This is a genomic window from Bradyrhizobium sp. GW821-FHT13H05 (genome assembly GCF_058804065.1).
In genome coordinates, this window is the sequence record NZ_JBXAPO010000008.1 from 1 (window position 1) to 55,167 (window position 55,167).

Genomic DNA, 55,167 nt, shown 5'->3' on the forward strand with positions numbered 1-55,167 from the left:
AGAGGATGACGCAAAAAGGGATTGACTAACTGAGGCCCGTTACAGAAGCCCGGATGGAGCGCAGCGCAATCCGGGACTCTTCCATCGCGACCGAAGGCCCCGGATTTCGCTGCGCTCCATCCGGGCTACGAACTACGATCTCACTCTACTTCGGCAGCAGCGCCTTCAGCTTGTCGACGTCGCGCACGTTCATCTTGAAGCCGCCGGGCATCACGATGTCGCCGGGCTTCTGGTCCGGCTTGCAGGCGCCGAGCCATTTCGCTTCGAGGGTCATGGTGGTGTCGCGCCCCGCAGCGCCGGCAGCACCGCCTTGCGCGTGCGACGAGGTCTTCACCGTATAGGCCGAGTTGAAATCGCCTGATATCTCGGCGTGCGAGGTCGTGCTGATGCCGGCAACGCTGCACTCGGAATCGCTGACATAGCCGGTCGCGGTCTTCCTGATGTCCTGCTTGGCGCAGATCTGCTTGGCCATCGGGGAGACGTTGTTGTTCATCTCCTTGTCGACGGTCTCGTCGGTGCAGTGCTGCATGGTCATTTCCGGCATCGCCGAGCCGCTCCTGACCATCTTCAATTCCCACAGGCCGGCCTTGCGCACCGGCAGATCGTCGGCACAGGCCACGCCTGCCGACAACACAACAAGGGCCGAGCCGAGCAAAGCGAGTTTGCGCGTCATGTGGGAAGCTCCCGGCTGAGAGATTGCGGCGTTACGCAAAACGCCTTTGGACTTGAAGCGCCTCAGTACAGCGTGCGGATCGGCTGGTCGGCGGCGCCATAGGGCACCCAGCGACATGAGAACGAGATGTAGCCGCCCTCATAGGCTTGTATCGCGAGGAATTTGGCGACCTTGCCGTAGCGCGCGCAGTGATCGACCGCGACCTGCCGTGCATCGGTCTGGGTCGCCATCGAATAGGCGATGATGCCGCCGGTGTCGTTGCCCTTGAACGGAGGCACAGGAAGCAGATCGGCGCGCGCCGGCTGGCTCGCCATGATACCCAGGGCAAGAACGCCCGCGGCCGCAATGATTCGCATTCCCGTCACTCCAATTGGTTGGGACCAGTTTACGGTGCCGGGACGGAAGTGAAAAGAACTGAAGCCCAGTTGGCTGCGGCGTTATGGTCAACTCCTGGCGAAGTGTTGCCGCGTTGCACTTGACCTCCCCCGGCCTTCGCGGCACCGTCCAACCTTCGCAAGACCAGCTGTCTGGATTACCCATGCGCGCCCCTTCTCTGAAATCGTTCCGCTTTGCCGCCGTGCTCGGCCTCATGTTCGGGGCGCTGTCGCTCGGTGAGGCCAGGGCCGCCAATCCGCTCGAGATGAACTTCTGGCTGAGCGGGCCGCGCTATGACGGCGCCGTCGCCGATTGTGACAAGGCACTGCCGACGATCGCCACCCAGTTCTGGGAAAAGGAAAGCTCGTTCTGGAATTCCTCGTTGAAGATCACGGGCTTCGCTGCCGTTCGCGAGGTCGCGTTCCGGCCCTGGCAGTCCGACAACATTCCGCGCCGCTATTGCACCGGTGAGGCCATGCTGACCGACGGCAAGATGCGCAAGGTGCATTTCTCGATCATCGAGGATGGCGGTTTTGCCGGCTACGGCAATGGTGTCGAATGGTGCGTGGTCGGGCTCGACCGCGACTGGGCCTATAATCCGGCCTGCCGCGCCGCCAGGCAGTAAGTCAGGAAGCCCTGATTCGGTCCGTTCGGGAGCCGGGCGGTGGCCGCTTGAAATTTGTTCTTGAAATGTTCTCATCGCCTGCTAGGCTCGATACACAGTCTAGTTGAGGGGCGTCGCCATGTTTCATTCCAGATTGCATTCGTTCTCCCGCCTGTTGATCTCGCTGACCCTCGCCTTGCCCCTTGCCGCCGGCCTCGTGGCGCTGGCAGGTGGCGCGCAGGCCCAGGACAGGCGCCAGAACGCCCCCGGTGAATTCGATTTCTATGTGCTGTCGCTGTCGTGGTCGCCCTCGTTCTGCGAGGAGGCGGCCGAACGCGGCGGCCGCTCCCAGATCCAGTGCAGCGGACGGCCCTACGCTTTCGTCGTGCATGGGCTGTGGCCGCAATATGAGAGCGGTTTTCCGGAATATTGCCAGCGGCCGTCGCCGCGGCTGAATCGCAACATCGTCTCGTCCATGCTGGATTTGATGCCGGCGCCGGGCCTGATCTTCAACGAGTGGGACAAGCACGGCACCTGCTCCGGGCTGACCGACCGCAATTATTTCGAGACGATCCGGAAAGCCCGCGCCGCAATCAAGATTCCGACCGAATATCTCGACCTGTCGCAGGCCAAGACCGTGGCGCCGGCAGACGTCGAAGAGGCCTTCATCAAGGCCAATCCGGGCCTCAGCAATGCCGCCGTCTCGGTCACCTGCAACCGGACACGGCTCTCCGAGGTTCGCATCTGCCTCAGCAAGGACCTGCAATTCCGCGCCTGCGAGGAAACCGACCGCCGCGCCTGCCGCCGCGACCAGGTGACGATGCCGCCGATCAGGGGTGGTTGAGGCCAAGCTCTCCGATCGTCATTCCGGGGCGCGCGGAAGCGCGAGCCCGGCATGACGGGAGTTACTTTCATCGCGCGATGTCGTAACTCTCCACCATGAACTACCGCCACGCCTTCCACGCCGGCAACTTCGCCGATGTCATCAAGCACATCGTGCTCGCCCGCATCATCACTTACCTCCAGGACAAGCCGGGGGCGTTCCGCATCATCGACACCCATGCCGGCGCCGGGCTCTATGATCTCGAAAGCGATGAGGCGCGCCGCAGCGGCGAGTGGCTGACCGGCATCGCACGGCTGATGCAGGCGCGCCTGTCGAACGACACCGTCGCGCTGACAAAGCCCTATCTCGACATCGTCCGCGCCTTCAATCCAAAGGGGGAGCTCAAGGCCTATCCGGGTTCGCCACTGATCGCGCGCGGGCTGATGCGGCCGCAGGATCGCCTCGTCGCCTGCGAGCTCGAGCCAAAGGCGCGGAAAGCGCTGATCAATGTGCTGCGCCACGACGAACAGGCCCGCGTGGTCGATCTCGACGGCTGGATGGCGCTGCCGGCCTTCGTGCCGCCGAAGGAGCGGCGCGGGCTTGTGCTGATCGATCCGCCCTTCGAGGCAAAAGACGAGTTCGAAAAGCTGGGCGAGGCCTTCTCGGCAGCCTTCGCGAAATGGCCCACCGGTATCTATGTAATCTGGTACCCGGCCAAGAGCCGGCGCGCCACCGATACGCTGGCGCAGCTTGTGGCGCGTCTCGCAGCCGCAGCAAAGCCGCCGGGAAAATGCCTGCGCCTCGAATTCAGCGTCGCGCCGCAACTCGACGGCGCAGCTCTCACCTCCACCGGTCTCCTGGTCGTCAATCCGCCCTACACGCTGCAGGGCGAACTCAAGACGATCCTGCCAGAGCTGGAAATGCCGCTCGGCCAGGGCGGCGCTGCCAGATTCCGATTAGAGATCCCAAAGCCGTAACACTCCGGCATTCTTGGGAAAAATATGCAGTAGCGGTAGTCAATCTGCAAAGAACCGTATTATGCTGTTTCCGTGACTGGCTTTACGTTCCGCTTCCGCGAATGGTTGCGGCGGAGTGAAGGCCTAAGAAAGATCCAACCGGGCCGATGAGGCCCGCCCAAGGATGGCCAGCTCTCCCGGGCTTCGTAAGGCCCGGTCATGTCGTGACGTGAGTCTGCGTCGCGACGGAGGAGCAATGAGGGGGAGTTTCCCGATGGCCATGACGGGAACGGTCAAGTTTTTCAACGGCGAGCGCGGCTACGGCTTCATCAAACCGGATGACGGTGGTCGCGATGTTTTCGTGCACATTACTGCTGTGGAGCGGGCGGGACTGAAGGACCTTGCCGAAGGACAGCGCATTACTTTTGAAGTCGAGCCGGACAAGAAGGGGAAGGGACCGAAAGCGGTCAATTTAGTCATCCTCTCCTAGCGCGTTTTCAAGCGAACACTTCGCGCGAAGAACACCTGGCGCAAAAAAGTCCCGGCCGCGAGCGGCCGGGAGGTTGTTGTCCGGTCTTTTCTTCTTCAGCTATCAGAAGTGATAGTTCACGCCTGCGCGCACAACGCTGGCGCTATAGCCGTTTGACACGCCCGTAATTCCGAACTGACTCGTCGACAGATCGATGTAGAGGTATTCGAGCTTGGCACTCCAGTTCGGCGCGAAGCCCACTTCCGCACCGGCACCGATGGTCCAGCCGGCGCTGGTGTGCGACTCCGTCCAGCCGAAGGTCTGCGCACGCAGCTCGCCAAAGGCGAGACCCGCGGTGCCGTAGAACAGCACGTTGCTGAAGGTGTAGCCGGCGCGGCCGCGCAGGGTGCCGAACCAGGGATTGGAGAATTTCCACGGCGCAAAGGTGTCGTCGGCACCGGCCGCCTGGATATCGCCCTCGACGCCAAACACCCACGGCCCGTTCTGGAAATTATAGCCGGCCTGCACGCCGCCGACGAAGCCGGAGGGCTTCACGGGAGAGTTGCTCACCGAACCCCATTCATAGCCGAGATTGGCGCCGAGATAGGGGCCAGCCCAGCTATAGGCGTTGAGCGGCTGATTGACGGTGTAGGGGGCACGCTGCCCGTAACTGAGATCGGCGGCTTCTGCCGAAGCTGTCCAGCCGGCAGCAACCAACGCGGCTGCGCCCACAACGAACCTCTTCATCGGTACTCTCCAACGCAACTACCCGCCCCGCGATGCCTGCGCCGCCGCGCGAGGCGAAACCGCATGGTTACGGAGCCAAGAACTTTTCGCGTAAGATTTATCGAGAGTTTTAAGTTAAAGGCCTGTTAAGCCGGGTTACCGCGCTGTTAACAGGCTTAAGCAAGCGTTACCGGGAACTGCGCCGCCATCCTGTGCGTGCAGCACGGCCGGAACTTCAAATCGGTCCCCCCAGCGCCTAAATTCGCTCCATGGTTCACGATTCCACCGACAATCCGGACGACCGTACGCGCAAAGCGCCGCGGGCTGCTGCGACCGACGCGCCACCCGAGGGACTGGCGGCGCCCGACGTCGATCCCGCCACCACCGGTGGCGAGGACGAGGACGATGCGCTGCTGCCCGATATCCTGGAGGAGAGCGGTGCGGTCGGCGACGAGCCGCTGGCGACCGGCCACGAGGCGATCGAGCGCGCGGTCCGCCTCGCCCCGACCTCGCCCGGCGTCTACCGCATGCTCAGTGCGAATGCCGACGTGCTCTATGTCGGCAAGGCCAAGAACGTCAAAAAGCGCCTGTCCAACTATGCGCGCCAGAGCGCGCAGCAGCCGGCGCGCATCCTGCGCATGATCGCGGCCACGGTGACCGTGGAGATCGTCTCGACCAACACCGAGACCGAAGCGCTGCTGCTGGAAGCCAACCTCATCAAGCAGCTGCGGCCGCGCTTCAACGTGCAGCTGCGCGACGACAAATCGTTCCCCTACATCCTGATCACCGGCGACCATTGGGCGCCGCAGATCCTGAAGCACCGCGGCGCGCAGTCGCGGCCCGGGCGCTATTTCGGCCCGTTCGCCTCCGCCGGCGCCGTCAACCGCACCATCACGGCGCTGCAGCGCGCGTTCCTGATCCGCTCCTGCACGGACTCCTTCTTCGAGAGCCGCAGCCGGCCCTGCCTGCTCTACCAGATCCGCCGCTGCGCCGGCCCCTGCACCCGCGAGATCGACTTTCCCGGCTATACGACGCTGGTGCGCGAGGCGACCGACTTCCTGTCCGGCAAGAGCCAGGCGGTGAAGCAGGAGCTTGCCGGCGAGATGGAGAAGGCGGCCGGTGAGCTCGAATTCGAGACCGCGGCGCTCTACCGCGACCGCCTCGCCGCGCTCTCCGCAATCCAGTCGCAGCAGGGCATCAATCCGCGCACCGTGGAGGAAGCCGACGTGTTCGCGGTCCACCAGGAGGGCGGTTTCTTCTGCGTCGAAGTATTCTTCTTCCGCACCGGCCAGAACTGGGGCAACCGCGCCTATTTCCCGCGCGCGGAGAAGACCTATACGCCGGAGGAAGTGCTGGGATCCTTCCTTGCCCAGTTCTACGACGACAAGCCGCCGCCGAAGAACATCCTGCTCTCGCATGAGATCGAGGAGAGCGAGCTGCTCGCCAACGCGCTGTCGATCAAGGCCGGCCACAAGGTCGAGGTCACCACGCCCAAGCGTGGCGAGAAGAAGGAGCTCGTCACCCACGCGCTGACCAACGCGCGCGAGGCGCTCGGCCGCAAGCTCGCCGATACCGCAACCCAAAGCCGCCTGCTCGACGCCATAGCCGCGACGCTGAACCTGCCCCACGCGCCCAAGCGCATCGAGGTCTACGACAACAGCCACATCCAGGGCACCAACGCCGTCGGCGCCATGATCGTCGCCGGGCCCGATGGCTTCGTCAAAAACCAGTACCGCAAGTTCAACATCAAGTCGGAAGGGATCACGCCGGGCGACGACTTCGCCATGATGCGCGAGGTGCTGGAGCGCCGCTTCAAGCGCCTGATCAATCCGCCCGAGGAGGCTGCCAAGGTCAAGGACGACGATTTCCCGCAATGGCCCGACCTCGTCATCATCGACGGCGGCCGCGGCCAGCTCAACGCCGTCAGGGAAATCTTTGCAAATCTCGGCCTGACCCAGGTGTCACTGATGTCGGTCGCCAAAGGGCCGGACCGGGATGCCGGCCGCGAAACCCTGTTCATGCCGGAGCGCGAGGCGATCAAGCTGGAGCCGCGCGACCCCGTGCTCTATTTCATCCAGCGGCTGCGGGACGAGGCCCACCGCTTCGTCATCGGCTCGCACCGCAAGCTGCGCAAGAAGGACATCCGCGAGGCCGGTTTGCAGGAGATTCCGGGCATCGGCCCGTCACGCAAACGTGCCTTGCTGCACCATTTCGGAACCCTGAAGGAGATCGAACGGGCCTCGATCGCCGATCTCGGCAAGGTTCCGGGGGTGAGCGCCGAAAGCGCTCGCAGGATTTTCGACTATTTCCATCCCCAGCCGGGGTGAACTAAAGGGGGCCCAAGGGGGCCAGGGTCATATGGTCGTCGCATCCCGCACCCCATTTGGGAGCGGGACGGTTGACCTTCAGGCATGAGCGGTATTGGTAGGACGGATGAACATCGCCACGACACGAGGGACGACAAGCCGCGCGATGTCCCTCCCGAACATCCTGACCTATGGCCGGATCGCCGCGATCCCGGTCGTGGTGGGGTGCATCTACGCGCAGTCGATCCTGGATCAGCCGCTGTGGCTGCGCTGGCTCGCGGTCGCCATTTTCATCGCGGCTGCGGTCACCGACTACCTCGACGGCTATTATGCGCGGATCTGGAATCAGCAGTCGGCATTCGGCCGGATGCTCGACCCGATCGCCGACAAGCTGCTGGTCGCCTCGTGCCTCCTGATGCTCGCCGCCGACGGCATCATCCACGGCTGGTCGCTGTGGGCCGCCATCGTGATCCTGTGCCGCGAGATCCTGGTCTCGGGCCTGCGTGAATATCTCGCCGCGCTGCGCGTCAGCGTGCCCGTGACCAAGCTCGCGAAATGGAAGACCACGGTCCAGCTGATCGCGATCGGCTTCCTGCTCGCGGGACCTGCCGGCGACGAGGTGGTGCCCGTGGTCTCGATGATCGGACTGGCGCTGCTCTGGGCTTCGGCGATCCTGACCATGTACACCGGCTACGATTATTTCCGCGCCGGCATCCATCACCTCATCAAGGAGGATGAGGGATGAAGGTGAAATACTTCGCCTGGGTCCGCGAGCGCGTCGGCAAGGCCGAGGAGACGATCGAGCCGCCGGCAACGGTGCGCACCGTCGAGGAGCTGATCGCCTGGCTGTCCGGCCAGAACGAGGCTTATGCCCATGCGTTCGAGAAGCCGAAGGTGATCCGCACCGCGATCGACCACACCCACGTCAAGTCGGACGCCGCCATCGCCGGCGCCCGCGAGATCGCGTTCTTCCCGCCGATGACCGGCGGTTAGGCCATGACCTCCAAAATTGCCAGCTGCCCCGTCACCATCCGCATTCAAGAGGATGATTTCGACATCGCGCGCGAGATCGCGGTCCTGACCGAGAGCCGGACCGACATCGGCGCCGTCGTGAGCTTCTCCGGCATCTGCCGCGCCGACGAGGACAGCGCAAAGGTTTCGGCGCTCACGCTCGAACACTACCCCGGCATGGCAGAAGAAGAGATCAAGCGCCATGCCGACGAGGCCACATCGCGCTGGCCGCTCAACGGCGTCACGATCATTCATCGCGTCGGCCGTTTCATGCCTGGCCAGAACATCGTGCTGGTGCTGACTGCCTCGCAACACCGCAAGGCGGCGTTCGAGGCGGCCGAGTTCCTGATGGACTACCTCAAGACCAGCGCGCCGTTCTGGAAGAAGGAAGAGAGCGCCACCGGAACAGGCTGGGTCGAGGCCCACGCCCGTGACGACGAGGCCGCCGCACGCTGGACCAAATCCTGATGGCAAGAGTTGCGAAAAAGACCGCGCGCGGCCGCGCCGCGCCGAAGCTTGCCAAAGTCGGCCCCGGCGAGCTTCTCACGCTGCTCGATTTCGTCCGCTATGCAGTGAGCCGCTTCGTCGAGGCCAGGCTCGCCTTTGCCCACGGCACGACCGATCCGGTCGCGGAGGCAGCCTTCCTGGTCTGCGAAGCGCTGCATCTGCATCCCGACCAGTTCGAGGCCTTTGCCCACGCCCGCGTCACGGCTGCGGAAGGCAAGACCATCCTCGATCTCATCCATCAGCGCGTCACCACGCGCAAACCGGCCGCCTATCTCGTCAACAAGATCTACATGCGCGGCCTGCCCTTCTATGTCGACGAGCGCGTCATCGTTCCGCGCTCCTTCATCGGCGAGCTCCTGGAGACGCATTTCGGCGGCGAGGATGGGGCGGGCGCGCTGATCGACGATCCCACGGCGGTCGAACGGGTGCTCGATCTCTGCACGGGCTCGGGATGCCTCGCGATCCTCGCCGCGTATCATTTCCCGTACGCCGCGGTCGATGCGGTCGATATTTCGAAGGGCGCGCTCGAAGTTGCCGCGCGCAATGTCGGGGAGCACGGGCTCGATGAGCGGGTCACGCTCCATCGCGGCGACCTGTTCGCCCCGCTCGGCGACAGCAGATACGATTTGATCATCACCAACCCGCCTTATGTCGATGCCGAAGGCATGGCGGCATTGCCGCCAGAGTGCCGTGCCGAGCCGAAGCTCGCCTTCGACGGCGGCGCCGACGGTCTCGATGTGGTGCGCCGGATCCTGCGCGACGCGCCCGATCACCTGACACCGGAGGGCGGGCTGATCTGCGAGATCGGCCGCGGCCGCGACCTGGTCGACGAGGCCTTTCCGGAACTGCCGCTGCTATGGCTGGACACCGAGGATTCCGAGGGCGAGGTGTTCTGGATTTCGGCCGCCGATCTCGGCTGATCCGTCACGGCCGAGCCGCCTCGGCGGAACAAGTCAAATTCCGCCACGTTCATCCACCGACGACTGTCTTGGAGGATGTCCGCATGCTCGCGCCATCGGGCGAATTGCTGCGCGCCGGCATGGCGCTGAAACTCAACCACCTCAAGCGTGCCACGCAATCCTATCTGCGTGACCGGACCAATCAGGCCACCGGACACGTGACCTCCTATGCGGTCGCGGCGGGATTGTTTGCGGCAGCCGGGCTGTTCGTGATTGCAACCTTCTTTGTCGGCCTGATCGCTCTGTACCGCTGGGTTGCCATCACCTACGGGCAGTTTTGGGGCTTTGGCGCCGTGGCTTCCGTCTTGCTGGTGCTGGCGGCAGCCTGCGCCGGCGTGGCCATGGCGCAGATGAATCGAAAGACCAGGCCAATCGTGCCGCTTGCCAGTCGCCTGCGCGTGGCGATCGCCACCCCGCGCATTCCGCGCGGAACCGTCAAGCAGGCGGTCAGGGAGGTCGCGACGACCATTCCTTTGGTGCCACTCGGGCCAGATGAGAAACCGGGCGCAAGAGGTAACGGCAGCAGGGCAAAGCCGGTCCGCAACAACCGGCCGCTGCAGCTTGGCTTGATGGTCGCAGCCGCCGGATTGTTGGGCGTGACGGTGGTGCGGCGGAAGCACCGTAGCCACCGACTGGACACGTGATGTCCACGCCGCGGCCAGGACAATTCGACAGTTGGCTCCTGGTCGCCGCCACAACCGTCTTTGTGCTGACGGCGGAACGGTATTTCCAAGGCTTCAGCCGGCCGGCGTCCACTCCGGACCACCGCAATTCCGAAGCCAGTTCGCCCGAGACCAATCCAGCGCATGCGGCCGCGCAGCCCGGTCGTGGCCGTCGCTCCAAGAACCCGTTCACGATCCCCTGGGCCGGCTGGAAGGACATCCTCTGGCGGACTTATCCCCGCATCGACGACGATCGCCTGCTCGCCACCGCAGCCGGTGTCGTGTTCTTCGGCCTGCTCGCGATCTTTCCGGCTGTCACCGCGCTGGTCTCGTTCTACGGCCTGTTCGCCGATCCCGTCACCATCGGCGACAATCTTCAGACGCTGGCGGTGATGCTGCCGGAAGGCACCTACCAGATCATCGGCGACCAGGTCGCCCGCGTCGTCTCGAAGGGCAATGCCGAGCTGGGCACGACCTTCCTGTTCGGCCTCGCGCTCGCAATCTGGAGCGCCAATGCCGGCGTCAAGGCCATCATCGACGCCCTGAACGTCGCCTATGAGGAACGCGAGAAGCGTGGCTTCATCCGGCTCAATATGGTGTCGCTGGCATTCACGGTCGGCGGCATCGTGGCGCTGCTCCTGATGGTCGGCGCGGTCGTCGCTTTCCCGCTCGCCCTTGATCACCTCCGGCTCGCGCCCGAAAGCAAGCTGATCATCGCGATTGCGCGCTGGCCCCTCCTGCTCCTGTTCCTGCTTGGTGCGCTGGCGCTGCTCTACCGGCTCGGGCCAAGTCGGGACGCACCGCGCTGGCAATGGCTGAGCGTGGGCGCCGTGACGGCTGCCGTGCTCTGGATCGCCGGCTCGGCGCTGCTGTCCTGGTATCTCTCGGCCTTCGCCAATTACAACGCGACCTATGGCTCGCTCGGCGCGGCGATCGGCTTGATGATGTGGATGTGGATGTCGGCCATCGTGATCCTGTTCGGGGCCGAGCTGAACTCGGAGATCGAGCGGCAGACACTGCGCGACACGACCACCGGACGGCCCAAGCCGCTCGGCAGCCGCGAGGCCGTCTCGGCCGACACGGTCGGTGCCGCCGCACCATCCTGATTCCACCATCCCTGCACGCCAGCGCCGGAGCCCGGACTTGCACGGGCCGCCTCAACCCGCACGCCGGAAGCCGCTATCCCCTCGAATCAACAATGATGTTAGGCTCGTGCGGATTGGGGGAGCATGAGGCGTGACGGGTTCGCACAATGACCCGTGTTTTCCCGGGTGAGACAGTCAGCTCTTGAGGCGTAACGCGCGGCATGATTCGCATTTCGACGATCTTCATCGCCATTTGCATGGTTCTGGTCGCGGCCTCGCTCGGGCTTGTGCTCTACGCGGTCGCCGGCATCAGCGGAACCGAATCCGCGATCGTGGCGCTGACTGCCCTGACCTTCCTGATCCTCTACAACGCGGTGTCGATGCGGCTGCGCGACCGCAGCGACGTCGGCGGCCAGATCGCTGACCTCTCCCGCGGCACCGCCGACCTCGCCCGCCAGGTCGCCGAGTTCGGCCGCCGGTTAGCTGCGATCGAGGGACGCATCGCCTCGTCCAACTCGACCAACGCCGACCGCGTGCAGTCGGTGATCGGCGAGATCAACGAGCTCGGCGGGCTGGTCAGGCAACTCGCCACCACCGTATCGACCCATGAGGATCTGCTGGCCGGCAACGCGCCGTTGCCGGCGCCTGCCCCCATCCCGGTCTCGAGGCTGGAACCGGAGGCGCCGATCGACCTGATTGCAATGCCTGAGGAGCGGCCGGTTGCCCCTCCTCCGCTCCCCGCAGCGCCGCCACGGCCTGCGCCGGCGGTTCGGACCGCCAATGCAGTTCAGACGGTCAATGGACGCAACCAGACCCAGATGCTGGCGACGCTGCGCAACGCCATCGACGAGAACCGCATCGATATCTTCCTACAGCCGATGGTGACGCTGCCGCAGCGCAAGGTCCGCTTCTACGAGGCGGTGACCCGGCTGCGCGACGAGCGCGAACAGCTGATCGCGGCCGAGGAATTCATCAGCATCGCCGAGGCCTCCGGCCTGATCGGGCGCATCGACAACATGGTGATGCTGCGCTGTGTCCAGGTGCTGCGCCGCCTGATGGTGCGCAACAAGGACGTCGGCGTGTTCTGCAACGTCGCGGCCTCCACGCTCGGCAATTCCACCAGCTTCGCGCAGTGCCTCGACTTCCTCGAAGCCAACCGGGCGCTGGCGCCGTCGCTGGTGCTCGAATTCAAGCAGTCGACCTTCCGCAATCTCGGGCCGGCCGAGACCGAGAATCTCGCAGCGCTGGCCCAGCGCGGTTTCCGCTTCTCGATCGACCACGTCACGGATTTGCGGATCGAACCGCGCGAGCTCGCCGACCGCGGCGTGCGTTTCATCAAGGTGCCCGCGTCCCTCCTGCTCGACCCCAGGCAGGCCTCGACCTCGGACATCCACCCCTCCGATCTCTCCGACCTGCTCGGCCGCTTCGGCATCGACCTGATCGCCGAGCGGATTGAAGGCGAACGTGCAGTGGTCGACCTGCTCGACTATGACGTGCGGTTCGGCCAGGGGTTCCTGTTCGCGCCGCCCCGGCCATTGCGGCCCGAAGGGGCATCTGCTACCGGCGGGGCCTCGCCGAACCAGGCGCAGGATATTCAGGGATCCAATGGCTCCGCTTCCCCCAGCCAAGGCACGACATCTGGCGCGACGTCTGCCGCACCTCCAACCCAACGCATCACCACCGGCAGCGCGGCGCTCGCGCGGCGCATCTGATCGGCCGCGCGCATCATGACCACGCTGCATTTCGCCGAAAGCCTGCGCGAGCTCGTGGGCGGTGTGGACGTCGTGCTCAGCGACATCTGGGGCGTGGTCCATAACGGCCTGGAATCCTTCCCGGAGGCCTGCGAGGCGCTGCACACCTATCGCAGCCGCGGCGGTACGGTGATCCTGATCACCAATGCGCCGCGCCCGGCCGACTCCGTGCAGCGGCAATTGCGCAAGCTCGGTGTCGCGGATGAGACCTATGACGCGATCGTCTCCTCAGGCGATTTGACGCGGCTCTATGTCGCCGAGCATCCCGGCCGCAAGATGTTCTGGCTCGGACCCGAGCGTGACAACTCGATCTATCGCGGCCTCGATGCCACGACCGCGCCGCTGGAAGAGGCCGACTACATCGTCTGCACCGGCCTCTACGACGACGAGACCGAGACGGCGGAAGACTATCGCGGCATGATGCTGCAGGCGCGCGAGCGCAAGCTGACGCTGGTCTGCGCCAATCCCGACATCGTGGTCGAACGCGGCGACCGGCTGATCTATTGCGCCGGCGCGATCGCGGAGCTCTATCGCGAGCTCGGCGGCGAGGTGATCTTCTACGGCAAGCCGCACCGGCCGATCTATGAGCGCGCGATGCGGCTGGCCGGCGAACGCCAGGGCCACCCAATCGACCGGAAGAAGGTGCTGGCGATCGGCGATTCCGTCCGCACTGACCTCACCGGCGCGCGCGAATTCGGCATCGACTGCCTGTTCGTCACCCGCGGCATCCATGCCGAGGAGTTCGAGGGCCTCGACCAGCTCGACCCGGCTTCCGTGATGGAATTGTTCGGCCACCCGCCGAAGGCGCTGATGCGCGAATTGAAGTGGTGATTTTCTGACCGTCATTCCGGGGCAGTGCGTAGCACCGAACCCGGAATGACGGGATTAACACAGAAAGCCCGGGACAACCGCCCGGGCCTTCCGAAATCAACCGATGGCTTCGATTGCGCGCTTACGCGCTCGCCATGTCCGGGAAGACCGCTTCGATCTTGGTCTTCAGCGTCGCCGCGTTGAACGGCTTGACGATGTAGTTGTTCACGCCGGCCTTCTTGGCCGCGATCACGTTCTCGGTCTTGGATTCCGCCGTGATCATGATGAAGGGCGTGGTGGCGAGGTTCGGATCCGCACGCACTTCGCGCAGCAGGTCGTAACCCGTCATCGGCTCCATGTTCCAGTCGGAAATCACGAGCCCGTACTTCTTGCCGCGCATCTTGTTCAGCGCTGCCGAACCGTCGCTGGCATCATCGATATTCTCGAAGCCAAGCTGCTTCAGCAGATTCCTGATGATACGGATCATGGTGCTGTAGTCATCAACCACCAGAACCGACATCGACAAATCAACCGCCATCTCGACTCCCCCAACGCAAACCCAGGAATGTTACAATCGGACCTGTCGGGGCTCTGGCCCTGCAGTTCCACATTCCAAGCACTAGCACCAAGGCGTTAAACAGCGCGTTAATCGCGGGCGCCCCCGAAGGATTGAATCACGTTCAATCCCCCCGCGCCCCTGCCGCTTGACTTCATCCGGCCGGTCAAGCCACGGTCCGAACCGGTCCTGCCGCTTCGAGAATTCCCCTGATGGCCGCGCATTTTACCATTATCCGCGACACAACGCCGGATTCCGCGATTTTAAGGGGTGCCGTGGTCGCCATGGGCAATTTCGACGGGGTTCATCTTGGTCACCGGGCGGTGATCGCGGCGGCCCTGGAGATGGGCCGACTGCATGGCCGCCCTGCATTGGCGCTGACCTTCGAGCCGCATCCACGGCGCTTTTTCAGCCCGAACACCCCGCAATTCCGCCTGACGGACGAGCGGGCCAAGCTGCGGCTGCTGGCCGGCACCGGGCTTGCCGGCGCCGTCGTCATGACCTTCGACAAGGCAAGGGCCGGCACCAGCGCGCAAGATTTCATTCACCATGACCTGATCGGGCGCCTCGGCGTCAGCGGCATCGCGGTCGGCTATGACTTCCATTTCGGCAAGGGACGGGTCGGCTCGCCAAGCCTCTTGGTCAACGAGGCGCCCCGGCTCGGCATCGAGGTCGACGTCCAGCCGCATATCGATATCGACGAGCGGCCGGTCTCCTCCAGCGCGATCCGGATCGCGCTCGCCGAAGGCCAGATCGACGAGGCCACCACCATGCTGGGCGCCCCCTGGTTCATCACCGGCGAGGTGATCCACGGCGAGAAGCGCGGCCGCGACCTCGGCTATCCCACCGCCAACATCCGCCTGGACGCCAATTGCGGCCTCAAGCACGGCATCTATGCGGTGCGGGTCGGCCGCGGGCCTGAGCGGCTGGACGGAGTGGCGAGCTTCGGCCGCCGTCCCACCTTTGATAATGGCGCGCCGCTGCTGGAAATCTTCCTGTTCGACTTCAAGGGCGACCTCTATGGGCAGGCGCTCGACTGCGCCTTCGTCGGCTTCATCCGCGAGGAGCTGAAATTCGACAGCCTGGAGGCCCTGGTCCGCCAGATGGACGACGACTCCGCCCGTGCCCGCGCCATGCTGGCCGCCGCCCCGGACGCCTTTCCGAAGCTGGGGACGCTTGATTGAGGCCGAACCGGTCCGTCCGACCTTTGCGCTTCCCCCGGCCGGCTGCTATGGAGTGCTCATGTTTGCGCGGCGCATCATAGGGATTAGCGGCCCGGCTTCCGCCTGAGCTCTCGGCTCGGCGCAAGACCGGGATTTCGTCGTTCCGCCCCGCGATTCCGCATCGCCATCCGTTTCCGCGCCATTCCGAGCCAGTCAGCATCATGTCCGAAAAGCCGCAGAAGTCCCAAAATTCTGAAGTCAAAGACTATTCGAAGACCCTGTTCCTGCCGCAGACCGAATTCCCGATGCGCGCCGGCCTGCCGCAGCGGGAGCCGGAGATCCTGAAATACTGGAACGACATCGGCCTCTACGACAAGCTGCGCCAGGAAGCCGAGGGCCGCGCCAAATTCGTGCTGCATGACGGCCCGCCCTATGCCAACGGCAACATCCATATCGGGCACGCGCTGAACAAGATCCTCAAGGACGTCGTGACCAAGAGCCAGCAGATGCTCGGCTTCGACTCCAATTACGTGCCCGGCTGGGACTGCCACGGCCTGCCGATCGAATGGAAGATCGAGGAGGAGAATTACCGCTCCAAGGGCAAGCAGAAGCCGGACTTCCGCGACTCCGCCGCGATGGTGGCGTTCCGGAAAGAATGCCGCGCCTATGCGACGCACTGGATCAACGTCCAGCGCGAGGAGTTCAAGCGCCTCGGCATCATCGGCGACTGGGACCATCCCTATCAGACGATGAGCTACCCGGCCGAGGCGCAGATCGCCCGCGAACTGATGAAGTTCGCCGCCAACGGCACGCTCTATCGCGGCTCCAAGCCTGTGATGTGGAGCGTGGTCGAAAAGACCGCGCTGGCCGAGGCCGAGGTCGAGTACGAAGACCACACCTCCGACACGGTGTGGGTGAAGTTTCCCGTCACGTCTCCGGCCCACGGCGCGCTCGCCTCGGCCAGCGTCGTGATCTGGACCACCACGCCGTGGACGCTGCCCGGCAACCGCGCGATCTCCTTCTCGCCGAAGATTGCTTACGGCCTCTATGAGGTCACCAACGCGCCCGCGGATAACTGGGCCAAAAATGGCGATCTCCTGATCCTGGCGGATGCGCTGGCCGAGAGCGTGTTCAAGCAGGCCCGCGTCACCGCCTACAAGAAGGTGCGCGACATCCCCGCCGACACGCTCGACGCGGTGGAATGCGCCCATCCGCTGAAAGGCGTCGGCGGCGGTTACGAATTCACGGTCCCGCTGCTTCCCGGCGATCACGTCACCGACGACACCGGCACCGGCTTCGTGCACACCGCGCCCGGTCACGGTCGCGAAGACTTCGACGTCTGGATGGCCAATGCGCGCGAACTGGAAGCGCGCGGCATCAACACCACCATCCCCTATACCGTCGACGAAAATGGCGCGCTCACCGACCACGCACCGGGCTTCACCGGCAAGCGCGTGCTCAACGACAAGGGCGAGAAGGGCGACGCCAACGAAGCCGTGATCAAGGCGCTGATCGAGGCCGGCAAGCTGCTGGCGCGCGGTCGCCTCAAGCACCAATATCCGCATTCCTGGCGCTCGAAGAAGCCGGTGATCTTCCGCAACACGCCGCAATGGTTCATTGCGATGGACAAGGACATCAGCGAGAACGGCCATGCGAAGAAGGGCGACACGCTGCGCGCCCGCGCGCTGCATGCGATCTCGGTCACGCAATGGGTGCCGCCGTCGGGCGAGAACCGCATCAACGGCATGATCGCCAATCGCCCGGACTGGGTGATCTCGCGCCAGCGCGCCTGGGGCGTGCCGATCGCCGTGTTCGTGCGCGAGAAGAGCGACGGTTCGGCCGAGATCCTGCAGGACGAGATCGTCAACCAGCGCATCGCCGAAGCCTTCATGGAGGAAGGCGCTGACGCCTGGTACATGGACGGCGCGCGCGAGCGCTTCCTTGGGGAACGCGCGAGCGAGGACTGGAAGAAGGTCGACGACATCTGCGACGTCTGGTTCGATTCCGGCTCCACGCACGCCTTCGTGCTTGAGGATCGCCAGAACTTCCCGCAGCTCGGCAATATCGTCCGCAAGGTCGACGGCGGCCAGGACACCGTGATGTATCTGGAAGGCAGCGACCAGCATCGCGGCTGGTTTCATTCCTCGCTGCTGGAAAGCGCCGGCACGCGCGGCCGCGCGCCCTACGACTTCGTGCTCACCCACGGCTTCACGCTCGACGAGAACGGCCGCAAGATGTCGAAGTCGATCGGCAACACCGTCGAGCCGCAGAAGGTGATCAAGGATTCGGGCGCGGATATCCTGCGCCTGTGGGTCTGCGCCACCGACTATGCCGACGACCAGCGCATCGGCCCGGAGATCCTGAAGAACACCATCGAGACCTATCGCAAGCTGCGCAACACGGTCCGCTGGATGCTCGGAACGCTGCATCATTTCAAGGCGAGCGAGAAGGTCGCCTATGACGAGATGCCCGAGCTCGAGCGGCTGATGCTGCACGAGCTGGCCGGCCATGCCGAAACCATTCGCAAGGCCTATGCCGCGTTCGACTACAAGACCGTGGTCGCAAGCCTCTCGGCCTTCATGAACTCCGAGCTGTCGGCGTTCTACTTCGACATCCGCAAGGACACGCTGTATTGCGATCCACCGTCCTCGGTGACGCGCAAGGCGGCGCTCACCGCGATCGAGATGCTGTGCGATGCCCTGCTGAAATGGCTCGCGCCGATCCTGAGCTTCACCACCGACGAAGCCTGGCGGATGTTCCGGCCGAACGCGGAGCCGTCGGTCCATTTGACCCTCTTCCCCGCAGATATCGAAAAGCTCCGCGACGACAAGCTCGCCGCAAAGTGGGAGACGATCCGCAACGTCCGCCGCGTCGTCACCGGTGCGCTGGAGCTCGAACGCGCCGCCAAGAACATCGGCTCGTCGCTGGAGGCCTCGCCGGTGATCTATGTCGCCGACCGCGATATGCTGGCGACGCTGTTCGACATCGATCTCGCCGAGGTCTGCATCACCTCGAACTACGAGGTGCGTGAGGGCGAGGCGCCGGCCAGCGCATTCCGTCTCGATGCCGTGCCCGGTGTCGCGGTCGTGGTGGAGAAGGCGGTCGGCACCAAATGCGCCCGGTCCTGGAAGATCTCGCCGACGGTCGGCGAAGATGCCGAATACCCCGACGTCACCCCGCGCGACGCCAAGGCGCTGCGCGAATGGAAGGCATTGGGGGTGGGGGTCTGATCCCCGGCCATGGCCCCGCTCCGCGCCGGCATCTTCACGGCCATCGTCACGCTCCTGGCCGACCAGGCCTCGAAGCTGTGGCTGCTGAACGTGTTCGACCTCGCCCGTAAGGGCGTGGTGCAGGTGACGCCGTTCTTCGACCTGGTGCTGGCCTGGAACATCGGCATCAGCTTCGGCTGGCTCCAGAACGACAGCCAGGCAGCCCAGCTCGCATTGATGGCAGTCAAGGCCATCGCGGTGGTCGCGCTGGCGATCTGGATGGCCCGGTCCCATACCCGGCTTGCCACCGTCGCCCTGGGCCTGATCATCGGCGGTGCCATCGGCAACGGCATCGACCGCTTCGCCTATGGCGCGGTGGTCGATTTCGCCCTGTTCCATATCGAGATCGGCGGAAATACCTATAATTGGTACGTTTTCAACCTCGCGGACGTGGCCATCGTTGCCGGGGTAGCAGCCCTATTGTATGATTCCTTCCTGGGGGTACCCGCCGCAAAAGCGCCCTGATCCCGGCCGATACGGGCTGGCAGGCGGAACCTTGCTTTTTGCGAGGATTGGCCGCGTGCGAGCGGCAAAGAGCAGCAATCTGCCACAATATGGAACAGGTACAGTGATGCGCAGCTCGAAGACCAGCGGTTCGATGGTTCGAGACCCCAAATCGGGGCTCTGGCAGGCGTTGAAATTGTCCGCTGTCGCGCTCGGCATCGGCCTCGTCATGTCGGCCGGTCCGGTCCGCGCCGGTGACGGCGACGACGGCGATGATGACGACATGACCTTCGAAGAGAAGCTCATCGACAATCTGATGTCCGGCATCGGTGCCAAGAACATGGAGAAGAAGGGTATCGAGTACCGCGAGCGGTCGCCGCTGGTGGTGCCGCCCAAGCTCGACCTGCCGCCGCCCGCCGGCACCGAAGCCAAGAACGCGCCGAACTGGCCCAAGGACCCCGACGAGAGGCGCCGCAAGGAGGCCATCGCCCAGCGGAAAAAGGCCGTCAAGGCGACGGAGAACTGGCAAGCGGCCCAGCCCCTGACGCCCGCCGAAATGAAAGCCGGCACGGCAGCTGCCCCAGAGCGCACCAGCAACGATCCGATCCAGCCGGGCACCAACGGCAACCCGTCGCTCAGCCCCGCCGAGCTCGGTTTCACCGGCGGCCTGTGGAACATGATGAAGGGCGTCGGCGGTAAAGCCGAGAACAAGCAGTTCACCGCCGAGCCGCCGCGCCAGTCGCTGGTCGAGCCGCCGCCGGGCTATCAGACGCCGTCGCCGAGCTATGCCTATGGCGCCGGCGAGGACAAGTCGCGGCGGACCTATTTCGACATCATGTCCGGCAAGGACAAGGAGCAATAGCGCCCCTTGCCCGCCGCGAGGCCTGACAGAGGCGAACCGGGCGCCGGCGGCTCTTGCACGCCGGACGCGGCTCCTAAATTGCTTATCAGTAACTTGCCTATGCGTTGAGTTCTCTGCTTCGTGATGCGAAGCCTCAGCCGCACGGCATACTATGCCGCGCCTCCGAGCCGGACATCCGGGCTCGGCCTTTCACTAGGGATCATGATGTTCGCAAACCGATCGGTTGCCCGCCTCCTTGCCGCGCTGCTTTCGACGAGTGTCCTGACAGCCGGCGCCGCGCTCGCCCAGACCACGGTGACATCGGCCCCGCCCGCCAGCTTCACGCTCAGCAACGGCCTGCAGGTCGTGGTGATCCCGGACCACCGCACCCCCGTGGTCACCGAGATGATCTGGTACAAGGTCGGCTCGGCCGACGAGACGCCGGGCAAATCCGGGCTCGCGCACTTCCTCGAGCACCTGATGTTCAAGGGCACGTCGAAGCATCCCGTCGGCGAATTCTCCCAGACCGTGCTCCGCGTCGGCGGCAACGAGAATGCCTCGACCTCGGTCGACTACACCAACTACTACCAGCGCGTGCCGAAAGAACAGCTGCCGACCATGATGGAGTTCGAGGCCGACCGCATGACCGGCCTCATCCTCAAGGACGAGAACGTGCTGCCCGAGCGCGACGTCGTGCTCGAAGAGTACAACATGCGCGTCGCCAACAATCCGGATGCACGGCTCAACGAGCAGGTCATGGCCGCGCTCTATCTCAACCATCCCTACGGCCGGCCGGTGATCGGCTGGCATCAGGAGATCGAGAAGCTCGATCGCGAGGATGCGCTCGCCTTCTACCGCCGCTTCTACGCGCCGAACAACGCGATTCTGGTGATCGCCGGCGACGTCGAGGCCGCCGACATCCGCCCGCTGGTGGAGCGCAATTTCGGCTCGATCCCGGCCCAGTCCGCAATCCCGGCACGCCGCGTCCGGCCGCAGGAGCCGGAGCCGGCTGCACCGCGCACCGTGACGCTGGCCGACCCACGCGTCGAACAGCCGAGCGTGCGGCGCTATTATCTCGTGCCCTCCGCAACGACGGCCGCGGCCGGCGAGAGTGCGGCCCTCGACGTGCTGGCGCAGTTGATGGGCGGTGGCAACAACTCCTATCTCTACCGCGCGCTCGTCGTTGACAAGCCGCTCGCGGTGTCCGCCAGCGCCAGCTATTCGAGCATCTCGCTCGATCCGACCCAGTTCGCGGTCTCGGCCGCGCCGAAATCCGGCGTCAGCTTCGCCGAGGTCGAGCAGGTGATCGACGGCGTCATCGCCGATGTCGCGCAGAACCCGATCCGCGCCGAGGACCTTGAGCGCGTGAAGACCCAGCTGATTGCGGAAGCGATCTACGCTCAGGACAATCAGGCGGTGCTGGCTCGCTGGTATGGCGGCGCACTGACCACGGGCCTGTCGGTCGAGGATATCAGGAGCTGGCCCGACCGCATTCAGGCTGTCACCGCCGATCAGGTGCGCGCCGTGGCGCAGAAATGGCTTGAGAAGAAGCGTTCGGTGACAGGCTATCTGATCAAGGACACCACCGCGACCAAGCGCGAGGAGAAGCGTTCGTGACCTATCCTTTCCTTCGCACGCGTCACTTCGCGCTGTCCTTCGTCACCGGCGCGGCGCTCGCGCTCGCCGCGATCTCGCCGTCGCAGGCCGCGGCAAAGATCCAGCGTCTGGTCTCGCCCGGCGGCATCGAGGCCTGGTTCGTGCAGGACGCGACCGTGCCACTGATCGCCATGGAATATTCCTTCGCCGGCGGCTCGGCCCAGGATCCCAAGGACAAGTCGGGTGTCGCCAATCTGGTCGGCGACCTCCTCGACGAGGGCTCCGGCGATCTCGACTCCAAGACCTTCCACGAGCGGCTCGAGCGCCGCGCCATCGAGCTGTCGTTCAGTGCCAGTCGCGATACCTTCCGCGGCAGCCTGCGCATGCTGCGCGACAACAAGGACGAGGCCTTCGACCTGCTCAGGAGCGCGCTGACCTCGCCGCATTTCGACACCGCCGATGTCGAGCGCATTCGCTCGCAGGTGATCTCGGGCCTGCGCCGCGAGACCACCAATCCGTCGTCGCTGGCCAGCCGCAAATTCCTCGAGGTCGCCTTCGGCGATCATCCCTACGGCCGGCAGACCAACGGCACGCTGGACAGCGTGCCGACCATCACGATCGCCGACATGAAGGACTATGTCGGCCGCGTGCTCGCCAAGGACACTTTGAAGGTCGCGGTCGTCGGCGACGTCGATCCGGCGACTCTCGGCAAGTTGCTCGACCACACTTTTGGTAGCCTGCCCGCGAAAGCCAATCTCACGCCGGTCGCCGACGTCGAGGCGGCAAAACCGCCGCAGCGCGCCTTCGTTCCGCTCGACGTGCCGCAGACCGTCATCACCTTCGGCGGCCCCGGCGTGAAGCGCAGCGATCCGAACTTCATGGCCGCCTATGTCGTCAACCACATCCTCGGCGGCGGCGGATTGTCCTCGCGGCTCTACCGCGAGGTCCGCGAGAAGCGCGGCCTCGCCTACTCGGTCTACGAATCTCTGCTGTGGATGGAGCATTCGGCGATCTTCATCGGCAACACCGGCACCCGCGCCGACCGCGCCGGCGACACCATCGATGCCATCGACAAGGAAGTGCGCCGTATCGCCGAAGAGGGCCCGACGCAGAAGGAGCTCGACGAGGCTAAGTCGTACCTCAAGGGCTCGCAGATGCTGGCGCTGGACACCTCCTCCAAGCTCGCGCAGGCGCTGCTGCAATATCAGCACGACAAGCTGCCGATCGACTATATCGAACGGCGCAACGCCATCGTCGATGCGGTGACGCTGGACGACGCCAAGGCCGCCGCCAGGCGGCTCTGGGGCCAAGGTCTGCTGACCGTCGTCGTCGGCCGCGCCCCGCAGGCCGCCGCGCAGCCAGCGGCAGCGCCGGCGACGAAGTCGAACTGACGTCCCTGACGTCTCCAGAAATGGCCGGGCATGTCCCGGCCATTTGCGTTTCCGGCATGCACCATTGCCGAACGTGAACGTCCGGGATATGTCCGGGCATCACGAATGGTGCCAACATGCTGCGGATATCCCGCGATCTCGTCATCGACGAGGACGACATCGAGATTGACTTTGTCCGCGCCTCCGGCCCGGGCGGGCAGAACGTCAACAAGGTCTCGACCTCGGCCCAGCTGCGCTTCGACACGCGCAAGCTGACCCTGCCGGAGGATGCGGCGATCCGGCTCGCCCGCATTGCCGGTCAGCGCATGACCAAGGACGGCGTCATCGTGATCCACGCCCAGCGCTTCCGGACCCAGGAGCGTAACCGGCAGGACGCCATCGACCGGCTGGTCGAGATCCTGAGCGAGGCGATGATCCGGCCAAAACCGCGGCGCGCGACGCGGCCGACCTTTGCCTCCAAGCAACGCCGGCTCGACGGCAAGAAGCGCCGCAGCGACGTCAAGTCGAAGCGCGGGCGCGATTTCGACGACTAGCGGGCGCAGCAAAAGAACTCCGGCCGCAGCGCGACCGGAGTTCTGCCGTTTCACTCCATTGGCTAGTAGCGCTTGCCCGTGGCTGCACCGCCCGTCGCGGAATCGTCGGCGGTCCCTTTGTGCGCAGCACTGCCTGTGGTGCCGACCGTGCCCCTGGTGCCTTTCGTCGGCTTCATGCCCGTCGTCTCGCCCGCCGCGCCCGGCTGGGCGTTCATCTCCTCGTCGCCGCTTCCCATCGTGCTGCCTTGCATGGGTTTGCTTTGCACGGTGCCGCCAGGCTTGGCGCCAGACGACGTACCTTGCGCGAGAACGGGTGTCACAATGAGGGCCGAGACGGCGCATGCGATTGCAGAGGTCTTCACCAACTTCATCCATTTCTCCTGGATTTTTCGCGATGAACGGGTCGGCTGCGTCCTGCGCCGCCCGCCTGCACCAGACCAGCTCATCGCGTAGAGAGTTCGAGCGGCGCGATCGCAATGCAATCTGCCTCGTGTGGTGATCGTTTAGGGATTTGACGGCGGTTTCGCGGAATTGTCCTCCGCATATGCGGCAGCGCGGAACAACGCGACCCACGCGCATCTCCGCTCGCAGCGAAACAGCCCGCTACTACCACCGCATGTTTGGCGACGCCTAGAGTTTGCGCACGCTGAATTTGAGTGGATGGGCGAGCTCTTGGCGATGCGTGCGATCGTGCTGGGATTGTGCACCGCAGTGGTGCTGGTGGTGCGGGTTGCCGACGCGCAGATGCCCTTGCCGGCCGCAAAGCCGCCGGATGGGGCGACACTGTTCAAGCAGCAATGCGCGGTGTGTCACACCTTGAGCCTGTCGGAACCGATGCGACAGGGACCACCTCTGGTCAAGATTGTTGGCCGGCCCGCTGGCAAGGTCGGAGGCTTTCGTTACTCCGAGAACCTCGCAAAGGCTGACTTCGCCTGGGACGAGACCCGGCTCGATGCGTGGCTGGCCAATCCGCAGGCCGTCATCCCCGGCGTGGTCATGGCCTACCGGCAGGGAAAGCCGGAGACGCGCACCGCCATCATCACCTATCTCAAGGAGCTGAACTGAATGGCCAAGCCCGTCCATTCCATGATCCGCGTGCTCGACGAGGCGCGCTCGCTCGACTTCTATAGACGCGCCTTCGGCCTCGAAGTCGCCGACCACCTGAAATTCGCGGACTTCGCCCTGATCTATCTGCGTCACCCCTCCTCACCTTTCGAGCTGGAGCTGACGGTCAATTTCGATCGCAAGGAGCCGTACGCGCTCGGCGACGGCTACGGCCATCTCGCCGTGATGGTCGAGGATCTCGATGCCGAACATGCCCGCTTCGCGCGCGAGAAGCTGGCACCAGGGCCGCTACGCGACTTCAAGCACGACGGCAGAACGCTGGCGCGCTTCTTCTTCGTCAGCGATCCCGATGGCTACAAGATCGAGGTGATCCAGCGGGGCGGACGTTTCAACTGATCAATCAAAAATCAAATCTACGGAGGAATGCCATGAGAGAAGTCGATCGTCGAAGCAAGCACAGCCGCCGCGTCTTTCTCAAGGGCGCGGCGACCGCCGTACCGGTCGTCGCTGTCGCGACCAGCGTCGCCGTCGGCATCGAGGACGCCTGGGCCGATGAGGCCAGCACGCTTTCGCCAGCGACCATGAAGACGCTGCTGAAGGTCGCACGCGACATCTATCCGCACGATGTGCTCGGCGACAGCTATTACATCACCGCGATCAAGCCGTGGGACGGCAAGGCCGCCAAGGACGCATCCGTCAAATCGCTGATCAGCGACGGCATCACGCGGCTCGATCAGAACGCGCGGGATCGCCACAAGGTGGCCTACGCCGAAGTGCCCTGGGAATCCGACCGCGTGGTGCTGCTGAAGGAAATCGAGGGAAGCGACTTCTTCCAGAAGGTGCGCGGCGACCTCATCGTCTCACTCTACAACCAGAAAGAGGTCTGGCCGCGGTTCGGCTACGAGGGCTCCTCCGCCGAGCATGGCGGCTACATCAACCGCGGCTTCGCCGACATCGACTGGCTGCCGAAGGCTTAAATCGCACCCAACGGTTCAGGAGAACGCATATGGCAAAATTCGATCTGAACGATAGCAGCGTTGTGGTGATCGTCGGCTCCGGTGCCGGCGGCGGCACGCTGGGCAACGAACTCGCGCAGAAGGGCGTCAAGGTGGTCATCCTCGAAGCAGGTCCCCGCATCGAGAACCAGGACTTCGTCAACGACGAGTGGGAGAGCTTTTCCCAGCTCGCCTGGACCGATGCACGCACCACGTCAGGGACATGGCGCGTCGCCAAAGACTTCTCGGGCCTTCCGGCCTGGATCGTCAAGGCGGTCGGCGGCTCGACCACGCATTGGGCCGGCGCATCGCTGCGCTTCGACGAGCACGAGTTCAAGGTGAAGAGCACCTACGGCAATCTTCCGGGTGCCAATTTGCTGGACTGGCCGGTCACACTCGCGGAGATCGAGCCGTGGTACGCCAAGGCCGAGAACAAGATGGGCGTGACCCGCACCAACGGCATCCCCGGACTTCCCGGCAACAATAACTTCAAGGTGCTGGAAGCCGGCGCGAAGAAGCTCGGCTACAAGACCGTGCACACCGGCAACATGGCGATCAACAGCCAGCCGCGCGACGGCCGCGGTGCCTGCCAGCAGATCGGTTTCTGCTTCCAGGGCTGCAAGTCGGGCGCGAAATGGTCAACGCTGTACACCGAGATCCCCAAGGGCGAAGCGACCGGCAATCTCGAAGTCCGGCCGAGCAGCATGGCGGTCAAGATCGAGCACGACGCCAGCGGCAAGGTGACCGGCGTCGTCTATGCGGACGAGAGCGGCGCGATGCAGCGCCAGAAGGCGCGCATCGTCGCGGTCGCCGGCAATTCGATTGAAAGCCCGCGGCTGCTGCTCAACAGCGCCTCGACCATGTTCCCCGACGGCCTCGGCAACTCATCGGGCCAGGTCGGCCGCAACTACATGCGGCACATGACCGGCAGCGTCTACGCCGTGTTCGAAAAGTCGGTGCACATGTATCGCGGCACCACCATGGCCGGCATCATCCGCGACGAAGCCGCCAACAATCCCAAGCGCGGTTTCGTCGGCGGCTACGAGATGGAGACGCTGTCGATCGGCTTGCCGTTCATGGCCGCGTTCCTCAACCCCGGCGCCTGGGGCCGTCCGTTCACCGCAGCGCTCGACGGTTATCCCAGGATGGCCGGCATGTGGCTGGTCGGCGAGGACATGCCGCAGGAGACCAACCGCATCACACTCGATCCTAGCGTGAAGGACAAGTTCGGACAGCCGGTCGCGAGCGTCCATTTCGACGACCACCCCAACGACCTCGCGATGCGGGCGCATGCCTACAAGCAGGGCGCTGCGGTCTACGACGCCGTCGGCGCCACCGTGACCTATCCGACGCCGCCCTATCCGAGCACGCACAATCTCGGCACCAACCGGATGAGCGAGAAGCCGCGCGACGGCGTGGTCAACAAGTTCGGACAGAGCCACGACGTCAAGAACCTGTTCGTCTCCGACGGCAGCCAGTTCACCAGCGGCGCGGCCTGCAACCCGACGCTGACGATCGTCGCGCTCGCGATCCGGCAGGCGGACTACATTGCGGGGGTGATGCAGAAGAAGGAGATTTGAGGCGGCAAACCGCTCTCTCCTCCGTCATTGCGAGCGCAGCGAAGCAATCCAGAGATATCTCCACGGAGATAATCTGGATTGCTTCGTCGCAAGCGCTCCTCGCAATGACGGCGGATGGAATCTCGTAGCCCGGATGGAGCGAAGCGTAATCCGGGGCCGTTGTCGCTTCCGGCACGAATCCCGGATTGCGCTTCGCTCCATCCGGGCTACATGCGCTCGCTACGCCGTCGTTTTTACTCAGCCGCGTCGAGAATGGGCGTAACGCTCGCCTTGAACTCCTGCACCGATGCCATCGTCTTGGAGCGGTAGATCAAACAGGAACACCGCAGCAGCGAGGCGAAATTGTTGACCTCGCCATGGTGGTCGAGCACCTCGTTGTAGAGCGTGGTCAGGAATTTTCCGACGCTCATGTTCTCCTTGGCCGCGATCTCCTCCAGCGTGTCCCAGAACGCCATCTCCAGCCGGATCGAGGTGCAGTGACCGTCGATCCGCAAAGACCGGGTCTGGGATTCATAGTCGCGTTGGGGCTGGTGCGCGAAGAGATGGCACATGGCGTCCTCCCGTCCTGTTACCATTTTTTCACGATGCTACACCGCTGTCCGGCGCCCCACAATCAGGGGGCGGACGAGAAGATCGGCCTGTGGCCGCTGCACAATTTTCTCGAACGTCCAATGTCTTCAATGTGATAGGCATGCCTCTTCCCCAGCCCGCCACACGGCTGTTGCCCAACACATGCTTTTGACGCAACACGGCCTAGAATAAAGCCGTCAGCGAATCCAAATCGAACACCCCATGCCCGTCCGCCAATTGCCAGAACAGGTCGTCAACCGCATCGCCGCCGGCGAGGTGGTCGAGCGCCCGGCGAGCGTTGTCAAGGAACTGGTCGAAAACGCCATCGATGCCGGCGCGAGCCGGATCGACGTCTTCACCGATGGCGGTGGGCGGCGGCGGATCGGCATCACCGACGACGGCAGCGGCATGACCGCGAGGGACCTCGCGCTCGCGGTCGAGCGCCATGCCACCTCCAAGCTCGACGACGAGGATTTGCTCCAGATCCGCACCCTCGGGTTCCGCGGCGAGGCGCTGCCCTCGATCGGCTCGGTGGCGCGGCTCTCGATCACCACGCGTCATGCCAGTGAGCCGCATGCCTGGGCGCTGTCAGTCGAGGGCGGCGAGAAGTCCGAGATCATGCCGGCGGCGCTGGCCCACGGCACCCGCGTCGAGGTCAACGACCTCTTCTACGCGACGCCGGCGCGGCTCAAGTTTCTGAAGACCGACCGCACCGAGGCCGAGGCGATCCGCGAGGTCGTCCGGCGCCTCGCGATGGCGCGGCCGGACGTCGCCTTCACGCTCGCGGGCGAAGAGCGCGCGCCGGTGACCTGGGCCGCGGCCCTGCCCGGCGCGGCAGGCCGCCTGACGCGCCTCGGCGACATCCTCGGCGCGGAATTCCGCAGCCACGCCTTCGAGGTCCATGCCGAGCGCGAGGGCGTCGTTGTCTCCGGCTATGCGGCGGCGCCGGCGCTGACCAAGGCCAACGCACTCGGGCAATATCTCTTCGTCAACGGCCGCCCGGTGCGCGACAAGCTGATCCTCGGCGCCGTGCGCGGGGCCTATGCCGACTATCTGCCGCGCGACCGTCATCCGGTGCTGGCACTGTTCGTCACGCTCGATCCGCGTGAGGTCGACGCCAACGTGCATCCCGCCAAGACCGAGGTGCGCTTCCGCAACGCGGGCCTCGTCCGCGCGCTGATCGTGCACGGGCTGAAAGAAGGTCTCGCACGCGAGGGCCGGCGCACCGCCGCCAACAGCGGCGAGAGCGCATTGTCCTCGTTCCGCCCCGCCTTCACGCCGCCGCGTCCGGCAAGCTGGGACTGGCGCGCCTCGCCATCCGCCCCGGTCGCGCCGATGCCGTCATTCGACGGATCGGCGGCGCCGGTTTTCGCCGAGCGTGCGCAGGCTGCATTCGATGTCGGCGCGCCCAGCGCGGACGTGCGGATCGAGAGCCAGCCCGTCGGCGATCTGGTCGACCGCCCGCTCGGCGCGGCGCGCACGCAGATCCATGAAACCTACATCGTCTCGCAGACCCGCGACGGCCTCATCATCGTCGACCAGCATGCCGCGCATGAGCGCATCGTCTATGAGCGGCTGAAGGCCTCGCTGGCCGAGAACGGCGTACAGCGGCAGATCCTCTTGATCCCCGAGATCGTCGAGATGGACGAGGCCACGGTGGAGCGCCTGCTGGAGCGCAGCGAGGAGCTTGCCTCATTCGGTCTTGCGATCGAATCTTTCGGCCCCGGCGCAGTGGCCGTGCGCGAGACGCCGTCGCTGCTCGGCAAGACCAATGCCGGCGGGCTGCTCCGCGATCTCTCCGAGCACATGGCCGAATGGGACGAGGCTCTTCCTCTCGAACGGCGCCTGATGCACGTCGCCGCCACCATGGCCTGCCACGGCTCAGTGCGTGCCGGCCGCAGGCTGCGGCCCGAAGAGATGAACGCCCTGCTCCGCGAGATGGAGGAGACGCCGAACTCCGGCCAGTGCAACCACGGCCGGCCGACTTATGTGGAGCTCAAGCTGAGCGACGTGGAGAAGCTGTTCGGGCGGCGGTGAAGGAGCCGTAGGGTGGATTAGCCGAAGGCGTAATCCACCTCTTCTATCTCTGCGGAAATAGCCAATGGCGGATTACGCTACGCTAATCCGCCCTACGCAAAAACACGAACTCCGTGTCGTCATACGCCCGCCGCTCCAGCTCTTCGTATCCGTCCGGCGCCGCGAACTGCGCGGCCTTCGCCTCCTCCACCACCAGCAATGCGCCCGGCGTCAGCCAGCCGCCATCGCGCAGGCTCGCCAGCGCCTTCTCCGCAAAGCCCTTGCCATAGGGCGGATCGAGAAACACCAGAGAGAACGGCTCGACGGGATGCGCGGGGCCGAGATCAGTCGCATCGCGGCGATAGACCTTGGTCACGCCGCCAAGGCCGAGCGTCTCGACATTGTTGCGCAACAACGCGCGGGCCTCGGCGCCATTGTCGACGAACAGCACGAACTTCGCGCCGCGCGATGATGCTTCGATGCCGAGTGCGCCGGTGCCGGCGAAGAGGTCGAGCACGCGCGCGTCCGGAATCGGATCGTCATAGGCGTGCACGAGGATGTTGAACACGGACTCGCGCAGCCGGTCCGCCGTGGGGCGGATATCGCGCGAGGACGGTGAGGCGAGATTACGCCCCTTCAAGCGACCGCCGACGACGCGCAACTAGTCCTCCTTCGGCGTCAGATCGCGCTTGCCGTGATAGCCGCGCTTGGGACGGCGCGGCGGACCGTAGCCGCTCGCCTCCGCCTCGTTGCGCTCGCGCGCTTCCTCGCTGCCGGTTCGCTGCACCAGGACGCGGCGACCCTTGCGATCGTTGATCACGTCGCGCTTGCTGACGGGCTTCGCCTCACGCGGCGCGCCGTCGTCGCTCGACGACGATTTCTTGGGGACGTCGAACTGCGCGCCCGACTTCTCGATGATCTTGTCGCCGAGCTGGTCGCGCAGCACGCGCGACTTGATCTCCTCGACCTGGCCTTCGGGGACTTCGCCGAGCTGGAACGGGCCGTAGGAGACGCGGATCAGCCGGTTCACCTCGAGCCCGAGATGGGCGCAGACGTTGCGCACCTCGCGGTTCTTGCCTTCGCGGATCGCGAACACCAGCCAGACATTGGCGCCTTGGTCGCGCTCCAGCGTCGCGTCGATCGGACCGTATTTGACGCCCTCGACCTCGATGCCATTCTTGAGCTCGTCGAGCTGCGCCTGCGTGACATCGCCATGGGCGCGAACGCGGTAGCGGCGCAGCCAGCCGGTATCAGGCAGCTCGAGCGTGCGCGCGAGGCCGCCGTCATTGGTGAGTAGCAACAGGCCTTCGGTGTTGAAGTCGAGCCGGCCGATCGAGATCAGGCGCGGCAGGCCTTCGGGCAGATTGTCGAACACGGTCGGACGCCCTTCCGGGTCGTCATGCGTAGTCATCAGGCCGCGCGGCTTGTGGTAGAGGAACAGCCGCGTGCGCTCACGCTCCGGCAACGGCTTGCCGTCAACGGTGACGACGTCATTCGAGGTGATGTCGAGCGCCGGCGAATTGATCACGCGGCCGTTGACGGCGACGCGGCCCTGCGTGACCATCTCCTCGGCGTCGCGGCGCGAGGCAAGGCCCGCACGCGACAGCACCTTGGCGATACGCTCGCCGGCCTTCTTCGGCTTCGGCTCTTCCTCCCGACGCGGCCGGCGATCGAAATCACGGTCGCGCTCGCGATAGGCGCCGCGGCCGCCGAAAGCGGGGCGCTTCTCGAAGATCCTGCTCTCATCCTCGTTTTCACGACGCGGGCGATCGCGGAAACCGCCTTCGCTGCGCGGATGCTCGTGCCAGTCGGAGCGACCCTCGGAGCGCTCGCGCGGACGATTGAATTTCGGGCGGTCGCCGCCGCGGTCGCCATCGCCGTCACGACGGGGCCGATCGAATTTGGGACGGTCATCGCGCGGGCGATCGAACTTGGGCCGATCGAACTTGGGCCGTTCGCGGAACGGACGATCGCCCGACGGACGATCGTCGCGCGAACGCGAGAAACGCGGACGGTCATCACCACCGCCTTCGCGCTTCTGCCAGGGCTTGTCTGCGCCGCGGTCGCGGCCGCCAAAATCCTTGCGCGGCCCGCGATCACCGCGATCGAAATTCGGACGGTCTCCACGCGGCTTGAAGCTGCGCTCGCCACGATCCTCACGCGGCCCACGATCCCCACGGTCGCGTTCGCGATCCGGTGCGCCCCGCGAAAACTTCCGCTCGCCGTCGAATTTGCGCTCCGGGCGGTCGCCGCGCGGCGCGTAGGGCTTCTTGTCGCCAAACTTTCTGTCACTGGTCCGGCCGGCGGGACGGGACTCGTCGCGATCCCTGCGCGGCGGACGGTCGTCGCGGCCATAGGACGGGCGATCACCGCGCGGCTTGAACGGCCGCTTCTCGCCGTCGCGCGAGGAGCGATCGGAGAACGGGCGGTCGCCGCGCGGCTTGAAGCTGCGCTCGCCGCGTCCCTCACCACCGCGGTCGTCGCGGTTGAATTTCGGCCGGTCGCCGAAGTCGCGGCGCGGGGCATCGCCGTCCGCGCGAGGGCGGAACGGACGATCGCCGCGATCGGCGCGGGGCGGACGGCTGTCGCGGTCGCCACGGGGCGGGCGGGCGTCGCTCCTGCCCTCGGGGCCGCGCTTGGCGAACTTCTTGTCGGGTCCGCGCGGCTTGCCGGAGCGGCCCTTGGGCGGGCCGCTTCTGGCCGGGCCTCGCCGGCCGCGGGAATCGTTGTCTTTGTCGCTGTCGCGAGGCATGAATGATCTCACTCAGGGGATGGCCGGAAAGCATTGCGCGCGCTCGTTGCGAGCCGCATGCTCAGGCAAAATCGATAAGCACTTCTGCTGAAGGCGCAGCTACTAGCAGGTTTCTTCGGATGATACGAGGCTTGAAAGCCCCCTCTTTCATGGATTTGGCGCTCAAAACGGCCGAAAATGCCGGAAAGGCGGGCGAAGTTCCGATCGGATGCGTGGTGGTCCGGGATTACGAGGTCATCGCGACCGCCGGTAACCGCACGCTCACCGACCATGACCCGACCGCCCATGCCGAGATCGTTGCGCTGCGCGAGGCGGCCAAAAAGATCGGCAGCGAGCGCCTGGTCGACTGCGACCTCTACGTGACGCTGGAGCCCTGCACCATGTGTGCGGGCGCGATCTCCTTTGCAAGGGTCAGGCGGCTCTATTACGGCGCCGCCGACCCCAAGGGCGGCGCGGTGGAATCCGGCGTGCGGTTCTTCACTTCGCCAACCTGCCACCACACGCCCGATGTCTATTCCGGGGTCGGCGAGAGCGAGGCGGCGCGGCTGCTCAAGGAGTTCTTTCGCGAGCGGCGATAGCTCCCTCCTCCGTCATTGCGAGGAGCGAAGCGACGAAGCAATCCAGACTGTCTCCGTGGAAGGATTTCTGGATTGCTTCGCTTCGCTCGCAATGACGATGGGGCTTAAGCCGAGAAGAACTCCCGCAGCGCCTTCGCGGTGACGTCCGGGTTCTCCTCGGTCAGGAAGTGGCCGGAATCCACCGGCATGCCATCCACATCGGTGGCCCATTGCTTCCAGGTGTCGAGCGGCGTCGCGGCGGCCTGCGCCACGCCGGCGTTGCCCCACAGCGCCAGCATCGGCACCGTGATCTTCTTGCCGGCCTCGAAATCGGCCTTGTCGAGGTCGTAGTCGAAAGTGGCGCCGGCGCGGTAGTCCTCGCACATCGCGTGCACGCGGGCGGGATCGCGGAACGGGGCGATGTAGTGCTCCAGCGCGCGCTTGTCGATCGCGTCCAGCGTCTTCGACCTGGTCTGGCTCGCCATCTTGAAGCGCAGGAAGAACTCGCCATTGCTGGATATCAACGTCTCCGGCAGCGGGGCGGGCTGGGCCAGAAACGTCCAGTGCCAGATCTTGAGCGCGTAAGGATAGTTGATCCGCTCCCAGTAATTATAGGTCGGCAGGATATCGAGCACCGCGAGCTTCGACAGCCGGCCGGGATGATCGAGCGCCAACCGATACGAGACGCGGCCGCCGCGGTCGTGGCCGGCGAGCGCGAAGTGGACGTGGCCGAGCTGCTCCATCGCCTCGACCATCGCCTTGGCCATCGCGCGCTTGCTGTAGGGGATGTGCAGCGCGTCGCTCTCGGGCATGTCGGACCAGCCATAGCCCGGCAGGTCGGCAATGATCAGCGTGAACTTGTCGCTAAGCTCAGGCGCCACGCGGTGCCACATCACGTGGGTCTCGGAGAAGCCGTGCAGCAGCAGCAGCGGCGGGCCGTTGCCGCCGACGCGGGCGAAGACGCGGCCGAAGGAGGTGTTGATCCATTCGGAGGAAAAGCCGGGATAGAGGTCGGCGAGATCGGACATCTTCTGCATCCTCATCTGGTCAGTCGCGAGGGCGCCTCAACATGAAAGTCGAGAAACAACCCCATGCACAGTAGCTAAGTTCAACGCCTGCTTGTGTTTTTTTGGAGTCCCGTCGGGCACGGCAGGAACTGCGCGCATTCCGCAAAAAACCCTGTCAGCCCCTCACCTTCTCGGCTTCCACCGCCTGCCAGCCGATGTCGCGGCGGCAAAAACCCTCCGGCCAGCGGATGCGGTCGACCGCCTGATAGGCGCGCGCCTGCGCCTCGGTCACATCAGCCCCCAGCGCGCAGACATTGAGCACGCGGCCGCCATTGGCGAGGATCGCGCCGTCTTTCTCGACCGTGCCGGCGTGGAAGATCTCGACGGTCTCGACCTCGGCGGCATCATCGAGGCCCTCGATGCGCGTGCCCTTCTGGTAATCGCCGGGATAGCCCTTCGCCGCCATCACCACGGTCAGCGCGGACTCCGGATGCCAGCGAATGTCAAAGTTCTTCAGCTGGCCGTCGCAGGCGGCGAGGAACGCCGGCACGATGTCCGACATCATCCGCAGCATCAGCACCTGGCATTCAGGATCGCCGAAGCGGACGTTGAACTCGAACAGTTTTGGGCCCTGCGTCGTCAGCATGATCCCGGCGTAAAGGATGCCGCGGAACGGCGTGCCGCGCTGCTTCATGCCTGCGACCGTCGGCAGAATGATCTTGGCCATGATCGCGTCGTGGACCGCAGGCGTCACCAGCGGCGTCGGCGAATAGGCGCCCATGCCGCCGGTGTTCGGGCCGACGTCGTGGTCGAACACGCGCTTGTGGTCCTGCGCGGACGCCAGCGGGATCGCGGTCTCGCCGTCGCAGAGCGCGAAGAAGCTGATCTCGCGGCCCGCCAGAAACTCCTCGATCACGACCTCGGCGCCGGCCTCGCCAAAGGCACCCTCGAACATCATGGCGATGGCGTCCTCCGCCTCGCGCACGGTTTTGGCGACGACGACGCCCTTGCCGGCGGCGAGGCCATCGGCCTTCACCACGATCGGCGCGCCCTGGCTCTGCACATAGGCGCGCGCGTCATCGGCATTGGTGAAGCGCTGGTAGGCGCCGGTGGGAATGCCGAACTCGGTGCAGAGCGCCTTGGTAAACCCCTTGGAGCTTTCGAGCTGGGCGGGGATTTTGTTGGGCCCGAACGCCTTGATGCCGGCGGCGGTGAGATCATCGACGATGCCGGCCGCCAGCGGCGTCTCCGGCCCGACCACCACGAGCTCGACCGCGTTGGTCTTGCAGAAGGCGATCACCGCGGCATGGTCGGCCACATCGAGCGCCACGCACTCCGCCTCGCGCGCGATGCCGGCATTGCCGGGCGCGCACCAGAATTTGGTCACCAGGGGGGAAGCTGCGATCTTCCACGCCAGGGCATGTTCGCGGCCGCCGGAACCGAGCAGGAGAATGTGCATAAGAGGCTCAGAAATGAGGGGTTTTGCTAGGGGCGGAGGTCGCATGAATCGGCGGGGGGCTCAAGGGGGGGGGGGGTGGGCCCGAACTCCCCCGTCATTCCGGGTGGCGCGGCGGAGCCGCTGCTGTCTCTTCTGCCTTGTGGGAAGGTGGCGCGAAGCGCCGGGCAAAGGGCTTCCATCCAGAGGCACAAAATTTCGCTGAAACCCGAGTAAGATTGTCGACGCTTCCTTCAATCGATTCCCGGTTTGCAATGCGAGCATTTCCCCCGGTCGGTGAACCGAGGAAATTCGCGCTCCATATAAGCCTCAGCTTCAGCAAGAGTCGCTATCGGCGGAGACCAACCAGTGGCCCCCGAGCCAGTTTTTTCTTGATTCTCTTGGCCCTGCCCCTCACGGCAATGAACGCACGAGCCCTTATGAATGCGAGCGCGCTTGTGGGGCGTCATGTGGGACACATAAAAACTCACAATGCAGCCCTCCCAATAATAATCTTCCGCGCGCTCGGTAAAGTTAGCACGGGCGGAGACAATCGCAACGGAGCTACCGCGATGCCTCTAGGCTCTCTCGGGTATTACGGTGCGGCGCACTAATTCCAAAACCCGCGCAGTTCATGCCATTTTGTGCACTGTCGCCGTAATTCCGAACTCCCCGTCATTCCCGCGCGCGCCTGGGCACGATCCCCGATCCGCCGGCCGCTCGGTTGGGGGCGCGACGGCACGGCTGTCAGCGCGGCCAGTCTTTGGGCAAACCGGACACTCGGTTCGACCCACGAGTCTCAGATGGGCCGTGAGCGGACATCTATGGATTTCGTGTGATCGCCAACGTTCAATTCCGTCAAAGATTCCTCTTGCGTGTTAATCTGGTTTGAGACAACTTTTGCGGTGAAAATTTCGGGACGCTAACAACCGATGGGCGCGCCTCCCGCGGCATATTTTGTTCGCCATGGAACGCTTGCTTCAAACTCGTCCTAGACTAATTCATTGCGCTCGTTGGTTTCGATGGCTGCACAGCAAAAACTCTCCATCTCATGTAAAGCGTTGGTTCAGCTTCGGACGAGCCTAAGAACCGTTCGCATACTCATTGGGCTCATTCTGATAGCACAGGCTCTGATTTTGCCTCCAATGATGGGGCTTAACCCCGCTTCTGCTCAGGGCAGCTCGGTACTGGATGATCTCTATCACGGCCCGATAAAGCACAAGATTGCGAACCTGGAAGGAAAGGAACTCCGAGAGATTCCTCGTTCAATACTAGATGACCCAGAAATTGAGTTCCTAAATCTCAGAATGAATAAGCTGAGCACGCTACCCGCTGATATCAGCAAGATGCGCAACTTACGTGCGATTGACTTGGAAGAAAATCCGATCGAGACACTACCCTCCACTCTAAGCGACCTCAAAAAACTGGAATACTTGAACCTTAGCTATGCGAAATTCAAAACGATCCCTCCAGTCGTATTTGATCTGGCAAATTTGAAAGAGCTATGGCTCTACTTGACTCCAATAAGCAATATTCCGGCTGACCTGAGCAAACTAACAAAGCTGCGGGTCCTGCAGCTTGGCCAATCTCAAGTTGCTACCATTGACGATGAATTGCGACTGCCGCAACTCGAACAGCTGTGGGCATATTGGACGAAGTTAGAGCGCGTCCCTAGAGCGCTGCAGTTTATGAACAAGCTCTCATTGCTAGCTATTGATATCTCTTCCGGCGAGCTCCCTGAATTTCTAGGCGAACTAAAATCGCTAGAGTGGTTGGAGATTTCCGGAAAGCAGGCATCTAAAGTTCCCGCATCCTTGGGATCACTGCCAAAGCTACGTCATCTCCGAATCTGGGGGCGCATCACTAGTTTGCCCGATACTTTTGCAATCGGACCCAGGCTCGAGGAATTGGACCTCGCCGACAACAAGCTTGTGAGCTTGCCCGCAGACATGTTTTCGACAGCAGCGTCTCTGCGAAAGATTAGGCTTGAAAACAATTTATTGGCAGCAGTACCCCCAAGCCTTGCTAAGGCGGAAAAGCTACAAACGCTGGAATTGTCACGCAACAATCTGACGTTGCTACCCGACCTCTCCAAATTGGAAAAACTCGAAACCTTGGAACTGGCGGAAAACAAGCTCGATCAACTGCCCTGCTGGTTAGTTGCGATGAGGAGGCTCAGCTCCGTTGAATTGCGCCAAAATAAGCTCACAGCGTTGCCTGAATGCATCTCGAGCGGCGAGGCGCAAATCTATTCGCTCGAAGAAAATCAGATCACTTCCTTGCCTGTGCGCCAACTTGCAGCGTCCCACGTTCGCGTAATGTATCTCGCGGGAAATCCAATTCCTAAGAATATAGTATTAGCCTTGGTTGGTCTCGGTATAAGGGTCCACGCTCCCTCCAGTCCTCCCGTTGGAGGATCAATGGATCGCGTTCCCGGCGTTGAGGATTTCTATTCTAGATGGCAAGCTGAACAGAACCGGCAAGAGGATGCAGAGAGGGCCGCAGGTGCCGAAGCCCTGCTTCGACTTATCGCGGACTTGTTAGCTCAAAACCCGCGTCTAGGGATTACAGCTACTGATTACTTGGCGTCTGAGCAGAAGATCGCCGACTCGTCGACACTGGCTAAAATGCAGCGAAGAGCTGATTTCTTGCGCTTTGTTGATCAAAAGCTGCGGAACTGAGAGGAATATGATCGGGGTCTTCAGGATCGTAATGGCTGTTTTAATTTGCAACGTAGTGGCGCTCGAGGCCTGCTCCGCCGCCTCTTCGATGAAGCTGCAGCCAGCTGTAAATATTATTGAGGAGTTTGAGAAGGCCGAAGCAAAGGCCGGAGCCGGAACGAAAGCGTCTCCCTCTGATACAGCTCCCTCTGACGAGGATGTGAAGAAGGTAAAATCAGCGGAAGCGGCTTACAACGTTTTTGTATTCGAAAACCGCAGGGATAACCTGAAGTGGCAACTACTCACGTCGAAGCTTATCTTCTTTCTGGTTTGCTTCATAGTGTTGGCCGGCGTTGGCCTTGCTATCTTCCAGTTTTATCTAACCAATCGGGGAGGCCGTGTTCGGAGGGACAGCGCGAACGAGCAGCCGACAACGTTCGAGGCGAGCTTGTCAGGGATAAAAATTGGGTCTCCCGTTTTGGGTGTAATCATATTAGCTATGTCGATGGTGTTCTTTTATCTTTACATTTCGAACGTGTATCCGATTACAGAAATCGGAAGCGGCGGCTCGAAGGCAGCAGCAAATTCCCCGAAGTGATGCAGCCAACCTAGATCAATTGGGAATTACGGTGACAGTGCACCAAATTCCAAAGCCAAAGCGTCAGTTGGCACCGTTTGGTGCACTGGACTGCACCCCTGAAGTGAGACACGATAATTATAGTGACAGTGCGGTTGCCATGATGCGTTATCGTGCCTTGTTTTGCGCGAACGCGGTTTCGAACTTAAGGGGCGATTGGTAGCCGAGCGCCGAATGCAAGCGCTCCTTGTTGTAGATCTCGGCGATAAAGCAGTCGATCCGGCGCCGGGCGTCTTTGAGATCAATGAAGGCTTTGCCGTTGATCTCTTCGGCCTCAAAATGCCTGTCACTATAATTATCGTGTCTCACTTCAGGGGTGCAGTCCAGCACTGTCACCGTAATTGCCCATTTAGTGTACTGTCGCCGTAGTCCCCAGTTCTGTCTCCTTCTTAAGTGCTAGGGTGCCTCGTTCGGCCGGACTGAACCTCCCGCAATCAGACGTGCAACGACCTCGAGGACCTCTCTTCGGAGCTCTTTGCGTTGCTTAGCTGGTAAGCGTGGATGGGCTCCCGAATTATGAATTGCAGCCATTACCCTGTGAACGTCATAAGATGACTTTGCCATGTCCAAGGCTTCCAGCGCGCGATTCGCATAACGATCGAAAGTGCTGCGCCTGAACGGAATAAGTGAATCAACAGCATTCAAATCGTCGTCAATGTCGGTGTAGAAGCCGTGCTCCTTGAAGTAGTCATCGATGCCGGCGTTGGTGCCAGCGACATCTTGACCGGTCTGCTGGTAGTAAACCTCCTAAAATGCATTAAAGACAGCCGCATCGTTAAAGTCTAACGCCTCGCCGGCGCCATCGATGGGAACAAGCTTGCCGATCTTGTTGATGGCGACGATGGTTCGGTAAGCGATAAATATCCGCTGCTTGTCGTTGTGCAGTCGGAGCTGTTCGGAGCAATCGGTGATAAAGCCCGCCTTCTGCCAGTAGACGAGACAAGCTTTGCCGCACTCTTCGAACGAAAGGATGCAGAGGGATGTCGCGGTTCGATAAGCCTCTGCGTTGGCAAGCGTTCGTGCGTCGGCCAAAAGCCTCTCGGCGTTCGCAATAATGGTTTCGACAACCTCGTCCATTCCCTAAACCATATCGGAATTTGCGAGCCGCCCCAATGGCGAACGGGAATTACGGTGAAAGTAGACTCAATTCACATTTGTAGTTGGCAGCACAGCGATGATGCCTGGAGTTTAGCACTGTCACCGTTCCCTCAGCCTGTTATGCAGGAAAGCGCGATTCAAGCGGAGTAGACGGCCATTTTCTGCCGAGGCGCTTTTCGATGAAGCGAAGCTGCGTATTGTCCAGACCGTAGACGTACCTACGAGCCTGCGACACGACGCGGTGATTGACCTGAGTCATCATAATTCGAGCGTCGATGGTCTGAAATCGCTGCTCAGTTTCGATATTGTTAGTGGCAATGAAGAGCGTGCGCGGGCCGACGGGGAGTGCTAGATGGTCTTCTGGTCCGACGAGTCCGTTTGTCATGATGATCGGTCGATCCGACGTGAGTAGCGTGCGCTTCTCGTTCTTGAACGTCACCAAGCTCCAACGCATTTTGTTCAAGTGGCCGCCCATTGTCGGACTATCAATGATGGCTTGTAAGGCATACGCACTCATCCGTCCCGCCGGGTGGAAAGTCCGCTGCGCCACATAGTCCTCGAAGGTAGCCGGATCGTTCGGTCCCCGGAGCTGTTGGTACTTTTCCTCGTTGTCCGTTTGCGCGTAGAAGTCCGCGACCTCGGCCGCCATGCGGGCGACGTACTCGGGATTGCGAAGCATCAAAGAGATGATGAAGCGCGACCAAGAGCTGCGGTCCATGTTGAACCAGTCGATAGGGCCGCCCGCGCGTAGCTGCTGCGCGACGACGGCCGCGCCGTTGTCGGTGATCCTGAAGAAGTGGCGCTCGATGTACTCAGAGACGCCCGGTTCGTTACCTGGCACTGTGTAGAGCCCCCGGATGTAGCCAGTCGCATCTGGGTGCTTCCACTGCGGCTTCACTTCCTTATAGGGCCGGGTGTATTCGCACAGACGTCCACTCACCCCAGTCGTCCATTCGCGAGAATAGAAGACGGGAATGTAATGGTGTTTTTCACCTCTTCCTGCCGCCGCGCCAATAACCAGCTCGGCAGCGTTGATGCGAAGCACGACGCTGACCTTTCGAACGGGGGGGCGAGGTACGTACAGGGATTCGCAGCGATCGTCTATGTCAAGAGACCTGACCTAAAGGGCATGGTAGGTAGTCGGCGCCGCTGGAGATCAAACCTGGTTCCCCGCGATGATCTCCTGCATCGCCACATGCCGAGCGAAGGAGCCGCGGCCATCGGCGGTGGCGATCACATAGCGAGTTGCCGGGCTGGCTTTGAAGCCTGGCGAGTCGGTGGACTTTACCGGCTATTGGCAATGCCACATTGAAGACTAAATGCAGAAAGACTCTGAAGTGAGTGCGCGAGTCAGACGCCAAATATCTTCAAGAGGCGAATCATGTCCAAGGATGGACCGCCTATAAGCAGTGGTATCGTCACGGCGGGCTCGCAGCCCTCCGCACTGGATTGCCTGCTAGCGCAACAGCTTTGCCGTCAAGGCCTAGCGAAGGTGAACTACAAGCCAGACAGACGCTGGCGCAGTTCGCCAATTATCCGGAACGAGCCAAGTCTCTTGGCAAGCCGGTCCCACTTACGAAGGGCATGAGCAGGGGCCGAGCGGCTTCCCTCCAAAGAATCGAAGAATTGAAACTAGAAGAAAGTGTCGACAGGTCCGTCACGATAAGCGAGAGCGCAGGTCTAAAGACCAAATGGGTTTTCGCGGGAGCCAACAAGAACCGTCTTGTTCAAGAAGATTCGGCAGGAATTTTTCGAATTTCGATTACGTACGGCAGCAAAGACCGTGCGGTCTTCGTTTTCGAGTATGGCCGCGTCTTGTGGTGCAGAACTTAAGATACGTACTAGGGAACTCGCTCAATTGCTAACGCTGCGGCTGGTCTCACGGATGGACTTTTGATGAGGAGCCAACCCCTCACCCAAGTGAGGGCGCGGCGGTCAGCGGTGATGCCCTCTCCCGCAAGGGGCGAGGGCGCAGCAATCGGCACCACGAAGATTATACCTGCTTCCCCGCAATGATCTCCTGCAACGTCGCCACATGCCGCGCGAACGCGCCGCGGCCCGCCGCGGTGGCGGTGACCGTGGTCTGCGGCTTCTTGCCGACGAAGGCCTTGTCCACGGAGACGTAGCCCGCCTTCGCCAAGGTCTCGATATGCGCCCCGAGATTGCCGTCGGTGGCGCCGGTCAGCTTTTTCAGTCGCGCGAACTCCAGGCCAGCTGACACCGGCAGCGCGTTCAGCGCCGCCATGATCTTCAGCCGCAGCGGCTGGTGGATGATGTCGTCGAGCTCGGCCATCAGATCCGCCGCATCCAGAGGCCGCCGAGGATCAGGCCGCCGCCATTGACGAAGGCCATCCAGAGCGGGAAGGCCTCGCCGATATAGAAGAAGCCTACAAGCGTCAGCGCGGAGATGCCGAGACCAATCGCGACGAAGGCGTAGCCGAACCAGAGGCCCGCCAGCGTGTAGAACAGCATGAAGTAGAGCGGCCAGAACGCCCCGAGCTGACGCGGGCCGAAATGGCCGATGACGTCAGTGCAGAGATAGCCGAAGGCGAAGAACGACATGAAGACCAGCAGCAAGCGGACGTCGAAGCCGGCACCGCGCGGATGATGCGGCGGGTTGAGCAGGCGGAGCGCAACCAGACCGACGACGCCCACGATGTCCACGGCAGCCCAGGCGTAGACCGCGTAGACCGGCCAGAGCCAGGTGACGAGATTGCCGGCGAACACCAGCACGCCCCACCAGATGGCTGCGAGACTCGCGAGCTCATAGAGCTGCGATTGCTTGACGCGCTGGACGATGTCGTCGATGTCGGCCAGCGCTGCGGAGGCTTCCTTGCTGTCGATCATGTCGGCTCTTTCAGGTGCAGGGCTGGCGGGTTATGCGCGGTGGCAGCGGAGCAAGCGCCTCGTCCTTCGAGACGACCGCTTCGCGGTCTCCTCAGGATGAGGCTGAGCGGCAGCTTTGCCTTTACGCTGGCCGCCACACACTCCCCTCATCCAGAGGGCCCGCCGCAGCCGGGCGTCGCGAAGGATGGACGCGAGCACGGTTCTTGCCAAGGCAATCGCATAGGGATTCACGAGGACCGCGGGCTTGCTCCGCCTCTCCCGCTTGCGGGAGAGGCCGACGCGCCCCGGGCGATGCGCCAGCATCGTCCCGCGCGCGGCGGGTGAGGGTTCTCACCATGCGGGGACAGTCTCCGCAATTCTCGACAATCCCAGTGCGGAGACAGCCCTCTCCCCAACCCTCCCCCGCAAGCGGGGGAGGGAGCCTACCGCCGATGCTGCTCCATCGTTCGCTCTCATAGGCGCTTGGCATGCCGCCAGCGGATCGCATCATGACTGCCCTGCCCCGCGCGTTGCGACGTCCTCGGCGATCGCATTGACTGCCTTCGGATTGGTGACCATGCCCATGTGATTGATGCCGTCAATTACCTTGATGTCGATGGACGGCTTGATGGTCTGCACGGTCTCCGCGTATTTGTCCGACATGATCATCTCGTCCTCCGCGCCGGCGAAGATCGTCATCGGATGGGTCACCGCGGCGAGATCGAGGCGATAGCCGCGCGTCGCGAAGTTGCGCATCAGGCGGTCGGAATAGGTCGAGACCAAAATCCGCTCCAGGTTCGGCGGCACGGCGAAAGCGAGCACCGGAAGTTGCGCGCAGCAGTCGATGCCGAGCTTGCGGAGTGCGGCGAGCCCGAAATAGCGCGGCAGATCGGCATTGGCCCAGCCGCCGGAATGCGGCCTGTTGGTCGGGGCGTCGTAGCCGAGATAGGGCGCGACCAGCACGGTGCGGACGAACAGATCCTGCATGATCGGCGTGGCGGCGACGCGCAGCGAGAAGCCTCCGCCGGCGGAATGGCCGATCAGGGTCAACGACCGGTCCGGCGCGCTCTTGCGCACATGTGCGACGAAGTCGACCAGATCGTCCTCGAGCTGGCCGACATAGCCGATGTCGCCGCGCGTCCCCGAGGCGCCGTGGCCGCGCGTGTCGAGCGCCCAGGTCTCGACGCCGTGCGCGGCGATCGCATAGGTCAGCGCGTGATTGACCGTGGCGGAGGAGCCGGATGAGCCATGGATGAAGATGGCGCCGCGGCCGGTATCCGCGCCCTTCGGCGCATAGTGCCGGAAGCCGAGCCAGGTGCCGTCGCGCGCCTGGAACTGGTCCTGTGCCGGCAGCGTCGACCAGTCGATGCCCTTGGCGGAGTCCGAGACCGAACGCATCTCCGGCGGTCGCTCCAGCGGCGTCGCGATCAGCGCCGTCAACAGCAGCGCCACCACGCCAACCGCACACAGCCCCCATTTCAACAGGTTCAGGGCACCCCACACCACCTGCATCACCATGGCTCGACTCCCTCGGATTCAAGAATGACAGAGAACTCTATATTACAGAGTACTCTTCTGATCAATCCCCGGATTGGCGCTATCAGGCGAAAATCCTTAACGTCGGGTCTGACCCCAACATGCCGAATCGTTTGCGATGCCGCCTGCGGAACAACTGAACAACGCCCCCGAATTCACCGTCTCCGAGCTCTCGCAGTCCCTGAAGCGGACGGTGGAGGACACCTATGGCCATGTCCGGGTCCGCGGCGAGATCTCCGGCTTTCGCGGCGCGCATTCCTCCGGCCACTGCTATTTCGCGCTGAAGGACGAGAGCGCCAAGATCGAGGCGGTGATCTGGAAGGGCGTGCACGGGCGGATGCGCTTCAAGCCCCAGGAGGGGCTCGAGGTCATCGCGACGGGCAAGCTGACGACCTATCCGGGCTCCTCGAAGTACCAGATCGTGATCGAGGCGCTGGAGCCGGCCGGCATCGGCGCGCTGATGGCGCTGATGGAGGAGCGCAAGAAGAAGCTCGCCGCCGAGGGGCTGTTCGACGAGGCGCGCAAGCAGCTCTTGCCATGGCTGCCGGAGGTGATCGGCGTCGTGACATCGCCGACCGGCGCCGTGATCCGCGACATCCTGCACCGGCTCAATGACCGCTTTCCGCGCCATGTGCTGGTGTGGCCGGTCAAGGTGCAGGGCGAAGGCTCGGCCGAGCAGGTCGCGGCCGCGATCCGCGGCTTCAATGCGCTGCCCGAGGGCGGCAGGATTCCGCGGCCCGACGTCTTGATCGTCGCGCGCGGCGGCGGCTCGCTGGAGGATCTCTGGTCGTTCAACGAGGAGATCGTGGTGCGGGCAGCAAGCGAGAGCATGATCCCGCTGATCTCGGCGGTGGGCCACGAGACCGACATCACGCTGATCGATTTCGTCGCCGACAAGCGTGCGCCGACGCCGACCGCGGCCGCCGAAATGGCGGTGCCGGTGCGCAGCGATCTCTTTGTCGAGGTCGCCGATCTCGGGCGCCGCACCCATGCCTATTGGTTGCGTGCCCATGAAAGCCGCCGCAACGAGCTGCGCGCCGCCGCACGCGCGCTGCCGTCGGCCGGCGATCTGCTGGCGATCCCGCGGCAGCGGCTGGATTCGGCGGGCGCGTCGCTGCCGCGCGGATTGAAGGCCAACACGCATTCGCATTTCCGCAGGTTTACCGCGGCGAGTTCAAAATTGACGCTGCGGGTGCTGCACGGCCAGATCTCGCAGGCCGATCATCGCCTCACCGTATGCGGCGAGCGGCTCGGCCTGTCCGCACGCTCGCTGCTGCGGCAGCGGCGCGACCGCTTTGCCGGGCTGGAGGTGCGGCTGCGCGCCTCGAAGCTGTCGAATGCGCAGGCGCAGCGCAATGCGATTCTCCGCCAGCGCGAGCGCACGCAGCGACTTTCCGAGCGCGCGGGGCGCGCGCTGGCGACGCTGCTGCAGCGGCTCGATGCGCGGGTCGAGAACAGCGGCAAGCTGCTGTCCGCGTTGTCGTACCGCGGCGTGCTCGCGCGCGGCTTTGCCTTGGTGCGGGACGAGGCCGGCCATCCGCTGCATGCGGCGGACGCGATCGGTCCCGGCGCGCGCGTCGAGATCGAGTTTGCGGATGGACGTGTCGGTGCGACGGCGGATGCGGATCGCCCGTCGCCCGCCGCCAAGCGTGCGCCGTCGCAACCGAAGCCAGCCGCGCAGGAGGCAAAACCGGCGCCGAAGCGCGTCGGCAAGCCGGTGGATCAGGGGACGTTGTTCTAGGCGCGGGCACGCAGCCCCACACTCGTCATTGCGAGCGCAGCGAAGCAATCCAGAGTCCCTCCGCGGAAAGATTCTGGATTGCTTCGCTGCGCTCGCAATGACGGCGTGGAGAGAGCCCGCCTTATCGGCAGGACAGTCCCGCGTCGATCGTGGTCCAGAAGCCGCAATGTTCCGGCGCGATCATCGGCGCGCCGGCGTGGGCCTCGAACAGGAAGATCGCGACGGTGAAGATGACCAGTGCGGAGGAGAACAGGACGAAGCGGTTGCGCATGAGGACTGCGTTTAATCGACATCATGGTCGAACTAAGGCGCCGCCACGTGCTGAAACCGGCGCGGCACGCGATCCGTAGATTCCCGGTCGGCCATTCTCCGTGCAGGGCGGTGGTCGATGCGGGGCTGTCCGCTTCGATCGTTGTTCCTCGGGCGGCCCCGCCTTCGCTTCTTGCGAGCTACGGCGCGGCGAGCCCGCAGGCTACCGCGCCAGCCACTCCGCGACTTCCTTCTGCGATTCCGCGCGCGCCTGCGCATCGGTGCCGAGATGGCCGTGCTCGGGCGCGGCGGCGTCGCTGCTGCCGGCAGCTGCGTGCAGCGGCGTGTTGGCGCGGTCGAAATCGTGATAGGCGCCAGGATAGACGGTGATACGCGCGAGCGCGCTGCGGCCATGTGCCCCGTCGACCATCTGGCGGCAGGCCAGCGGCGACGACACGTCGTCATTGGCGCCGATCAAAACCAGCGTCGGCACCCGTGCGCTCCAGCCGAGGCCGGCGGAGATCCGGCAATCCGGATAGAACGCAATCGCGGCGCGGAAGTCCGGACCCGCATCGCGCGCCGCGCTCTGCGGGCGCACCGCCCAGAGCAGCGCGCTGGCGCCGTTGGCCCAGCCGATCAGGCTGACGCGGTCGCGCGCGACCCAGCTCTGCTTCATCAGCCAGGCCCGCGAGGCCGCGATGTCGGCGACGCGCTCGCGCCGTGCCTTGATGCGCATCTCCTTGACGCGGCATTGCGGCCCGAGCTCGCGCGAGCCGTAGCTGTCGGGCAGCAGCACGGCATTGCCTGATTTGAGCAGCCGCTCGGCCCAGTCGCGATAGCGCGGCAGGACGGGATCGGCATGGCCGCCGAGGCCGCCGCATCCGTGCAGCGCGATCACGGTCGGAAACGGCCCCTCGCCCGCGGGCTTGTAGAGCTGCGCGTGCAGGGTTCCTGAAGCGAGCGGAATCTCGACCTGATGCGGCGCGGCCTCCGGCGCCGCGCGCGCGGCCGACATGAGGAGCATCAGGAACAGGGCGGTCAGTCGAAGGCGCATCGGACTCTGCCTGAGGAGGCTGAGCACTATCACGCGGGAACGGCGCCAAAACATCACAAACCGGTGGGTTTACCGGGCGGACAAGCCACCCTATCTATGCTACATCCGGTCCAACACATCGTGCCCTTACGGGCCTTCCACGGAGACTTTCCACCGTGCTGAACAAGTTCGGCTCTTCCGGCCATGGCGAAGCCCAGGTGCAATATCTCGACGGCGATTTCCGCGTGATCTCGCCCGGGACCTATGTGCGCTGCGCGATCACCGACACGCGGATTCCGCTCGACGAGCTGAAGTACTGGAGCGTGGATCTGCAGGAAGCCTACGCCACGCCGGCTGCCGTGCTGCAGCGGCATTTCCCCGGCGAGCCGAAACAGTTGTGATCTCGCAGGGCTGTGTGGCATCGCCCGTCTATTGCGGATCGGCACCATCGCCGCCCATGCAGGTCTTGATGAAGCTCTTGCGGGGCTCACCGACGACCTTCTGATCGATCGCCTGCTTCAGGCAATCGACATGCGCCTGCGCCAAGCAGAGCTGCATCTGGTCGCGCTTGTCCTGTCCCTTCAGGCTTGCCGTGGTGGCCAGACAGGTCACGCGCTTGGTCGCAGGGACCGGCACGGTGGCGGGGGCAGCGGGCGGCGCCGTTTGTGCAAGCACGGGCGCAACAATCAGACACACAAGACTGGCGGCAACGGCTGCTAGCGGCAATTTCATCGCATTCTCCCGATCGGTTCGGAACCGATAGAAGTTTTGCGATGAATGCCGCGTGAATGGCGAACGGCGCCGCGCTATTCCAGCCACCGTGGCACCGGCAGATTCTTACCCCGCAAGAATTCCGGGTTGAACAATTTTGATTGATAGCGCTGCCCGCCGTCCGCGAGGATGGTCACAATGGTTTTGCCAGGGCCGAGATCACGTGCAAGCCGCATGGCGCCGACGATATTGATGGCGCTCGAGCCGCCGAGCACCAGTCCTTCGTGCGCGATCAGGTCAAACAGAACGGGCAAGGCTTCCTGGTCCGTGATCTGATAGGCCATGTCGATCGGCGTGCCTTCCAGATTCCTGGTCACGCGGATCTGCCCGATCCCTTCCGTGATGGAATCGCCTTCGGTGGTCAGCTCGCCCTTGGTGAACCAATTGTAGAGAGCAGCGCCCATGGGATCGCTGAGCGCGATTGTGACGTCGGGATTTCGCTCCTTGAGCGCCCGTGCGATCCCGCCCAAGGTGCCGCCGCTGCCGACGGCACAGGTAAAGCCGTCGATTTTTCCGCCCGTCTGCGCCCAGATCTCCGGACCGGTGGTGCGATAGTGGCCATCCCGATTGGCGACGTTGTCGAACTGATTGGCCCAGAAGGCGCCGAGCTCCTCCGCAAGCTGGCCGGAATAGCGCGCGTAATGACCGGGGTTGGAATAGGGCACGGCCGGCACCAGGCGCAGATCGGCGCCACAGAGCCGCAACATGTCCTTCTTCTCCTGACTTTGCGTGTCAGGCATCACGATCACGCTGCGATAACCGCGCACATTGGCCACCAGCGCGATGCCGATGCCGACATTGCCGGCGGTGCCTTCGACGATGACACCGCCCGGCTTCAGCTTGCCGCGCCGCTCGGCATCGTCGATCATGGAAAGCGCCGCGCGATCCTTGATCGAACCGCCGGGATTGAGAAATTCAGCCTTGCCGTAGATCTCGCAGCCCGTCGCCTCCGACGGCCCGCGCAGCCTGATCAATGGCGTGTTGCCGATGGAGTCGAGGAAACCCGAGCGGACATTGTTCATCGCCTGCCCCCTTTCATGCTCCCGCAACTCTAGGCGGGCCAGAGGACAATTCGGTTCTCTAGTTCAGGCGATGCGTGCAATGTTTTGGATGCCTGATGCAGCCAATCGGAAATTCCATGCTTGAGGCGTTCACCAGTGCCGCAGGGTGGGCACGCTTCGCTTTGCCTACCTACGAGATCATCGCCTGGAAAAGCGCCGCTCGCGCGCCTTGTAGAGATGATCGCTGATCAATTGCCGCAGCTTTGCCGGCTCGTCGAATTCGAGCTGGACGGCGAACGGCACGATGCCGTCGGGCACGCCCTCGCTGCCGCGCAGGCGCGCGAGATCCTTTTCAGTCGTCACCAGCGTGAGCTGCTCGCGCGCAGCGTCCGCTGCGAGCGCGGCGATCTCCTCGCGCGAGAACATGTGATGATCGGCGAAGGAACGCGTGTGCGCGACGTCTATGCCGCCAGCGCGCAAGCTGCGGAAGAAGCGCTCGGGATCGCCGATGCCGGCGAAGGCGAGAACCCGCTTGCCGAACAGCTGCGCGAGCGAGGCCGCATCCGGCTTCAGGCGCGCGCGCAGCTCGGGCTTGTCGCGCCTGGCGAGTTCGGCCGCGACATCGTTGGCGGCGCGACCGTCGCCGATCAGCACCAGCGCGTCGGTGCGCGCGAGTTGTGGCTTCAGCGGTGCGCGCAGGGGGCCGGCGGGAAACACCTTGCCGTTGCCGAGACCGCGCTCACTGTCGATCACGATCAGCGAGGTGTCCTTCAGCAGTTGCGGGTTCTGGAAACCGTCGTCCATCAGGATGACGGTGGCACCTTGCGATTTGGCGAGCGCGACGCCTTCGAGGCGATCGTGCGCGACCGTCACGGGGACGTCGCGCGCCATCATCAGCGGCTCGTCGCCGATGTCAGCTGCAATGTGACGCGCGCGATCGACCATCACGGGGCCCTTGAGGCGCCCGCCATAGCCGCGGCTGAGCACCACCGGGGTCTCGCCGAGTTCACGCAGCAGCTTGGTCAGCGCCAGCACGGTCGGCGTCTTGCCGGCGCCGCCGACATGGTAATTGCCGACGCAGATCACGGGGATGCCGGCGTCAAAGCCCTGGCGTGCCATGCGCCGCGCAGTGATCGCGCCGTAGAGCGCGCCAAGGGGACTGAGGAGATGCGACTTCGGGGAACGCGGCCGGTACCAGAAGGCCGGCTCACGCATTGGCCGCCCCCATCTCGATCGTCAGTTGCAAGAGATAGGGCTCGAGCGCGGTCATGGTGCGGTTGAGCGCGCCGCCGAGCTGCTCGACGACATTTGTGCCGGCCTGCTGCATCTTGTCGCGCATGGCGGGATCGGCCAGCAGCTGGCCGAGCTGCTTGACCAGCAGCTCCTGCGTGTCGGCCTGGCGGGCGCCGCCGCTCGCATCGAGCGCCTCATAGACATCGACGAAATTGAAGACGTGCGGGCCATGGACGATCGCGGCGCCGAGCTTGATCGCCTCGATCGGATTCTGCCCGCCATGACGGATCAGCGATCCGCCCATGAACACGATCGGCGAGAGACGATAGAACAGGCCGAGCTCGCCCATGGTGTCGGCGACATAGACGTCGGTGGTTGCCGCCGGCAGCTCGTCGCGCGAACGCAGGGCCGGCTTCAAGCCCGACGCCGTGATCAGGCCCGAGATCGACGAACCGCGATCGGGATGACGCGGCACGATCACGGTCAGAAGCTGCGGGAAGAAGCCGACGAGGCTGCGATGCGCCGCGACCAGCATCTCGTCCTCGCCCGGATGGGTCGAGGCCGCGACGATGATCGGACGCCCGCGCGTCATCGCCATCAGCCGTTCGAGCTTTGCCGGATCGGCCGGCGGCGCCGGAACGTCGAGCTTGAGATTGCCCGTGATGAGAACGTCGCGGCCGCCGAGCGCGGAGAAGCGTTCCGCATCGATCTTGGACTGCGCCAGACAAATATCGAAACGAGAGAGCAGCGCCGAGATGGTGCCGTACATGCGCCGCCAGCGCGGGAACGAGCGCGGCGACATCCGCCCGTTGATCAGCACCATCGGCACGCGCCGCGTCGCACCCGCCAGGATCAGGTTCGGCCACAGATCGGATTCGATGAACAGCGCCAGCGACGGCTTCCAATGGTCGAGGAAGCGGGCGACATAGCGCGGGGAATCATACGGCACGTATTGATGGATGACGTCGGGTGGAAAGCGTTTTGCCACCACGGCGGCCGAGGTGACGGTGCCCGAGGTGAGCAGGATGCGCAGGTTCAGGTCACGCAGCCGCTCGATCAGCGCGGCTGCGGCCAGCACCTCGCCGACGCTGGCGCCGTGGATCCACACCAGGGGGCCATGCGGTCGCACGTCCTGGCTGAGGCCGCGGCGTTCACCGACGCGCGCGGGATCTTCCTTGCCCTGCTTCAGCCGCCGCTTGATCAGCGCAGGCGCCAGCGGCACCAGGCCGCTCGCCAGGCGTTGATACATCCGCAGCGTCATCGGCAGCGTGTTAGGCATCTTCCGGTCCCGGACGGCCGAGCTGCGCATAGGCGCGCCGCGTCGCCTCGTTCAACGTGTCTTCCAGCTCCTGCCGCAGCGCTTCCATCATGGCAGCGTCGGCATCCGGCGGCACGCTGATTTCCTTGATCCCGACCAATGCGCCCCGCCCGAATGGCAAATTGATGGTGGTGCGGTCCCAGTTCTTGAGCCGGATGAAGCGGCTGGTCGCCATCGCGAAAGGCATGATCGGCCGCCCCGATTCCCGTGCCAGCATGATGATGCCGAGCCCGGCCACGCGCGAGCGCTTGGGGACATCGGCGGTCAGCGCGACATTACAACCGTCCTGAAGCGTCCGCACCATTTCCTTGAAGGCGCCGACGCCACCTTTGCGGTGGAAAGCCCCGCCATGGTCGCCGGAACCGCGGATCGTGCCGATGCCGAGCCGCTCGGCGGCGATGGCGTTGAACTCGCCGTCGCGGTGCCGCGAGATCAGGACCCTGGCCTTGTAGGAGTCCTTGTTCCTGATGAAGGGGGTGAGGAAGTGCTGGCCGTGCCAGAACGCGAAGATCGCGGGGATCTGCGGCTCGACGATGTCATAGACGTCGGGCGGATCGAACGTGAATGTGTTGGTCCGCCAGACAAAGCGCAGATATTCGGCCGCCAGGACCCCGACGGCACGTTGAACGAAGCTGCTCCGCAGCGCGTTGCGAAGCAGTTTTTTCAACGCGCCTTCGATTCTTGATTCGGGTCGAGCAGCCGGTGGAGATGGACGATGAAATAGCGCATCTGCGCGTTGTCGACCGTGCTCTGCGCCTTGGCACGCCAGGCGACGTGGGCGGACGCATAGTTCGGATAGAGACCGACGATCTCGACGTCGTCCAGGTTCTTGAAGGTGTTGTGCTCGAGGTCGAGCAGCTCGCCTCCGATGACGAGGTGGAGCAATTGTTGCGGGGCACTATCTGGCATGGCTTCGGTTCCTAAGGGCTGCCCGGCAAAGCAGTGTTCGACGAGTACACGAGGGTGCTTCAGGGCAAGGGTCGATTTCGAAAATGCGCGACAATGCTCGCATGACGATCGCGTCCCGCTGCCACCAGCACCCCGTGCGTAACTTCCCTGCGATTATAGAGGATGGGATCTCCGGAGAGGTCGCTCATCCTACCACCCGCTTCCTGCACGATCAAATCGGCCGCCGCAAGGTCCCAATCATGGCTGTTGCCCCCCGCAAAAGCCGCATCCAGCACGCCGTCGGCGACCCGGCAGAGCCGGAGCGCGAGCGAGCCGATTCGCGGATGCAGCTTGATGTCACCGCCCGAGGTATTGAGGCGCTCGACCATCGGCTTCGGGCCGGACATGCGGGAGAAGTCGAGCGTGGCTCCGGTCGTCGCCCGTACCGGCCTGTCGTTGAGCAGCGCGCCCTGGCCGCGGGCCGCGAAGAAGAACTCGCCGCTAACAGGCGCGAACACCGCGGCCAGCACCGGGGCGGCATCCTCGACCAGCGCGACGCTGACGCACCATTCGTCATGGCCGCCGAGATAGTTGCGGGTGCCGTCGATCGGATCGACCACCCAGGTCAGGCGCCGCGACAGCCGCGTGGCATCGTCGGCGCTCTCCTCCGACAGCCAGCCATAGTCGGGCGTGGCACCGCGCAGCCGCGCCTCGAGCAGATCGTTGACGGCGATGTCGGCTTCCGAGACCGGCGAGGACGCGCCCTTGGTCCATGTCTTCAACTCGGTGCGGAACATCGACTGCGCGAGGCTGCCGGCTTCCCGCACCGTGTCTCGCAGCAGTGCCGCGTCGCGCGTCAGGATCGTTTCGAGAGAGGTCGCGTCAGCGTCCGCCAAGCGTCAAACCCTCGATGCGCACCGTCGGCGCATTGATGCCGTAGCGGAATTCGAGATTGTTGGCGGGCTGCATCGACTTGAAGATCTCGAACAGGTGCCCTGCGATCGTGACTTCGCTGACGGGATAGGTCAGCTCGCCGTTCTCGATCCAGAAGCCGGACGCGCCGCGGCTGTAATCGCCGGTGACACCGTTGACGCCGGAGCCGATCAGGTCGGTGACGTAGAAACCCTGCTTGATGTCGGCGATCAGTTCGGCCGGCGTCGGCGTACCGGGTTCGAGATGCAGATTGTAAGGCCCCGGCGAGGGCGAGGACGACACGCCGCGATGGGCGTGGCCGGTGGTGGCAAGACCCAGCTCGCGCGCGGTGGCGCAATCGAGCAGCCAGGTCGTCAGCACGCCCTCGTCGATCAGCGCGGTCTTCTTCACGGCAACGCCCTCGGCGTCGAACGTCTGCGAACGCAGGCCGCGCTTGCGCAGGGGATCGTCGATGATGCGGATGTTTTTCGAAAACAGCTGCTGGCCGAGCTTGTCCTTGAGGAAGCTGGTCTTGCGCGCGATCGAGGCGCCGTTGATGGCGCCGACGACGTGGCCGACCAGCGAGCCGGCGACGCGCGGATCGAACACCACCGGCACCTTGCAGGTCTCGACCTTGCGCGGATTGGCGCGCGCCACGGTGCGCTCGCCGGCGGAGCGGCCGACGATCTCGGGCGACAAGAGGTCAGCACCATGCGGCGCCGAGGTGAAGTCGTAATCGCGCTCCATGCCGGTGCCCTCACCGACGATCGCCGTCGCCGAGATGCCCTGGCTGGAACGCAGGTAAGAGCCGTGGAAACCGGTCGAGGTGACGAGCACCATGCCGCCCATGCCTGATGAGGCCGATGCGCCGCCGGATTTGCTCACGCCCTTCACGGCGAGCGCGGCCGCCTCGGCCTCGAGCGCGCGGCGCTCGAGCTCGGAGGTCGCGGGAATATCGGGATCGAGCAGATCGAGATCGGGGAAGTCGCGCGCGAGCAGCGCGGGATCGGCAAGGCCAACATATTTGTCGTCGGGCGCGACGCGCGCCATCGCCACCGCGCGCTCGGCGAGCTTGGTCACGGCATCGCCGCTGGCGTCGTTGGTCGAGACCACCGCCTGGCGCTGGCCGACCAGCACGCGCAGGCCGACATCGTCGCCCTCGGAGCGCTCGGATTCCTCGACGCGGCCGTCGCGCACCTCGACGCCTTGCGAGACGCCGCGCACCGCAACGGCATCGGCCGCATCGGCGCCGGCGCGCTTGGCTGCCTCCACCAGGCGCTGCGCGAGATCGGACAGCGCGGACTGATCGAACAGGTCGCGATTGGCTTTGGGCGAAAGCGTCGAGCTTGGTGAAGGGTTCACAAACGAAATCCTGTTGGGGCGGGAGGTTTCGGGGCGATCGGGGCCCTGAACACCAGATGTGCCCAAATGGTGCGGACTTCAAGCATTATCAGCCTGCCAAAAGCTCAGATTCGCGAGGCCGGCGCAACGTCTCGTCAATCATGCACGCCAAGCTCTTGTCAATCATGACCGCCGGTGACGGTGGGTTAACCAGCCTTTTTAAGCGGTTTCGGAAATGGCCGCGCTAAGGTCCTCACATCGACCGGGAACATAATCCTGGCGGGGAGAACTAAAGCCGTGAGGCGTCAAACAGCAACATGCGGGGCCAACCCCGCCGGGTCGAGCCGCTCTCTGCGGCTCGACCCCCTTTCCCTTCCGGTCCGCTTCGATGCGCATGATCCGCGCGCCGACGGCTACACCAGGCAGATCGAGCTTC

The 55,167-nt window shown here is 64.0% G+C and carries 57 protein-coding genes and 1 pseudogene (1 of these 58 only partly in view); 31 read left to right on the forward strand and 27 right to left on the reverse strand.

What is annotated here, in order from left to right:
- Positions 1-145 precede the first annotated feature (145 nt).
- Positions 146-673 carry a DUF3617 domain-containing protein gene (locus AC1RR3_RS23325; protein WP_492825449.1) on the reverse strand — a complete coding sequence of 176 codons (528 nt, stop codon included), beginning with the start codon at positions 671-673 and terminating at the stop codon, positions 146-148.
- Between the two features lie 62 nt (positions 674-735).
- Positions 736-1,029 carry a hypothetical protein gene (locus AC1RR3_RS23330; protein WP_492825450.1) on the reverse strand — a complete coding sequence of 98 codons (294 nt, stop codon included), beginning with the start codon at positions 1,027-1,029 and terminating at the stop codon, positions 736-738.
- Positions 1,030-1,211: 182 nt separating this feature from the next.
- Between AC1RR3_RS23330 and AC1RR3_RS23335 the strand changes: the two genes are divergently transcribed.
- The 4 genes from AC1RR3_RS23335 to AC1RR3_RS23350 all read left to right on the forward strand — a co-directional run bounded on the left by AC1RR3_RS23335 (position 1,212) and on the right by AC1RR3_RS23350 (position 3,921).
- Positions 1,212-1,673, forward strand: coding sequence for a hypothetical protein (locus AC1RR3_RS23335; protein WP_492825451.1), 462 nt, complete (start codon positions 1,212-1,214; stop codon positions 1,671-1,673).
- A 118-nt stretch (positions 1,674-1,791) separates the two neighbouring features.
- Positions 1,792-2,496, forward strand: coding sequence for a ribonuclease T2 family protein (locus AC1RR3_RS23340; RefSeq protein ID WP_492825452.1), 705 nt, complete (start codon positions 1,792-1,794; stop codon positions 2,494-2,496).
- 95 nt (positions 2,497-2,591) lie between these two features.
- Positions 2,592-3,452 (forward strand): 23S rRNA (adenine(2030)-N(6))-methyltransferase RlmJ, encoded by an 861-nt coding sequence (locus AC1RR3_RS23345; RefSeq protein ID WP_492825453.1) that lies wholly within the window; start codon positions 2,592-2,594, stop codon positions 3,450-3,452.
- A 253-nt stretch (positions 3,453-3,705) separates the two neighbouring features.
- On the forward strand, positions 3,706-3,921 hold the full coding sequence (locus AC1RR3_RS23350) for a cold-shock protein (protein ID WP_008544396.1): 216 nt from the start codon (positions 3,706-3,708) through the stop codon (positions 3,919-3,921).
- A gap of 102 nt (positions 3,922-4,023) precedes the next feature.
- Here AC1RR3_RS23350 and AC1RR3_RS23355 read toward each other — a convergent pair whose 3' ends face one another.
- The gene (locus AC1RR3_RS23355; protein WP_492825454.1) at positions 4,024-4,647 is read right to left on the reverse strand and encodes an outer membrane protein; all 624 of its coding nucleotides are present in this window, start codon (positions 4,645-4,647) and stop codon (positions 4,024-4,026) included.
- A gap of 248 nt (positions 4,648-4,895) precedes the next feature.
- Between AC1RR3_RS23355 and uvrC the strand changes: the two genes are divergently transcribed.
- The 9 genes from uvrC to AC1RR3_RS23400 all read left to right on the forward strand — a co-directional run bounded on the left by uvrC (position 4,896) and on the right by AC1RR3_RS23400 (position 13,738).
- A complete protein-coding gene (gene uvrC / locus AC1RR3_RS23360; RefSeq protein WP_492825455.1) occupies positions 4,896-6,953 on the forward strand; it encodes an excinuclease ABC subunit UvrC in 2,058 nt (685 codons plus the stop codon).
- Positions 6,954-7,059: 106 nt separating this feature from the next.
- On the forward strand, positions 7,060-7,677 hold the full coding sequence (gene pgsA / locus AC1RR3_RS23365; protein ID WP_492825456.1) for a CDP-diacylglycerol--glycerol-3-phosphate 3-phosphatidyltransferase: 618 nt from the start codon (positions 7,060-7,062) through the stop codon (positions 7,675-7,677).
- Positions 7,674-7,925, forward strand: a complete 252-nt coding sequence (gene moaD / locus AC1RR3_RS23370) for a molybdopterin converting factor subunit 1 (RefSeq protein ID WP_492825457.1) — start codon at positions 7,674-7,676, stop codon at positions 7,923-7,925. Before pgsA ends, moaD begins: the two co-directional genes overlap by 4 nt.
- Before the next feature lie 3 nt (positions 7,926-7,928).
- Positions 7,929-8,411: a molybdenum cofactor biosynthesis protein MoaE gene (locus AC1RR3_RS23375; RefSeq protein WP_492825458.1), complete on the forward strand. Its 483-nt coding sequence runs from the start codon at positions 7,929-7,931 to the stop codon at positions 8,409-8,411.
- Positions 8,411-9,370, forward strand: a complete 960-nt coding sequence (gene prmB / locus AC1RR3_RS23380) for a 50S ribosomal protein L3 N(5)-glutamine methyltransferase (protein WP_492825459.1) — start codon at positions 8,411-8,413, stop codon at positions 9,368-9,370. Before AC1RR3_RS23375 ends, prmB begins: the two co-directional genes overlap by 1 nt.
- 83 nt (positions 9,371-9,453) lie before the next feature.
- Positions 9,454-10,053: a phage holin family protein gene (locus AC1RR3_RS23385; protein ID WP_492825460.1), complete on the forward strand. Its 600-nt coding sequence runs from the start codon at positions 9,454-9,456 to the stop codon at positions 10,051-10,053.
- On the forward strand, positions 10,053-11,177 hold the full coding sequence (locus AC1RR3_RS23390; RefSeq protein WP_492825461.1) for a YihY/virulence factor BrkB family protein: 1,125 nt from the start codon (positions 10,053-10,055) through the stop codon (positions 11,175-11,177). The genes AC1RR3_RS23385 and AC1RR3_RS23390 overlap by 1 nt, the downstream gene beginning before the upstream one ends.
- A gap of 200 nt (positions 11,178-11,377) precedes the next feature.
- Positions 11,378-12,868, forward strand: coding sequence for an EAL domain-containing protein (locus tag AC1RR3_RS23395; protein ID WP_492825462.1), 1,491 nt, complete (start codon positions 11,378-11,380; stop codon positions 12,866-12,868).
- 15 nt (positions 12,869-12,883) lie between these two features.
- A complete protein-coding gene (locus tag AC1RR3_RS23400; protein WP_492825463.1) occupies positions 12,884-13,738 on the forward strand; it encodes a TIGR01459 family HAD-type hydrolase in 855 nt (284 codons plus the stop codon).
- Between the two features lie 121 nt (positions 13,739-13,859).
- Here AC1RR3_RS23400 and AC1RR3_RS23405 read toward each other — a convergent pair whose 3' ends face one another.
- A complete protein-coding gene (locus AC1RR3_RS23405) occupies positions 13,860-14,255 on the reverse strand; it encodes a response regulator (protein ID WP_007596883.1) in 396 nt (131 codons plus the stop codon).
- A gap of 230 nt (positions 14,256-14,485) precedes the next feature.
- Here AC1RR3_RS23405 and AC1RR3_RS23410 point away from each other — a divergent pair, with 230 nt between their 5' ends.
- The 7 genes from AC1RR3_RS23410 to arfB all read left to right on the forward strand — a co-directional run bounded on the left by AC1RR3_RS23410 (position 14,486) and on the right by arfB (position 23,510).
- Positions 14,486-15,457 carry a bifunctional riboflavin kinase/FAD synthetase gene (locus AC1RR3_RS23410; protein ID WP_492825464.1) on the forward strand — a complete coding sequence of 324 codons (972 nt, stop codon included), beginning with the start codon at positions 14,486-14,488 and terminating at the stop codon, positions 15,455-15,457.
- A gap of 200 nt (positions 15,458-15,657) precedes the next feature.
- Entirely contained in the window at positions 15,658-18,666 is a 3,009-nt protein-coding gene (gene ileS / locus AC1RR3_RS23415) for an isoleucine--tRNA ligase (RefSeq protein WP_492825465.1), read from the forward strand.
- A 9-nt stretch (positions 18,667-18,675) separates the two neighbouring features.
- Positions 18,676-19,170: a signal peptidase II gene (gene lspA / locus AC1RR3_RS23420; protein WP_492825466.1), complete on the forward strand. Its 495-nt coding sequence runs from the start codon at positions 18,676-18,678 to the stop codon at positions 19,168-19,170.
- A 106-nt stretch (positions 19,171-19,276) separates the two neighbouring features.
- Positions 19,277-20,011, forward strand: a complete 735-nt coding sequence (locus AC1RR3_RS23425; RefSeq protein ID WP_492825715.1) for a hypothetical protein — start codon at positions 19,277-19,279, stop codon at positions 20,009-20,011.
- Positions 20,012-20,215: 204 nt separating this feature from the next.
- Positions 20,216-21,607, forward strand: coding sequence for a M16 family metallopeptidase (locus AC1RR3_RS23430; RefSeq protein ID WP_492825716.1), 1,392 nt, complete (start codon positions 20,216-20,218; stop codon positions 21,605-21,607).
- Positions 21,604-22,977: a M16 family metallopeptidase gene (locus AC1RR3_RS23435; RefSeq protein ID WP_492825467.1), complete on the forward strand. Its 1,374-nt coding sequence runs from the start codon at positions 21,604-21,606 to the stop codon at positions 22,975-22,977. Before AC1RR3_RS23430 ends, AC1RR3_RS23435 begins: the two co-directional genes overlap by 4 nt.
- A gap of 116 nt (positions 22,978-23,093) precedes the next feature.
- Positions 23,094-23,510, forward strand: a complete 417-nt coding sequence (gene arfB, locus AC1RR3_RS23440) for an alternative ribosome rescue aminoacyl-tRNA hydrolase ArfB (RefSeq protein ID WP_492825468.1) — start codon at positions 23,094-23,096, stop codon at positions 23,508-23,510.
- Positions 23,511-23,572: 62 nt separating this feature from the next.
- On the opposite strand, the gene AC1RR3_RS23445 is transcribed toward arfB, so the two are convergent.
- On the reverse strand, positions 23,573-23,881 hold the full coding sequence (locus AC1RR3_RS23445; protein ID WP_211396687.1) for a hypothetical protein: 309 nt from the start codon (positions 23,879-23,881) through the stop codon (positions 23,573-23,575).
- Positions 23,882-24,188: 307 nt separating this feature from the next.
- Here AC1RR3_RS23445 and AC1RR3_RS23450 point away from each other — a divergent pair, with 307 nt between their 5' ends.
- From AC1RR3_RS23450 to AC1RR3_RS23465, 4 genes are read left to right on the forward strand one after another with little or no spacing between them, the layout of a single operon-like run.
- Positions 24,189-24,575, forward strand: a complete 387-nt coding sequence (locus AC1RR3_RS23450) for a c-type cytochrome (protein ID WP_492825717.1) — start codon at positions 24,189-24,191, stop codon at positions 24,573-24,575.
- On the forward strand, positions 24,576-24,971 hold the full coding sequence (locus tag AC1RR3_RS23455) for a VOC family protein (RefSeq protein WP_492825469.1): 396 nt from the start codon (positions 24,576-24,578) through the stop codon (positions 24,969-24,971).
- A 32-nt stretch (positions 24,972-25,003) separates the two neighbouring features.
- Positions 25,004-25,552, forward strand: coding sequence for a gluconate 2-dehydrogenase subunit 3 family protein (locus AC1RR3_RS23460; protein ID WP_492825470.1), 549 nt, complete (start codon positions 25,004-25,006; stop codon positions 25,550-25,552).
- A gap of 29 nt (positions 25,553-25,581) precedes the next feature.
- Complete coding sequence (locus AC1RR3_RS23465) at positions 25,582-27,150, forward strand: GMC family oxidoreductase (RefSeq protein ID WP_492825471.1); 1,569 nt, start codon at positions 25,582-25,584, stop codon at positions 27,148-27,150.
- 233 nt (positions 27,151-27,383) lie between these two features.
- Here AC1RR3_RS23465 and AC1RR3_RS23470 read toward each other — a convergent pair whose 3' ends face one another.
- Complete coding sequence (locus AC1RR3_RS23470) at positions 27,384-27,701, reverse strand: ribbon-helix-helix domain-containing protein (RefSeq protein ID WP_492825472.1); 318 nt, start codon at positions 27,699-27,701, stop codon at positions 27,384-27,386.
- A gap of 241 nt (positions 27,702-27,942) precedes the next feature.
- On the opposite strand from AC1RR3_RS23470, the gene mutL reads away from it, so the two are divergent.
- Positions 27,943-29,757 (forward strand): DNA mismatch repair endonuclease MutL, encoded by a 1,815-nt coding sequence (gene mutL, locus AC1RR3_RS23475; RefSeq protein ID WP_492825473.1) that lies wholly within the window; start codon positions 27,943-27,945, stop codon positions 29,755-29,757.
- 82 nt (positions 29,758-29,839) lie between these two features.
- On the opposite strand, the gene rsmD is transcribed toward mutL, so the two are convergent.
- Both rsmD and AC1RR3_RS23485 read right to left on the reverse strand, forming a co-directional pair.
- The gene (gene rsmD / locus AC1RR3_RS23480) at positions 29,840-30,397 is read right to left on the reverse strand and encodes a 16S rRNA (guanine(966)-N(2))-methyltransferase RsmD (RefSeq protein ID WP_492825474.1); all 558 of its coding nucleotides are present in this window, start codon (positions 30,395-30,397) and stop codon (positions 29,840-29,842) included.
- Positions 30,398-32,488, reverse strand: a complete 2,091-nt coding sequence (locus tag AC1RR3_RS23485) for a pseudouridine synthase (RefSeq protein WP_492825475.1) — start codon at positions 32,486-32,488, stop codon at positions 30,398-30,400.
- 119 nt (positions 32,489-32,607) lie between these two features.
- Here AC1RR3_RS23485 and AC1RR3_RS23490 point away from each other — a divergent pair, with 119 nt between their 5' ends.
- On the forward strand, positions 32,608-33,066 hold the full coding sequence (locus AC1RR3_RS23490) for a nucleoside deaminase (protein ID WP_492825718.1): 459 nt from the start codon (positions 32,608-32,610) through the stop codon (positions 33,064-33,066).
- A gap of 104 nt (positions 33,067-33,170) precedes the next feature.
- Here AC1RR3_RS23490 and AC1RR3_RS23495 read toward each other — a convergent pair whose 3' ends face one another.
- Both AC1RR3_RS23495 and purD read right to left on the reverse strand, forming a co-directional pair.
- Positions 33,171-34,073 (reverse strand): alpha/beta fold hydrolase, encoded by a 903-nt coding sequence (locus tag AC1RR3_RS23495; protein WP_492825476.1) that lies wholly within the window; start codon positions 34,071-34,073, stop codon positions 33,171-33,173.
- Positions 34,074-34,227: 154 nt separating this feature from the next.
- Positions 34,228-35,511 carry a phosphoribosylamine--glycine ligase gene (gene purD / locus AC1RR3_RS23500; protein ID WP_492825477.1) on the reverse strand — a complete coding sequence of 428 codons (1,284 nt, stop codon included), beginning with the start codon at positions 35,509-35,511 and terminating at the stop codon, positions 34,228-34,230.
- Positions 35,512-36,632: 1,121 nt separating this feature from the next.
- On the opposite strand from purD, the gene AC1RR3_RS23505 reads away from it, so the two are divergent.
- Together AC1RR3_RS23505 and AC1RR3_RS23510 are read left to right on the forward strand one after the other, a co-directional pair.
- On the forward strand, positions 36,633-38,168 hold the full coding sequence (locus AC1RR3_RS23505) for a leucine-rich repeat domain-containing protein (protein ID WP_492825478.1): 1,536 nt from the start codon (positions 36,633-36,635) through the stop codon (positions 38,166-38,168).
- Positions 38,169-38,175: 7 nt separating this feature from the next.
- Complete coding sequence (locus tag AC1RR3_RS23510) at positions 38,176-38,745, forward strand: hypothetical protein (protein WP_492825479.1); 570 nt, start codon at positions 38,176-38,178, stop codon at positions 38,743-38,745.
- 147 nt (positions 38,746-38,892) lie between these two features.
- On the opposite strand, the gene AC1RR3_RS23515 is transcribed toward AC1RR3_RS23510, so the two are convergent.
- From AC1RR3_RS23515 to AC1RR3_RS23545, 7 genes and pseudogenes are all read right to left on the reverse strand, one after another.
- Positions 38,893-39,120 (reverse strand): integrase core domain-containing protein, encoded by a 228-nt coding sequence (locus AC1RR3_RS23515; protein WP_492825480.1) that lies wholly within the window; start codon positions 39,118-39,120, stop codon positions 38,893-38,895.
- A gap of 411 nt (positions 39,121-39,531) precedes the next feature.
- Positions 39,532-39,861, reverse strand: coding sequence for an AbiV family abortive infection protein (locus AC1RR3_RS23520; RefSeq protein ID WP_492825481.1), 330 nt, complete (start codon positions 39,859-39,861; stop codon positions 39,532-39,534).
- Positions 39,862-40,000: 139 nt separating this feature from the next.
- A complete protein-coding gene (locus tag AC1RR3_RS23525; protein WP_492825482.1) occupies positions 40,001-40,927 on the reverse strand; it encodes a DUF4238 domain-containing protein in 927 nt (308 codons plus the stop codon).
- Between the two features lie 111 nt (positions 40,928-41,038).
- A pseudogene (locus AC1RR3_RS23530) lies at positions 41,039-41,119 on the reverse strand (transcriptional regulator); the annotation flags it as partial.
- A 756-nt stretch (positions 41,120-41,875) separates the two neighbouring features.
- Positions 41,876-42,175 carry a winged helix-turn-helix domain-containing protein gene (locus AC1RR3_RS23535; protein WP_142250201.1) on the reverse strand — a complete coding sequence of 100 codons (300 nt, stop codon included), beginning with the start codon at positions 42,173-42,175 and terminating at the stop codon, positions 41,876-41,878.
- Positions 42,175-42,729, reverse strand: a complete 555-nt coding sequence (locus AC1RR3_RS23540; RefSeq protein WP_492825483.1) for a hypothetical protein — start codon at positions 42,727-42,729, stop codon at positions 42,175-42,177. The genes AC1RR3_RS23535 and AC1RR3_RS23540 overlap by 1 nt, the downstream gene beginning before the upstream one ends.
- A gap of 486 nt (positions 42,730-43,215) precedes the next feature.
- Positions 43,216-44,226 carry an alpha/beta hydrolase gene (locus AC1RR3_RS23545; protein ID WP_492825484.1) on the reverse strand — a complete coding sequence of 337 codons (1,011 nt, stop codon included), beginning with the start codon at positions 44,224-44,226 and terminating at the stop codon, positions 43,216-43,218.
- Between the two features lie 136 nt (positions 44,227-44,362).
- Here AC1RR3_RS23545 and xseA point away from each other — a divergent pair, with 136 nt between their 5' ends.
- Positions 44,363-45,985 carry an exodeoxyribonuclease VII large subunit gene (gene xseA, locus AC1RR3_RS23550; RefSeq protein ID WP_492825485.1) on the forward strand — a complete coding sequence of 541 codons (1,623 nt, stop codon included), beginning with the start codon at positions 44,363-44,365 and terminating at the stop codon, positions 45,983-45,985.
- Positions 45,986-46,106: 121 nt separating this feature from the next.
- On the opposite strand, the gene AC1RR3_RS23555 is transcribed toward xseA, so the two are convergent.
- Entirely contained in the window at positions 46,107-46,256 is a 150-nt protein-coding gene (locus AC1RR3_RS23555; RefSeq protein WP_492825486.1) for a hypothetical protein, read from the reverse strand.
- A gap of 201 nt (positions 46,257-46,457) precedes the next feature.
- Entirely contained in the window at positions 46,458-47,288 is an 831-nt protein-coding gene (locus tag AC1RR3_RS23560) for a dienelactone hydrolase family protein (RefSeq protein WP_492825487.1), read from the reverse strand.
- 155 nt (positions 47,289-47,443) lie between these two features.
- On the opposite strand from AC1RR3_RS23560, the gene AC1RR3_RS23565 reads away from it, so the two are divergent.
- A complete protein-coding gene (locus AC1RR3_RS23565) occupies positions 47,444-47,668 on the forward strand; it encodes a DUF2093 domain-containing protein (protein WP_492825488.1) in 225 nt (74 codons plus the stop codon).
- A gap of 28 nt (positions 47,669-47,696) precedes the next feature.
- Here the strand turns inward: AC1RR3_RS23565 and AC1RR3_RS23570 are convergent, their stop codons facing one another.
- The 8 genes from AC1RR3_RS23570 to AC1RR3_RS23605 all read right to left on the reverse strand — a co-directional run bounded on the left by AC1RR3_RS23570 (position 47,697) and on the right by AC1RR3_RS23605 (position 54,752).
- Positions 47,697-47,999, reverse strand: a complete 303-nt coding sequence (locus AC1RR3_RS23570; protein ID WP_492825489.1) for a hypothetical protein — start codon at positions 47,997-47,999, stop codon at positions 47,697-47,699.
- Between the two features lie 74 nt (positions 48,000-48,073).
- Positions 48,074-49,060, reverse strand: a complete 987-nt coding sequence (locus AC1RR3_RS23575) for a cysteine synthase A (protein WP_492825490.1) — start codon at positions 49,058-49,060, stop codon at positions 48,074-48,076.
- A gap of 177 nt (positions 49,061-49,237) precedes the next feature.
- On the reverse strand, positions 49,238-50,254 hold the full coding sequence (gene lpxK / locus AC1RR3_RS23580; RefSeq protein ID WP_492825491.1) for a tetraacyldisaccharide 4'-kinase: 1,017 nt from the start codon (positions 50,252-50,254) through the stop codon (positions 49,238-49,240).
- Positions 50,247-51,581 carry a 3-deoxy-D-manno-octulosonic acid transferase gene (locus tag AC1RR3_RS23585; protein ID WP_492825492.1) on the reverse strand — a complete coding sequence of 445 codons (1,335 nt, stop codon included), beginning with the start codon at positions 51,579-51,581 and terminating at the stop codon, positions 50,247-50,249. Before AC1RR3_RS23585 ends, lpxK begins: the two co-directional genes overlap by 8 nt.
- Positions 51,544-52,257, reverse strand: a complete 714-nt coding sequence (locus AC1RR3_RS23590; protein ID WP_492825493.1) for a lysophospholipid acyltransferase family protein — start codon at positions 52,255-52,257, stop codon at positions 51,544-51,546. Before AC1RR3_RS23590 ends, AC1RR3_RS23585 begins: the two co-directional genes overlap by 38 nt.
- Positions 52,254-52,499, reverse strand: a complete 246-nt coding sequence (locus AC1RR3_RS23595) for a DUF4170 domain-containing protein (protein WP_008130152.1) — start codon at positions 52,497-52,499, stop codon at positions 52,254-52,256. Before AC1RR3_RS23595 ends, AC1RR3_RS23590 begins: the two co-directional genes overlap by 4 nt.
- Positions 52,500-52,558: 59 nt before the next feature.
- Complete coding sequence (locus AC1RR3_RS23600) at positions 52,559-53,374, reverse strand: 3'(2'),5'-bisphosphate nucleotidase CysQ (RefSeq protein ID WP_492825494.1); 816 nt, start codon at positions 53,372-53,374, stop codon at positions 52,559-52,561.
- The gene (locus AC1RR3_RS23605; RefSeq protein WP_492825495.1) at positions 53,361-54,752 is read right to left on the reverse strand and encodes a TldD/PmbA family protein; all 1,392 of its coding nucleotides are present in this window, start codon (positions 54,750-54,752) and stop codon (positions 53,361-53,363) included. Before AC1RR3_RS23605 ends, AC1RR3_RS23600 begins: the two co-directional genes overlap by 14 nt.
- Positions 54,753-55,028: 276 nt before the next feature.
- On the opposite strand from AC1RR3_RS23605, the gene AC1RR3_RS23610 reads away from it, so the two are divergent.
- Positions 55,029-55,167, forward strand: the 5' end (the start) of a protein-coding gene (locus tag AC1RR3_RS23610) for a DUF6101 family protein (RefSeq protein ID WP_492825496.1). It continues 380 nt past the right edge of the window; 139 of the gene's 519 nt are visible here — the first part of the coding sequence; the start codon lies at positions 55,029-55,031; its stop codon lies beyond the right edge, outside the window.

Excerpts from the sequence above, each read along its gene's own strand:
- AC1RR3_RS23325 (WP_492825449.1), bottom strand. The coding sequence starts at position 673 with ATGACGCGCAAACTCGCTTTGCTCGGCTCGGCCCTTGTTGTGTTGTCG.
- AC1RR3_RS23330 (WP_492825450.1), bottom strand. The coding sequence starts at position 1,029 with ATGCGAATCATTGCGGCCGCGGGCGTTCTTGCCCTGGGTATCATGGCG.
- AC1RR3_RS23335 (WP_492825451.1), top strand. The coding sequence starts at position 1,212 with ATGCGCGCCCCTTCTCTGAAATCGTTCCGCTTTGCCGCCGTGCTCGGC.
- AC1RR3_RS23340 (WP_492825452.1), top strand. The coding sequence starts at position 1,792 with ATGTTTCATTCCAGATTGCATTCGTTCTCCCGCCTGTTGATCTCGCTG.
- AC1RR3_RS23345 (WP_492825453.1), top strand. The coding sequence starts at position 2,592 with ATGAACTACCGCCACGCCTTCCACGCCGGCAACTTCGCCGATGTCATC.
- AC1RR3_RS23350 (WP_008544396.1), top strand. The coding sequence starts at position 3,706 with ATGGCCATGACGGGAACGGTCAAGTTTTTCAACGGCGAGCGCGGCTAC.
- AC1RR3_RS23355 (WP_492825454.1), bottom strand. The coding sequence starts at position 4,647 with ATGAAGAGGTTCGTTGTGGGCGCAGCCGCGTTGGTTGCTGCCGGCTGG.
- uvrC (WP_492825455.1), top strand. The coding sequence starts at position 4,896 with ATGGTTCACGATTCCACCGACAATCCGGACGACCGTACGCGCAAAGCG.
- pgsA (WP_492825456.1), top strand. The coding sequence starts at position 7,060 with ATGAACATCGCCACGACACGAGGGACGACAAGCCGCGCGATGTCCCTC.
- moaD (WP_492825457.1), top strand. The coding sequence starts at position 7,674 with ATGAAGGTGAAATACTTCGCCTGGGTCCGCGAGCGCGTCGGCAAGGCC.
- AC1RR3_RS23375 (WP_492825458.1), top strand. The coding sequence starts at position 7,929 with ATGACCTCCAAAATTGCCAGCTGCCCCGTCACCATCCGCATTCAAGAG.
- prmB (WP_492825459.1), top strand. The coding sequence starts at position 8,411 with ATGGCAAGAGTTGCGAAAAAGACCGCGCGCGGCCGCGCCGCGCCGAAG.
- AC1RR3_RS23385 (WP_492825460.1), top strand. The coding sequence starts at position 9,454 with ATGCTCGCGCCATCGGGCGAATTGCTGCGCGCCGGCATGGCGCTGAAA.
- AC1RR3_RS23390 (WP_492825461.1), top strand. The coding sequence starts at position 10,053 with ATGTCCACGCCGCGGCCAGGACAATTCGACAGTTGGCTCCTGGTCGCC.
- AC1RR3_RS23395 (WP_492825462.1), top strand. The coding sequence starts at position 11,378 with ATGATTCGCATTTCGACGATCTTCATCGCCATTTGCATGGTTCTGGTC.
- AC1RR3_RS23400 (WP_492825463.1), top strand. The coding sequence starts at position 12,884 with ATGACCACGCTGCATTTCGCCGAAAGCCTGCGCGAGCTCGTGGGCGGT.
- AC1RR3_RS23405 (WP_007596883.1), bottom strand. The coding sequence starts at position 14,255 with ATGGCGGTTGATTTGTCGATGTCGGTTCTGGTGGTTGATGACTACAGC.
- AC1RR3_RS23410 (WP_492825464.1), top strand. The coding sequence starts at position 14,486 with ATGGCCGCGCATTTTACCATTATCCGCGACACAACGCCGGATTCCGCG.
- ileS (WP_492825465.1), top strand. The coding sequence starts at position 15,658 with ATGTCCGAAAAGCCGCAGAAGTCCCAAAATTCTGAAGTCAAAGACTAT.
- lspA (WP_492825466.1), top strand. The coding sequence starts at position 18,676 with ATGGCCCCGCTCCGCGCCGGCATCTTCACGGCCATCGTCACGCTCCTG.
- AC1RR3_RS23425 (WP_492825715.1), top strand. The coding sequence starts at position 19,277 with ATGCGCAGCTCGAAGACCAGCGGTTCGATGGTTCGAGACCCCAAATCG.
- AC1RR3_RS23430 (WP_492825716.1), top strand. The coding sequence starts at position 20,216 with ATGTTCGCAAACCGATCGGTTGCCCGCCTCCTTGCCGCGCTGCTTTCG.
- arfB (WP_492825468.1), top strand. The coding sequence starts at position 23,094 with ATGCTGCGGATATCCCGCGATCTCGTCATCGACGAGGACGACATCGAG.
- AC1RR3_RS23445 (WP_211396687.1), bottom strand. The coding sequence starts at position 23,881 with ATGAAGTTGGTGAAGACCTCTGCAATCGCATGCGCCGTCTCGGCCCTC.
- AC1RR3_RS23450 (WP_492825717.1), top strand. The coding sequence starts at position 24,189 with ATGCGTGCGATCGTGCTGGGATTGTGCACCGCAGTGGTGCTGGTGGTG.
- AC1RR3_RS23455 (WP_492825469.1), top strand. The coding sequence starts at position 24,576 with ATGGCCAAGCCCGTCCATTCCATGATCCGCGTGCTCGACGAGGCGCGC.
- AC1RR3_RS23460 (WP_492825470.1), top strand. The coding sequence starts at position 25,004 with ATGAGAGAAGTCGATCGTCGAAGCAAGCACAGCCGCCGCGTCTTTCTC.
- AC1RR3_RS23465 (WP_492825471.1), top strand. The coding sequence starts at position 25,582 with ATGGCAAAATTCGATCTGAACGATAGCAGCGTTGTGGTGATCGTCGGC.
- AC1RR3_RS23470 (WP_492825472.1), bottom strand. The coding sequence starts at position 27,701 with ATGTGCCATCTCTTCGCGCACCAGCCCCAACGCGACTATGAATCCCAG.
- mutL (WP_492825473.1), top strand. The coding sequence starts at position 27,943 with ATGCCCGTCCGCCAATTGCCAGAACAGGTCGTCAACCGCATCGCCGCC.
- AC1RR3_RS23485 (WP_492825475.1), bottom strand. The coding sequence starts at position 32,488 with ATGCCTCGCGACAGCGACAAAGACAACGATTCCCGCGGCCGGCGAGGC.
- AC1RR3_RS23490 (WP_492825718.1), top strand. The coding sequence starts at position 32,608 with ATGATACGAGGCTTGAAAGCCCCCTCTTTCATGGATTTGGCGCTCAAA.
- AC1RR3_RS23495 (WP_492825476.1), bottom strand. The coding sequence starts at position 34,073 with ATGTCCGATCTCGCCGACCTCTATCCCGGCTTTTCCTCCGAATGGATC.
- purD (WP_492825477.1), bottom strand. The coding sequence starts at position 35,511 with ATGCACATTCTCCTGCTCGGTTCCGGCGGCCGCGAACATGCCCTGGCG.
- AC1RR3_RS23505 (WP_492825478.1), top strand. The coding sequence starts at position 36,633 with ATGATGGGGCTTAACCCCGCTTCTGCTCAGGGCAGCTCGGTACTGGAT.
- AC1RR3_RS23510 (WP_492825479.1), top strand. The coding sequence starts at position 38,176 with ATGATCGGGGTCTTCAGGATCGTAATGGCTGTTTTAATTTGCAACGTA.
- AC1RR3_RS23520 (WP_492825481.1), bottom strand. The coding sequence starts at position 39,861 with ATGGACGAGGTTGTCGAAACCATTATTGCGAACGCCGAGAGGCTTTTG.
- AC1RR3_RS23535 (WP_142250201.1), bottom strand. The coding sequence starts at position 42,175 with ATGGCCGAGCTCGACGACATCATCCACCAGCCGCTGCGGCTGAAGATC.
- AC1RR3_RS23540 (WP_492825483.1), bottom strand. The coding sequence starts at position 42,729 with ATGATCGACAGCAAGGAAGCCTCCGCAGCGCTGGCCGACATCGACGAC.
- AC1RR3_RS23545 (WP_492825484.1), bottom strand. The coding sequence starts at position 44,226 with ATGGTGATGCAGGTGGTGTGGGGTGCCCTGAACCTGTTGAAATGGGGG.
- xseA (WP_492825485.1), top strand. The coding sequence starts at position 44,363 with ATGCCGCCTGCGGAACAACTGAACAACGCCCCCGAATTCACCGTCTCC.
- AC1RR3_RS23555 (WP_492825486.1), bottom strand. The coding sequence starts at position 46,256 with ATGCGCAACCGCTTCGTCCTGTTCTCCTCCGCACTGGTCATCTTCACC.
- AC1RR3_RS23560 (WP_492825487.1), bottom strand. The coding sequence starts at position 47,288 with ATGCGCCTTCGACTGACCGCCCTGTTCCTGATGCTCCTCATGTCGGCC.
- AC1RR3_RS23570 (WP_492825489.1), bottom strand. The coding sequence starts at position 47,999 with ATGAAATTGCCGCTAGCAGCCGTTGCCGCCAGTCTTGTGTGTCTGATT.
- AC1RR3_RS23575 (WP_492825490.1), bottom strand. The coding sequence starts at position 49,060 with ATGAACAATGTCCGCTCGGGTTTCCTCGACTCCATCGGCAACACGCCA.
- lpxK (WP_492825491.1), bottom strand. The coding sequence starts at position 50,254 with ATGCGTGAGCCGGCCTTCTGGTACCGGCCGCGTTCCCCGAAGTCGCAT.
- AC1RR3_RS23585 (WP_492825492.1), bottom strand. The coding sequence starts at position 51,581 with ATGCGCAGCTCGGCCGTCCGGGACCGGAAGATGCCTAACACGCTGCCG.
- AC1RR3_RS23595 (WP_008130152.1), bottom strand. The coding sequence starts at position 52,499 with ATGCCAGATAGTGCCCCGCAACAATTGCTCCACCTCGTCATCGGAGGC.